Annotated in this window: 59 protein-coding genes and 1 tRNA gene (2 of these 60 running past the window's edge); 17 read left to right on the forward strand and 43 right to left on the reverse strand. The window is 70.5% G+C overall.

The genetic code is table 11. The features are described from left to right. Window positions 1–804: the 5' portion of a DEAD/DEAH box helicase gene (locus AB0230_RS14980; protein ID WP_315994258.1), read on the reverse strand. The gene continues 942 nt to the left of window position 1, outside the view; 804 of the gene's 1,746 nt are visible here — the first part of the coding sequence; the start codon lies at window positions 802–804; its stop codon lies off the left edge, out of view. A gap of 126 nt (window positions 805–930) precedes the next feature. On the opposite strand from AB0230_RS14980, the gene AB0230_RS14985 reads away from it, so the two are divergent. Next, window positions 931–2,301 carry an MFS transporter gene (locus AB0230_RS14985; RefSeq protein ID WP_366376773.1) on the forward strand — a complete coding sequence of 457 codons (1,371 nt, stop codon included), beginning with the start codon at window positions 931–933 and terminating at the stop codon, window positions 2,299–2,301. A 15-nt stretch (window positions 2,302–2,316) separates the two neighbouring features. Here the strand turns inward: AB0230_RS14985 and AB0230_RS14990 are convergent, their stop codons facing one another. Further along, on the reverse strand, window positions 2,317–2,826 hold the full coding sequence (locus AB0230_RS14990; protein WP_366376578.1) for a MarR family transcriptional regulator: 510 nt from the start codon (window positions 2,824–2,826) through the stop codon (window positions 2,317–2,319). A gap of 107 nt (window positions 2,827–2,933) precedes the next feature. Here AB0230_RS14990 and AB0230_RS14995 point away from each other — a divergent pair, with 107 nt between their 5' ends. Further along, complete coding sequence (locus tag AB0230_RS14995) at window positions 2,934–3,836, forward strand: hypothetical protein (RefSeq protein WP_366376580.1); 903 nt, start codon at window positions 2,934–2,936, stop codon at window positions 3,834–3,836. A 147-nt stretch (window positions 3,837–3,983) separates the two neighbouring features. Here the strand turns inward: AB0230_RS14995 and dcd are convergent, their stop codons facing one another. Then, window positions 3,984–4,589 carry a dCTP deaminase gene (dcd, locus tag AB0230_RS15000; protein ID WP_315994255.1) on the reverse strand — a complete coding sequence of 202 codons (606 nt, stop codon included), beginning with the start codon at window positions 4,587–4,589 and terminating at the stop codon, window positions 3,984–3,986. 322 nt (window positions 4,590–4,911) lie between these two features. Between dcd and AB0230_RS15005 the strand changes: the two genes are divergently transcribed. Beyond that, window positions 4,912–4,985, forward strand: a tRNA-Gly gene (locus AB0230_RS15005). Window positions 4,986–5,137: 152 nt separating this feature from the next. Then, entirely contained in the window at window positions 5,138–5,857 is a 720-nt protein-coding gene (locus AB0230_RS15010; RefSeq protein ID WP_366376582.1) for a hypothetical protein, read from the forward strand. Window positions 5,858–5,875: 18 nt separating this feature from the next. Here AB0230_RS15010 and AB0230_RS15015 read toward each other — a convergent pair whose 3' ends face one another. The 3 genes from AB0230_RS15015 to AB0230_RS15025 form a co-directional block, all read right to left on the reverse strand. Continuing rightward, window positions 5,876–6,409 (reverse strand): cysteine hydrolase family protein, encoded by a 534-nt coding sequence (locus AB0230_RS15015; protein ID WP_363388689.1) that lies wholly within the window; start codon window positions 6,407–6,409, stop codon window positions 5,876–5,878. Between the two features lie 40 nt (window positions 6,410–6,449). Then, entirely contained in the window at window positions 6,450–7,211 is a 762-nt protein-coding gene (locus AB0230_RS15020) for an SDR family oxidoreductase (RefSeq protein WP_366376585.1), read from the reverse strand. Window positions 7,212–7,436: 225 nt separating this feature from the next. After that, window positions 7,437–7,799, reverse strand: coding sequence for a hypothetical protein (locus AB0230_RS15025; RefSeq protein WP_363388686.1), 363 nt, complete (start codon window positions 7,797–7,799; stop codon window positions 7,437–7,439). Between the two features lie 124 nt (window positions 7,800–7,923). Between AB0230_RS15025 and AB0230_RS15030 the strand changes: the two genes are divergently transcribed. Both AB0230_RS15030 and AB0230_RS15035 read left to right on the forward strand, forming a co-directional pair. Then, a complete protein-coding gene (locus tag AB0230_RS15030; RefSeq protein WP_315994250.1) occupies window positions 7,924–8,514 on the forward strand; it encodes a YdeI/OmpD-associated family protein in 591 nt (196 codons plus the stop codon). A gap of 9 nt (window positions 8,515–8,523) precedes the next feature. Continuing rightward, window positions 8,524–9,222: an SGNH/GDSL hydrolase family protein gene (locus AB0230_RS15035; protein ID WP_366376587.1), complete on the forward strand. Its 699-nt coding sequence runs from the start codon at window positions 8,524–8,526 to the stop codon at window positions 9,220–9,222. A 118-nt stretch (window positions 9,223–9,340) separates the two neighbouring features. Here the strand turns inward: AB0230_RS15035 and AB0230_RS15040 are convergent, their stop codons facing one another. Then, window positions 9,341–9,778: a BLUF domain-containing protein gene (locus tag AB0230_RS15040; protein ID WP_363577171.1), complete on the reverse strand. Its 438-nt coding sequence runs from the start codon at window positions 9,776–9,778 to the stop codon at window positions 9,341–9,343. Further along, a complete protein-coding gene (locus tag AB0230_RS15045; protein WP_315994247.1) occupies window positions 9,775–10,056 on the reverse strand; it encodes a hypothetical protein in 282 nt (93 codons plus the stop codon). The genes AB0230_RS15040 and AB0230_RS15045 overlap by 4 nt, the downstream gene beginning before the upstream one ends. A gap of 291 nt (window positions 10,057–10,347) precedes the next feature. Here AB0230_RS15045 and AB0230_RS15050 point away from each other — a divergent pair, with 291 nt between their 5' ends. Next, a complete protein-coding gene (locus AB0230_RS15050; RefSeq protein ID WP_363388674.1) occupies window positions 10,348–11,061 on the forward strand; it encodes a TetR/AcrR family transcriptional regulator C-terminal domain-containing protein in 714 nt (237 codons plus the stop codon). 19 nt (window positions 11,062–11,080) lie between these two features. Here the strand turns inward: AB0230_RS15050 and AB0230_RS15055 are convergent, their stop codons facing one another. Beyond that, entirely contained in the window at window positions 11,081–11,470 is a 390-nt protein-coding gene (locus tag AB0230_RS15055; protein WP_366376590.1) for an ester cyclase, read from the reverse strand. 161 nt (window positions 11,471–11,631) lie between these two features. On the opposite strand from AB0230_RS15055, the gene AB0230_RS15060 reads away from it, so the two are divergent. Then, window positions 11,632–12,939 (forward strand): cytochrome P450, encoded by a 1,308-nt coding sequence (locus AB0230_RS15060; protein WP_366376592.1) that lies wholly within the window; start codon window positions 11,632–11,634, stop codon window positions 12,937–12,939. 178 nt (window positions 12,940–13,117) lie between these two features. Here the strand turns inward: AB0230_RS15060 and AB0230_RS15065 are convergent, their stop codons facing one another. The 6 genes from AB0230_RS15065 to AB0230_RS15090 all read right to left on the reverse strand — a co-directional run bounded on the left by AB0230_RS15065 (window position 13,118) and on the right by AB0230_RS15090 (window position 18,612). Next, window positions 13,118–14,584, reverse strand: coding sequence for an amino acid permease (locus AB0230_RS15065; RefSeq protein ID WP_366376775.1), 1,467 nt, complete (start codon window positions 14,582–14,584; stop codon window positions 13,118–13,120). A 128-nt stretch (window positions 14,585–14,712) separates the two neighbouring features. Beyond that, a complete protein-coding gene (locus tag AB0230_RS15070; protein ID WP_363577177.1) occupies window positions 14,713–15,711 on the reverse strand; it encodes a magnesium and cobalt transport protein CorA in 999 nt (332 codons plus the stop codon). 60 nt (window positions 15,712–15,771) lie between these two features. Next, complete coding sequence (locus AB0230_RS15075) at window positions 15,772–15,966, reverse strand: hypothetical protein (protein ID WP_366376595.1); 195 nt, start codon at window positions 15,964–15,966, stop codon at window positions 15,772–15,774. A 49-nt stretch (window positions 15,967–16,015) separates the two neighbouring features. Further along, window positions 16,016–16,345 (reverse strand): DUF3140 domain-containing protein, encoded by a 330-nt coding sequence (locus AB0230_RS15080; RefSeq protein ID WP_366376597.1) that lies wholly within the window; start codon window positions 16,343–16,345, stop codon window positions 16,016–16,018. 79 nt (window positions 16,346–16,424) lie between these two features. After that, a complete protein-coding gene (locus AB0230_RS15085; RefSeq protein ID WP_363388656.1) occupies window positions 16,425–17,333 on the reverse strand; it encodes an EamA family transporter in 909 nt (302 codons plus the stop codon). Between the two features lie 7 nt (window positions 17,334–17,340). Continuing rightward, window positions 17,341–18,612 (reverse strand): serine hydrolase domain-containing protein, encoded by a 1,272-nt coding sequence (locus AB0230_RS15090; RefSeq protein WP_366376599.1) that lies wholly within the window; start codon window positions 18,610–18,612, stop codon window positions 17,341–17,343. Between the two features lie 187 nt (window positions 18,613–18,799). Here AB0230_RS15090 and AB0230_RS15095 point away from each other — a divergent pair, with 187 nt between their 5' ends. Further along, a complete protein-coding gene (locus tag AB0230_RS15095; protein ID WP_363577187.1) occupies window positions 18,800–19,453 on the forward strand; it encodes a biliverdin-producing heme oxygenase in 654 nt (217 codons plus the stop codon). Between the two features lie 3 nt (window positions 19,454–19,456). Here the strand turns inward: AB0230_RS15095 and AB0230_RS15100 are convergent, their stop codons facing one another. Then, complete coding sequence (locus AB0230_RS15100) at window positions 19,457–20,830, reverse strand: DEAD/DEAH box helicase (protein ID WP_366376601.1); 1,374 nt, start codon at window positions 20,828–20,830, stop codon at window positions 19,457–19,459. A gap of 81 nt (window positions 20,831–20,911) precedes the next feature. Further along, window positions 20,912–21,439, reverse strand: a complete 528-nt coding sequence (locus tag AB0230_RS15105) for a MerR family transcriptional regulator (RefSeq protein ID WP_366376603.1) — start codon at window positions 21,437–21,439, stop codon at window positions 20,912–20,914. A 51-nt stretch (window positions 21,440–21,490) separates the two neighbouring features. On the opposite strand from AB0230_RS15105, the gene AB0230_RS15110 reads away from it, so the two are divergent. Both AB0230_RS15110 and AB0230_RS15115 read left to right on the forward strand, forming a co-directional pair. After that, window positions 21,491–22,324 carry an NAD(P)/FAD-dependent oxidoreductase gene (locus AB0230_RS15110; protein WP_366376605.1) on the forward strand — a complete coding sequence of 278 codons (834 nt, stop codon included), beginning with the start codon at window positions 21,491–21,493 and terminating at the stop codon, window positions 22,322–22,324. Between the two features lie 42 nt (window positions 22,325–22,366). Next, window positions 22,367–23,446 (forward strand): hypothetical protein, encoded by a 1,080-nt coding sequence (locus AB0230_RS15115; RefSeq protein WP_363388638.1) that lies wholly within the window; start codon window positions 22,367–22,369, stop codon window positions 23,444–23,446. A gap of 46 nt (window positions 23,447–23,492) precedes the next feature. Here the strand turns inward: AB0230_RS15115 and AB0230_RS15120 are convergent, their stop codons facing one another. Then, a complete protein-coding gene (locus AB0230_RS15120; protein ID WP_363577193.1) occupies window positions 23,493–25,478 on the reverse strand; it encodes a cytochrome c oxidase assembly protein in 1,986 nt (661 codons plus the stop codon). Window positions 25,479–25,555: 77 nt separating this feature from the next. Continuing rightward, entirely contained in the window at window positions 25,556–25,843 is a 288-nt protein-coding gene (locus tag AB0230_RS15125) for an HU family DNA-binding protein (RefSeq protein ID WP_013584778.1), read from the reverse strand. A gap of 432 nt (window positions 25,844–26,275) precedes the next feature. On the opposite strand from AB0230_RS15125, the gene AB0230_RS15130 reads away from it, so the two are divergent. Beyond that, entirely contained in the window at window positions 26,276–27,727 is a 1,452-nt protein-coding gene (locus tag AB0230_RS15130; protein WP_366376608.1) for a helix-turn-helix transcriptional regulator, read from the forward strand. 58 nt (window positions 27,728–27,785) lie between these two features. Here the strand turns inward: AB0230_RS15130 and rpsN are convergent, their stop codons facing one another. The 19 genes from rpsN to AB0230_RS15225 all read right to left on the reverse strand — a co-directional run bounded on the left by rpsN (window position 27,786) and on the right by AB0230_RS15225 (window position 44,981). Continuing rightward, entirely contained in the window at window positions 27,786–28,091 is a 306-nt protein-coding gene (rpsN, locus tag AB0230_RS15135; RefSeq protein ID WP_022878196.1) for a 30S ribosomal protein S14, read from the reverse strand. A 4-nt stretch (window positions 28,092–28,095) separates the two neighbouring features. Next, the gene (rpmG, locus tag AB0230_RS15140; RefSeq protein ID WP_013584775.1) at window positions 28,096–28,266 is read right to left on the reverse strand and encodes a 50S ribosomal protein L33; all 171 of its coding nucleotides are present in this window, start codon (window positions 28,264–28,266) and stop codon (window positions 28,096–28,098) included. Continuing rightward, window positions 28,266–28,502 (reverse strand): 50S ribosomal protein L28, encoded by a 237-nt coding sequence (rpmB, locus tag AB0230_RS15145; RefSeq protein WP_055832508.1) that lies wholly within the window; start codon window positions 28,500–28,502, stop codon window positions 28,266–28,268. The genes rpmG and rpmB overlap by 1 nt, the downstream gene beginning before the upstream one ends. 311 nt (window positions 28,503–28,813) lie before the next feature. Further along, window positions 28,814–29,491, reverse strand: a complete 678-nt coding sequence (locus AB0230_RS15150) for a DNA-3-methyladenine glycosylase (RefSeq protein WP_366376777.1) — start codon at window positions 29,489–29,491, stop codon at window positions 28,814–28,816. Beyond that, window positions 29,491–30,915 carry a hypothetical protein gene (locus AB0230_RS15155; protein WP_315994231.1) on the reverse strand — a complete coding sequence of 475 codons (1,425 nt, stop codon included), beginning with the start codon at window positions 30,913–30,915 and terminating at the stop codon, window positions 29,491–29,493. The genes AB0230_RS15150 and AB0230_RS15155 overlap by 1 nt, the downstream gene beginning before the upstream one ends. Further along, complete coding sequence (locus AB0230_RS15160) at window positions 30,905–31,762, reverse strand: DUF1980 domain-containing protein (protein ID WP_315994230.1); 858 nt, start codon at window positions 31,760–31,762, stop codon at window positions 30,905–30,907. The genes AB0230_RS15155 and AB0230_RS15160 overlap by 11 nt, the downstream gene beginning before the upstream one ends. Further along, window positions 31,755–32,798 carry a permease gene (locus AB0230_RS15165; protein WP_366376612.1) on the reverse strand — a complete coding sequence of 348 codons (1,044 nt, stop codon included), beginning with the start codon at window positions 32,796–32,798 and terminating at the stop codon, window positions 31,755–31,757. The genes AB0230_RS15160 and AB0230_RS15165 overlap by 8 nt, the downstream gene beginning before the upstream one ends. Next, window positions 32,785–33,198: a transcriptional repressor gene (locus tag AB0230_RS15170; RefSeq protein WP_076673009.1), complete on the reverse strand. Its 414-nt coding sequence runs from the start codon at window positions 33,196–33,198 to the stop codon at window positions 32,785–32,787. The genes AB0230_RS15165 and AB0230_RS15170 overlap by 14 nt, the downstream gene beginning before the upstream one ends. Window positions 33,199–33,239: 41 nt before the next feature. After that, a complete protein-coding gene (locus AB0230_RS15175) occupies window positions 33,240–34,100 on the reverse strand; it encodes a metal ABC transporter permease (protein ID WP_363388624.1) in 861 nt (286 codons plus the stop codon). Then, window positions 34,097–34,912 (reverse strand): metal ABC transporter ATP-binding protein, encoded by an 816-nt coding sequence (locus AB0230_RS15180; RefSeq protein ID WP_366376615.1) that lies wholly within the window; start codon window positions 34,910–34,912, stop codon window positions 34,097–34,099. The genes AB0230_RS15175 and AB0230_RS15180 overlap by 4 nt, the downstream gene beginning before the upstream one ends. Continuing rightward, a complete protein-coding gene (locus AB0230_RS15185; RefSeq protein ID WP_366376617.1) occupies window positions 34,909–35,910 on the reverse strand; it encodes a zinc ABC transporter substrate-binding protein in 1,002 nt (333 codons plus the stop codon). The genes AB0230_RS15180 and AB0230_RS15185 overlap by 4 nt, the downstream gene beginning before the upstream one ends. 282 nt (window positions 35,911–36,192) lie before the next feature. Further along, window positions 36,193–36,606: a hypothetical protein gene (locus AB0230_RS15190; protein ID WP_366376619.1), complete on the reverse strand. Its 414-nt coding sequence runs from the start codon at window positions 36,604–36,606 to the stop codon at window positions 36,193–36,195. A 159-nt stretch (window positions 36,607–36,765) separates the two neighbouring features. Continuing rightward, window positions 36,766–37,425 carry a methionine ABC transporter permease gene (locus tag AB0230_RS15195; RefSeq protein WP_366376621.1) on the reverse strand — a complete coding sequence of 220 codons (660 nt, stop codon included), beginning with the start codon at window positions 37,423–37,425 and terminating at the stop codon, window positions 36,766–36,768. After that, the gene (locus AB0230_RS15200; protein ID WP_366376623.1) at window positions 37,422–38,447 is read right to left on the reverse strand and encodes a methionine ABC transporter ATP-binding protein; all 1,026 of its coding nucleotides are present in this window, start codon (window positions 38,445–38,447) and stop codon (window positions 37,422–37,424) included. The genes AB0230_RS15195 and AB0230_RS15200 overlap by 4 nt, the downstream gene beginning before the upstream one ends. Next, window positions 38,444–39,346, reverse strand: coding sequence for a MetQ/NlpA family ABC transporter substrate-binding protein (locus tag AB0230_RS15205; RefSeq protein ID WP_366376625.1), 903 nt, complete (start codon window positions 39,344–39,346; stop codon window positions 38,444–38,446). The genes AB0230_RS15200 and AB0230_RS15205 overlap by 4 nt, the downstream gene beginning before the upstream one ends. A gap of 166 nt (window positions 39,347–39,512) precedes the next feature. Then, window positions 39,513–41,768, reverse strand: a complete 2,256-nt coding sequence (locus AB0230_RS15210) for a family 78 glycoside hydrolase catalytic domain (protein WP_366376627.1) — start codon at window positions 41,766–41,768, stop codon at window positions 39,513–39,515. A gap of 2 nt (window positions 41,769–41,770) precedes the next feature. Then, a complete protein-coding gene (locus AB0230_RS15215; protein ID WP_366376629.1) occupies window positions 41,771–42,610 on the reverse strand; it encodes a carbohydrate ABC transporter permease in 840 nt (279 codons plus the stop codon). Next, window positions 42,607–43,548: a sugar ABC transporter permease gene (locus tag AB0230_RS15220; protein ID WP_366376631.1), complete on the reverse strand. Its 942-nt coding sequence runs from the start codon at window positions 43,546–43,548 to the stop codon at window positions 42,607–42,609. Before AB0230_RS15220 ends, AB0230_RS15215 begins: the two co-directional genes overlap by 4 nt. 110 nt (window positions 43,549–43,658) lie before the next feature. Then, window positions 43,659–44,981 carry an extracellular solute-binding protein gene (locus tag AB0230_RS15225; RefSeq protein WP_366376633.1) on the reverse strand — a complete coding sequence of 441 codons (1,323 nt, stop codon included), beginning with the start codon at window positions 44,979–44,981 and terminating at the stop codon, window positions 43,659–43,661. A 175-nt stretch (window positions 44,982–45,156) separates the two neighbouring features. On the opposite strand from AB0230_RS15225, the gene AB0230_RS15230 reads away from it, so the two are divergent. Beyond that, the gene (locus AB0230_RS15230) at window positions 45,157–46,212 is read left to right on the forward strand and encodes a LacI family DNA-binding transcriptional regulator (RefSeq protein ID WP_366376635.1); all 1,056 of its coding nucleotides are present in this window, start codon (window positions 45,157–45,159) and stop codon (window positions 46,210–46,212) included. Between the two features lie 60 nt (window positions 46,213–46,272). Beyond that, on the forward strand, window positions 46,273–47,715 hold the full coding sequence (locus tag AB0230_RS15235) for an MFS transporter (RefSeq protein WP_366376637.1): 1,443 nt from the start codon (window positions 46,273–46,275) through the stop codon (window positions 47,713–47,715). 2 nt (window positions 47,716–47,717) lie between these two features. Here AB0230_RS15235 and AB0230_RS15240 read toward each other — a convergent pair whose 3' ends face one another. The 5 genes from AB0230_RS15240 to AB0230_RS15260 form a co-directional block, all read right to left on the reverse strand. Beyond that, window positions 47,718–47,912 (reverse strand): hypothetical protein, encoded by a 195-nt coding sequence (locus AB0230_RS15240; protein WP_366376639.1) that lies wholly within the window; start codon window positions 47,910–47,912, stop codon window positions 47,718–47,720. 44 nt (window positions 47,913–47,956) lie between these two features. Continuing rightward, a complete protein-coding gene (locus AB0230_RS15245; RefSeq protein ID WP_315994214.1) occupies window positions 47,957–49,276 on the reverse strand; it encodes a dihydrolipoamide acetyltransferase family protein in 1,320 nt (439 codons plus the stop codon). Between the two features lie 91 nt (window positions 49,277–49,367). Then, window positions 49,368–50,345, reverse strand: a complete 978-nt coding sequence (locus tag AB0230_RS15250; protein ID WP_058622399.1) for an alpha-ketoacid dehydrogenase subunit beta — start codon at window positions 50,343–50,345, stop codon at window positions 49,368–49,370. Continuing rightward, entirely contained in the window at window positions 50,342–51,472 is a 1,131-nt protein-coding gene (locus AB0230_RS15255) for a thiamine pyrophosphate-dependent enzyme (RefSeq protein WP_363577216.1), read from the reverse strand. The genes AB0230_RS15250 and AB0230_RS15255 overlap by 4 nt, the downstream gene beginning before the upstream one ends. 121 nt (window positions 51,473–51,593) lie before the next feature. Continuing rightward, entirely contained in the window at window positions 51,594–52,670 is a 1,077-nt protein-coding gene (locus AB0230_RS15260; RefSeq protein WP_315994211.1) for a histidinol-phosphate transaminase, read from the reverse strand. Between the two features lie 102 nt (window positions 52,671–52,772). Between AB0230_RS15260 and AB0230_RS15265 the strand changes: the two genes are divergently transcribed. The 3 genes in view from AB0230_RS15265 to purB are tightly spaced (at most 58 nt apart) and all read left to right on the forward strand, a layout consistent with a single transcriptional unit that may run on beyond the window. Further along, entirely contained in the window at window positions 52,773–53,177 is a 405-nt protein-coding gene (locus AB0230_RS15265) for a phage holin family protein (RefSeq protein WP_315994210.1), read from the forward strand. Window positions 53,178–53,235: 58 nt separating this feature from the next. After that, window positions 53,236–53,742 (forward strand): low molecular weight protein-tyrosine-phosphatase, encoded by a 507-nt coding sequence (locus AB0230_RS15270; RefSeq protein ID WP_315994209.1) that lies wholly within the window; start codon window positions 53,236–53,238, stop codon window positions 53,740–53,742. 27 nt (window positions 53,743–53,769) lie between these two features. Then, window positions 53,770–54,751: the 5' portion of an adenylosuccinate lyase gene (gene purB / locus AB0230_RS15275; protein ID WP_366376643.1), read on the forward strand. 398 nt of this gene lie beyond the right edge of the window; 982 of the gene's 1,380 nt are visible here — the first part of the coding sequence; it begins with the start codon at window positions 53,770–53,772; its stop codon lies beyond the right edge, outside the window.

Genomic DNA, 54,751 nt, shown 5'->3' on the forward strand with positions numbered 1-54,751 from the left:
CTTCGTGCGGGTGAACACGATCATGCCCTCGAAGTTCTCGACCTCGAGGATCCGGGTCAGCGCATCGATCTTCTGCTGGTACGACACCACGAGGTAGCGCTGGGTGATGTTCGCCGAGGTCGTGGTCTTGGTCTTGACCGTGATCTCTTCGGGGTCGTTGAGGTACTGCGCCGAGATGCGGCGGATCTGCGCCGGCATGGTGGCCGAGAACAGCGCGACCTGCTTGGTCGAGGGGGTGTCGGCGAGGATCGTCTCGACGTCCTCCGCGAAGCCCATCTTGAGCATCTCGTCGGCCTCGTCGAGCACGAGGAACTTCAGCTCGCTGAGGTCGAGGGTGCCCTTGTCGAGGTGGTCCATGATGCGACCGGGGGTTCCGACGATCACGTCGACACCGCGACGCAGGGCCGACAGCTGCTGGCCGTACCCCTGTCCGCCGTAGACGGGGAGCACCGAGACGCCCTTGATGTGGGCGGCGTACTTCTCGAACGCTTCGCACACCTGCAGCGCGAGCTCACGGGTGGGGGCGAGCACGAGGGCCTGCGGGTTCTTGTGGCCGGTCTCCATCTGCGACAGCACCGGGAGCGCGAAGGCCGCGGTCTTGCCGGTTCCGGTCTGGGCGAGGCCGACGACGTCGCGGCCCTGCAGCAGCACGGGGATGGTTGCCGCCTGGATCGCGGAAGGGGTCTCGTAACCCACGTCCTTCAGGGCCTTGAGCACGGCGGCATCCAGTCCCAGGTCGGCGAAGGTGAGCTTTTCGGGGGTGGTCTCGGCCTCAGCGGAGTCGACGGGGGTTTCGGATGCCATGACTCCACGGTAGTCTCCTGCGCGCCCGAGCGCGGGCCGGGGTCTAGCCTGAACCCGCGCGACGTCGTCGTCGCCGCGTCGTGCCGGGGCACCCGGCGTTCACCGAAGGGCCCTACCGTGACCGACATGTCCGCGCCCGGCACCGCCTCCGCCCCTGCCGCCGGCCGACGTCCCGTGCTGGCATGGGCCCTGTGGGACTGGGGCTCGGCGGCGTTCAACGCCGTCGTCACGACGTTCGTCTTCAGCACCTATCTCGCCAGCTCGCTCTTCGTCGACCCGGACGTCGTCTCCGCCGCCGGGGGCGACGACACGAACCCCGCGCTCGTGCGCGCCCTCGCCGACAACGCCAGCCTCGTCGGGGTCGCCCTCATGATCGCGGGCATCGTCGTCGCCCTCGTGGCCCCCGTGCTCGGTCAGCGCTCCGACGGCACCGGTCGCCGCAAGCTGTGGCTCGGCATCAACACCGGTGTCGTGGTGCTCGCCATGGCGGCGATGTTCTTCGTGGAAGGCACCCCCGCGTACCTGATCCTCGGCGCGACGCTGCTCGCCATCGGCAACGTGTTCTTCGAGTTCGCGAGCGTCAACTACTACGCGATGCTCACGCAGGTCTCCACGCGCGAGAACATCGGCCGCGTCTCGGGCTTCGGCTGGGGCATGGGCTACGTCGGCGGAATCGTCCTCCTCCTGCTCCTGCTGATGCTCTTCATCCAGAGCTTCGCGGATCCGGATGCCGGTGGCCTGCTCGCCGTGAGCAAGGACGGCGGTCTGAACATCCGGCTGGCGATCCTGGCATCCGCCGCCTGGTACGCGGTGTTCGCGATCCCGGTCCTCGTTCGGGTGCCCGAGATCCCGGCCCAGCGGCGCCGGGTGCGCGTCGGCTTCTTCCGCTCGTACGTCGTGTTGTGGGGGACGCTCCGCTCGCTCTGGCGCGACAGCCGCCAGGTGCTGCTGTTCCTCGTCGCGAGCGCCGTCTTCCGCGACGGCCTCACGGGGGTGTTCACGTTCGGCGCGATCATCGCGGCCCAGGTCTTCGGGTTCAGCTCGACCGAAGTGCTCTACTTCGCCGTCGCAGCCAACGTCGTGGCGGGCATCAGCACCTTCGTCGCCGGGCGCTTCGACGACCTGTTCGGCCCGAAGCGCGTGATCCTGGCATCCCTGGTCTGCTTGATCGTGCTCGGCACGACGATGCTCTTCATCGGAACGTCGCAGACCGGCTTCTGGATCGTCGGCCTGGGTCTGTGCGCCTTCGTGGGACCGGTGCAGTCGGCGAGCCGGTCGTTCCTCGCGCGCGTAGCGCCCGAGGGACGCGAGGGCGAGATCTTCGGGCTCTACGCCACGACCGGTCGCGCGGTGTCGTTCCTGGCCCCGGGCCTGTTCGCACTCTTCGTCGGCATCACGGGCGACACCCGCCTCGGCATCCTCGGCATCGTGCTGATCCTCGGGGCCGGGCTGCTGCTGATGCTGCCGGTGAAGACCACGGCGGCCGTGATCCGCTGACGCGGATGCGCCGGCTCAGTCGCTCGGCCAGGCGTCGGCGAACTTCGCCAGCAGGCGGGCGAACTCCGCGCGCTCGGCGTCGCTGAAGGATTCGAGCGCGGAGCGCACGGCATCCCGCCGCCGACCGCGGAAGCCGGAGACGAGCCCCTCCCCCTCGGCGGTGAGGCGCACGCGCGTGCGGCGCGCGTCGTCGGGGTCGGGCTCGCGCGCGACCAGCCCCATCTGCTCGGCCTGCTGCACCAGGCGCGACGCCCGGGGCTGATCCACGCCGACCGCCTCGGCGATCTCGCTCACCGACAGCGGACCGGATGCCGCGACGAGAGCATCGAGCAGACGCAGTCGCGCGGGACCCCCGAAGCGTCCTCGCGCCGGATCGGCCCACGGCGGCGCGCCACGACCCCACGGACCTCCGCCGTGCCCACCGTGCGGGTGGTGGTGCGCATCGGGCGGGAAAGCCGGGCGCGGGCGCCGACCGCGCAAGCGCGCAAGCGCCGCAGCGATGTCGTCGGCGGGGTCGGATGCCATCCCTCGACTTTACATGTCGCTTGACAAGCATCGGGAATACATGTCACAGTACATCCGTTGTCATGTGACATGCAATGGCGGATCGACCGCCGACGAAAGGACTTCCCATGAACACCTCCACATCTCTGGACGCCCGCAGCCTCGCCCACCGCCTCACGACGGTCGGCCACGCGCTGCACCACCGCCTCTTCGCGCAGCTGCGTGACAGCGGCATCCATCCCAAGACCCTCTTCCTGCTCAGTGCCGTCGACGGTCGCGTCGACGCACCGTGGATCGCCGCGCGCCTCGCCCGCGGCGGGAAGCGCATCGACTCGCTCGTCGCCGAGGGCTGGATCGCCCGTGGCGACACGGGCTGGACGCTCACCGACGAGGGCCGCGCGGTTCTCGCCCGGGTGGATGCCGCCCGCGCGGCGCTGCTCGCCGACGTTCCGGCCGAGGAGCTCGAGCACCTGACGACCGCCCTCGACGCGGTGTCGGCCGCCCTCGGCCTCGACGAGGCCGACGACGACAGCCGTCTCCCCGTCGAACCTGCGGTACCCGGCGCCGGTCGCGGCTTCGGCCCCGTCGGACGCGGCTTCGGGCCCGGGATGCGCGGCTTCGGCCCCCGCTTCGGTGCGGACCCGCAGCCGTTCGGGCCGCGAGAGCACGGCGAGCGCGACGGGCGCGGCTTCGCGCACGGCGACCGCGGCTTCGCGCACGGCGACGCCGGGCGGGGCGCGCACGGTCGTCACGGCTCCGCGCACGGCGAGACGGGTCACGAAGACGCCGGTCACGGGCACCTCGGCACCGCGGACCGCGGCGAGCACGATCGGGCCGGTCGCGGCCGCGGGTGCGCCCCGCGCCGTGACGGCTCCGGACACGAGCACGGACACCACCGCGGGCACGGTCACCACGACCGCCGGTCGGCGCAGCGCGCCTTCGAACGCGGGTTCGACGCCGGTTTCCGCCGCGGCCGCGAAGCGTCGGCATCCGGTGACGCGGCGTCCGGTGACACGTCGCCGTCCGCGTGAGCTCGCATAAACGCTCTCCGTGGGTAAAAACGCGCTCACGACGCGTTTCCACCCGGAAACAGCGTTTATCACCGCACGCGCCATCCCCGGAAAGCGCGACAGAACGGCCCCATCGAGGTCTCCTCGACGGGGCCGTTCTCGCGCGGGTCAGCGGCCGGCCGACCCCGCGTCGGTCGTGCCGACGTCGGTGCGGTGGAAGTTGAGCGCCGAGCGCGACGCGGTCGGACCGCGCTGGCCCTGGTAGCGGTTGCCGTAGGGGCCGGAGCCGTAGGGGTTCTCGGCGGGCGACGTCAGGCGGAAGTAGCAGACCTGCCCGATCTTCATGCCCGGCCACAGCGTGATGGGCAGGGTCGCGACGTTCGAGAGCTCGAGGGTCACGTGACCCGAGAAGCCCGGGTCGATGAAGCCGGCGGTGGAGTGGGTGAGCAGGCCCAGGCGTCCGAGCGAGGACTTGCCCTCGAGCCGCGCAGCGACGTCGTCGGGGAGGGTGACGCGCTCGAACGTCGACCCGAGCGCGAATTCACCCGGGTGGAGGATGAACGGCTCGTCGGGTTCGACCTCGATGAGGCGCGTGAGCTCGGGCTGATCCTCGGCCGGATCGATGAAGGGGTACTTGTGGTTGTCGAACAACCGGAAGTACCGGTCGAGACGCACATCGACGCTGGAGGGCTGCACCATCGCGGGGTCGTAGGGGTCGAGGCCGAGGCGACCGTCGTCGAGGTGGGCCCGGATGTCGCGATCGGAGAGCAGCACGGGATCAGCCTAGGGCGTGTGGTCGGGCCGCGGCGGCTCTGCTCGCCCCGACCGCGCGCGCCCGCGCGCGACCGCCGAGACCGCACGCGATCCGCGAGGACGCACGCGATCGTTCGTACATCGATGCGTTCTCGGCGATGCGATGCGGCCTCGACGGTGCCGATCGCGTCACTCTCGCGAGGTCGGACGATGCGGCCCCACGCACCGGTCACAGCGGGTCGGTCCGGTACGAGCACGCGATCCCGACGCGAGGACGGGCGGGCACGGAACGCGGATGCCGCCGGAGACGCTGTTATGCTGGCCGGGTCGCCGCGAGGCGCACGGGGCTGTAGTTCAATGGCAGAACTTCTGCTTCCCAAGCAGACAGCGCGGGTTCGATTCCCGTCAGCCCCTCCACGGGCCCGACTCACCGCCGCAGGCGGTGGGGCGGGCCTTTCGCGTGAGTGCCGTCCGAAGCGAGGTCGCGTGGGGCCCACGCCGCAGGAAGCCTCGTGCGCCGGCGCCGGCGCCTCGCCCGAGACCACCTGCCCATGCGGCAGGGTGGGACCATGCTGAGCGACGCCGAGCGGGAGGAACGCACGCGCCTGTATGCGCGCGTCTACGCCAAGGGCGCGACCACGGACCAGGCGCTCGTGAACCGCCTCCGTGAGCTGGACGACCGCGCGCGGATGCAGCCCGAGACCGACCCCGCGCCGGCCGAGGAGTACGCGCGGACGGACGACGACGACACCGATCCGGCCGAGGCGGGGCAGAGCACAGAGCCCGGTCCGGCCTCATCGCGCCGTCGTCGCCTGGCCCTCGCCGTGGAACGTCGCACAGCCGTCATCCCGCTCCTCGCGGCGGTCGCCGGGCTGGTGGGCGGCGCGGTCATCGGCGCGACGTTCACCCCGCCGCGCGCCGGCGGCGACATCCCCGAACTGAGCTACGCCGCGACCTCCGAGGACAGGCTGCCGTTCCCCGAGACGGTGGGCCTGCTCGATCCCGCGTCCGTCCGCTTCGTCGCGAGCACCGAGAACGGACTCGTCTACGTCGGGCGTCAGCCCGACGTCCCCGGCGAGGTGTGCCTCGTGGTCGTGTTCTCGAGTGCGGGCGACGGCGCCGGCGCCCAGTGCGGTTCCGCCGACGTCACCGCCCAAGTGGATCCGGACACGTGGGTCGTCATCGGCGAACCTTCCACGGCGAAGATGAACGACATCCTCCTCAGCCGGTTCGACACGCGACGGCTGTCGGAGAGCGTCCGCCTCTACACGCTTCGCGACCGGTCCTGACGAGCGTCATCCACCCCGTCAGGCGGCGGCTTCGCTCACGACCCGCGCTCCCGCCCCACCCAACGCGGCGAGGAACGCCGCGTGCACGGCCTCGCCGGACACCTCGACTCCGCCGTAGGCGAGATCGGGGGCGGCGCAGGCGTCACCGACGACCGTGACGGCGTAACCGAGGTCTATGGCGGCGCGGACGGTGGCATCCACGCACATGCTCGTCATCATGCCGACCACGAGCAGCTCGCGCGCGCCGAGCTCGCGCAGGCGCTCGTGCAGGTCGGTGCCGACGAAGGAATTCGGCGCGTGCTTCACGATCACCGTCTCGCCCGGCTCCGGGGCGACGCGGGGGTCGATCTCGGCTCCATCGGTGTCCACCTCGAGGAAGCCGCCGCCGGCGGGGCTTTCGTGCCGCACGTGGATGACGGGCGCCCCGAGGTCACGCTGCCGGGTCAGCACGCGTGCGGCGGCCTCCGCCGCGGCATCCGGGTTCACCAGGGGGTGACGACCTCCGGGGAAGTAGTCGCGCTGGATGTCGATGATCACGAGGACGGGCTGCATGCCCTCCACCCTCTCACCGCCGCGGCGACCGGGCGCCGGTTCACCCGCGCAGGTGCGAGGCGCCGTTCAGGTCGAGGATGGCGCCCGACGCCCACTGCGAGCGCGGCGAGCTGAGGTAGACCACGGCATCCGCCACTTCTTCGGGAGTGGCGACACGGCCGAACGGACTCTGATCCCGGATGCCGTCTCCGGCGGGCCCGTCCAATTTCTGCTGCTGCCTGTCGGTGCCCACGAAGCCGGGGGCGACGCTGGTGACGGCGATGCCGTGCGGGGCGAGGGCGACCGCGAGCGATTGGCCCATGGCGTGCAGGCCCGCCTTGGCGGCGCCGTAGGCGGGGAACTCCGGCTCGCCGCGGAACGCTCCGCGCGAGCCGACGTTCACGACCGCACCGGGCAGACCACGGTCGATCAGCGACCGCGCGACCAGGTAGGTCATGTTGGCGGGAGCGCGCAGGTCGACCTCGACCATCCGCTCCCACGTCTGGTGCCAGGTCGCGTAATCGACGGTGTCGATCGGATGCGAGGTCTCGGGGCTCGGGGCGATCGCCGCGTTGTTGACGAGAACGTCGATGCGTCCGAACGCCGCGAGCACCTCGTCGACCACGCGCTGTGCGATCGCGGGGTCGGAGAGATCGCCGCCCACGAGGAGATGCCCGTCGCCGTGCAGGAGGGCGAGCGTCTGCTCAGCGGCATCCTGATCGGACCCGTAGTGCACGGCGACGCGGTCGCCCCTCTCGCTGAGGGCCACCGCGATGGCCCGACCGATTCCGCGCGACGCGCCGCTGACGAGGGAGTGCTGCATACGTCCATCCTGCGGGACACCGAGCGTCCGGGCGGCACACGCGAAACGGCGGCGCCGCCCGGACTGTCCGGGGCTCGCACACCGGGCGATGACCGGTCGCTTCCGGTGTGGAGGGCCCACGCTACGTCTGCGGTCGGCGGCGGCGGTGGGGTTGACGAGCTCCCCCCGAGGGTGCGGGGGTCGCCTCTGCGCCGGGCGCCGAGGACCGACCGCGAGCGGCGGCGGTCAGGCGCGGGTGAAGCCGTCGAGGTCGGGGTCCCAGAACGCGTCGGGGTTGTCGGTGTCGATGGTCTGCTCGTGCGCGATGGCCGGCGCCTGGGGGAAGCGCTTGTGCTGACGCAGCTCCTCGGCGGCCCAGGAGAAGTCGGGCTCCTCGCCCGCCCAGTCGTGCGCCGGGGCGCTGAGCACGTCGTTCCCGACGCCGATGACGAGTTCGGCTTCCTCGGTGTCGCCCGCCTCGGTCACGATCGGGATGCTGACTGCCTCCGCCTGCCCGTCGGCGGCGATCGATGCGGTGAGCTGCACGAGCGCCTCCGCCACGTCGTCGGTCGTGGTCACGGTCTCGCCGGCGTACGTCACACATCGCATCCCCTCATGCTGGGGGCAGCATCGACGCCGCGGGGGTCGGTTGCCCCCGCAGCGCCCATCCGATAGGGGCGCGGTGTCGGAAGGTCGCGCTAGGGTCCGAAGCATCGCGGAAGGAGCCGAGACCATGACCGACGCACCCGAGCTGACCGTCGACGACGTCGCCGCCTGGCGCGCCTGGCTCGACGCTCACGAGAGCGAGAGCGACGGGGTGTGGCTCGTGCTCGCCAAGAAGGGCACGACCTCGCCCACCACCCTCACCTACGCCCAGGCCCTCGACGAGGCGCTGTGCAGCGGGTGGATCGACGGGCGCAAGCAGTCGAGGGATGCCGCGACCTTCCGCCAGCACTTCACCCCTCGGCGAGCGCGGTCGATGTGGTCGGCGCGCAACGTCGACATCGTGGCGCGCCTGAGCGAAGAGGGCCGGATGCGACCGCGCGGCGCCGACGAGATCGCCCGCGCCCAGGCGGACGGACGCTGGGATCGCGCCTACGCCGGATCCGCCACGATCGAGGTACCCGCCGACCTGCAGGCGGCCTTGGATGCCGTGCCGGCGGCCGCTCGCGCGTTCGCCGCGCTCACCAAGGCGGAGCGCTACTCCGTGCTGCACCCGGTCGTCACGGCCACGACCGACGCCGCGCGCGCGGCCCGGATAGCTCGCCACGTCGCATCTCTCGCCGCGGAGCCGGCGGAGCGACCCACGCCCGGGGGACACTGACCCGTGCGCGTGCGACGGTCTCTCGGTGTCGGGCTCGCGGCATCCCTGTTCCTCGGCCTCGTCGCCTGCTCCGACCCGAGCCCGGGCCCGACCACGTCATCCGCCGCCGGCGCGGCCGACGGGCCGGTGGTGTCGTTCTACGGCGACTCGTACACGCGCGGTACCGGCGCGAGCTCGTCGGAGAAGCGCTGGTCGACGATCGTGTCGGCCGAACGGGGGTGGCAGGAGATCAACCGCAGCGAGAACGGCCTCGGCTTCGTGAACCGCCGCGACTCGATGCTCGGAGGACTCGACGACATCCCCGCGCTCGTGATCGCTGACGACCCCGACATCGTGTTCGTGACCATGGGCCTCAACGACAACTTCAGCTACGACACGCGCGCCGACGACATCCGCGCAACGATCGACAGCGACCTGACCCGTCTGCGCGAGGGACTGCCCGACGCACGCATCGTCGTCGTCGAGCCGTTCTGGTACACCGACGACAGGCCGGCCTCGGTCGACGTCATCGCCGGATGGGTCGAAGACGCTGCGGCACGCATCGGCGCCGATCACGTCAGCGGTGCGAGCCGCTGGCTCGAGGGGCACGATGCCACCGCGCAGGTCAGCTGGATGGCGGGCGACGGTCTGCACCCGAACGACATCGGCTACGCCGTCATGGCGGAGCGGATGGATGCCGCACTCCGCGCCCTCGATCCGCCGCTCTGATCACCGAGCTTCGGGGCGCGATCTTCCGTTCGGGGCGTGCGATTCACGCCCCGAACGCCGGAATGCGCCCCGAACCGGGGTCTCGGGCCGCCAAGCGCGGGGCCGCCCCTCGGGGAGCTCAGGCGGGCGCGGCCGTGCGGGCGCGGAACCAGACGGTCAGTTCGCGGACCGCGCGGATGCTCGCCTCGTCGTCGTCGGACTCGAGGTCGTCGAACGTGTCACGGAACCCCTCGGGCGCCGGCGTCGCGGGCGCGGTGATGGGTTCGTACCCCATCGTCCATTCCTCGAAGCGGCGCTCCTCGATCTCCTCGGTCAGCAGCACCCGAATCTCGTCGTGGCGCGGATCGCGACGGATCTTCGCCATCAGCTCGTCCACGGCGTCCTTCGGCCCCTCCAGCACCTGGAAGAACCGCCCGCGGCGGTAGAGCAGCATGCCCGACAGGTCGTGCTCGTGGTTCGAGCGGCGACTCTGGGCGAGGAGTTCGGCGAGACGGGCGTCATCGAAAGTGTCGATGGCCCGACTGACGTATGACACGGCGGCCAGCGGAGCGCTCATGCGGTGTCCTCCTCGACGGCGCGGGGCGCCGGGACGCGGACCTGCTGAAGGGTGATGACCTCGTCCTGCGGGGGTTGGCCGTTGGTCACCGCGGCCATCGCCGCCGTGAGGGTGCGGAATCGGCCGACGACGCGCGACGAGCCGTCGAAAGCGAGGTAGCCCCCGTCGGCCTGACGGTCGATGTAGCCGAGGAACATGCCCTTTCGGCTGCCGACATGGAAGCCCTCTTCGACGCGGGCCCAGATGACGCCGGCACCGGGGCGGTCGGGAGACACCATGCTCACCGCTCCTTCCGCCCGGGATGACGCGCCGGGCACCAGCGACCGTACCCGGGCCCTCCGACACCCGTCCGCCCTTGACAGATCGCGCCACGCGGCTCCGCCCCTTCCGCCGGGGGCCCGGGCGAGCGGACGCCGATCATCGCTCCGGTCCTGGCTGGGAAGGGAAAACGCCGCGGATCGGGGGAAAACCCTTACGCCGTAAGCCCGCGACACCCGCTCGTCACGGCGCTCTCGGCGGCATCCCGGGACGGTCCGGGGTGTCAAACTGAACCCCCGGAGGTGGATGCGATGACCCAAGATGCGCGGAACGTGCCGCGTTCGAGCGTGCGCCGACTCAGCCGCGACCTCATCGTCACCACCGCTCTCGCGCAGATCGACGGTCGGGGCGCGACGGGCCTGTCGATGCGCACTTTGGCGCAGGAGCTCGATGTCGAGGCGATGTCGCTCTACCGCTACGTCAACGGCAAGGAAGACCTGCTCGAGGCGATCGTGCGCCTCCTGATGCGCGACCTCATGACGGCCCTTCAGGACGCCTCGACGCAGCAGTGGCAGGGCTTCCTGCAGATCACCGCGCACGAGGTGCGGCGCATCGCCGTCGAACACCCGCGGGCCTTCCCGCTCGTCGCCACGCGGCATCCGGCCGCCCCCTGGCTGCGGCCTCCGCTGCGCAGCGTCGAGGTCGTGGAGATCTTCCTCTCGACGCTCCTCGCTCAGGGTTTCACCGACGACCAGGCCGTGAGCGCCTACCGGGCGTTCAGCAGCTTCCTCCTCGGCCAGCTGCTTCTGGAGTCCGCCGTCCGCGGCGCGGAGACGGGGCCCGTGGAGGAGCCGCTCGACGAGGGGAACGCCGACATCCCGGCCCACGACGGCGACGCCACGCTCGCCGACGCCCCCACCGTCCGCCACCTGCGGGCTCTGCTCAGCGAAGATCGCGCCGAGGAGGAGTTCGAAGTCTCGCTCGAATCCCTGCTGGACCGCCTCGATCGAGAGCTGTCGCAGTAAGCCCCCCCCGGGGCCTCGCTCAGGCGACCGCGGAGCGGATCTGCGCGGCGTCGTCGGTGCCGGTGGCCTCGACGATCAATCCGTGCTGCACCCGGTACATCGCGAACGACGCGATGCTCACGCGCGTACGCGTCGGCGCGACGAACGCGTACGCACCGGTGTGACTTCCCCCGCCCCGCAGATGCACGGCCAGCCGGTCGTCCTCGACGAGGAGCTGAATGCGCTTCCACTGCCAGTCGGGAAAACCGTGCAGCAGGTGCGCGTAGTCGGCGATCCACGCGTCGGCCCCCGCGGGCAGGTGCGCACGTCGCACGCTCGGGTGCAGGAACTCACGGACCCGCTCGATGTCGTGGCGGTTCAGCGCGTCGAGGAAGTCGGCGAACCACTCCCGCATCTCCCACGGTTCCATCGGTCCATTATCGGTGGCGGCCACCTCTCACCGGCCCGCGACGGCCGCGACGTCGGGCGTGCAGAGGTGGAGGGCATCGCCGCGCGCGGCACGACTAACACACCGACCGGGCGCGCGCCGCCCCCTCCACGATCTCCCCGCCGGCATGGAACCGTGGGGACATGGCATCCCCCCTCGCCCTTCTCCGCGACGACTCGCTCTCGCTCCTCGTGCGCGGCTACGGTTTCGGCGCGCACCTCTGGCGGCGCGCCGACCGCGGCGCCCGTGCCGTCCCGTTCCGCCTGCTCGGGCGCGAGGCGCTCTTCGTGCGGGGCGAGGAGGGCGTGGCGCTCTTCTACGACGAGTCCCGCACCCGCCGGCACGGGGCGATGCCCGCGTTCATCCAGGAGTCGCTGTTCGGCCACGGCTCGGTGCACAGCCTCGACGGCGACGAGCACCGCCACCGCAAGGCGACGTTCGTCGACGTGCTCTACGACGACGTCGAGGTCGCGCGCCTGCTCCCCGAGCTCGAGCGGCAGTGGCAGGGCGAACTCGACGCCTGGGTCGGCGGCGGCGACCGGTCGGCGTACGACGCCGCCGTGGGAGCACTGGGGCGCGCGATCATGCGGTGGGCCGGCATCCCGGGCACGGCGGCGGCGCAAACGCGGTGGGCGAAGCGTCAGGCGCAGATCGTCGACGGCTTCGGTGTGCCGTACTCACCCGAGTTCCTGCTGGCCCTGGCCAACCGCCGCTGGTCCGACCGCCATGCTGCGGCGCTCATCGACGCCGTGCGCGAGGGGACGCTCGACCCCGCCGAGGGCACCGCCCTGCACGCCTGGGCGTGGCACCGCGACCGCTCGGGCGACCTGCTGCCCGCGAAGCGCGCCGGCGTCGAGCTGCAGAACAGCTTCCGCCCGATGATCGCGGTCTCGCGCTTCGTCGCGTTCGCCGCGAAGGAGCTGCACGACCGCCCGGAGTGGCGCGAGCGCATCGCCGCCGAGACCGCGGAGCGCGGATCGCTCGTCGGCGGGGAGCTGGCGACGGCCTTCGCGCAGGAGATCCGCCGCACCGCGCCCTTCGTGCCGATGCTGCCAGCGTGGGCCGAGACCGATGTCGAGCTCGACGGGCAGCGCGTGGCGAAGGGCGGTCGGGTCGTGCTCGACATCCTCGGCACCGACACCGACACCCGCGAGTGGGAGCGCCCCTCCTCCTTCGACCCGGAGCGCTTCGTCGGTGTCGACGATTACGAAGCCATCCGCGCTTTCGTCCCCCACGGCGGTGCCGACGTGCGTACCGGCCACCGCTGCCCGGGCGAGAAGCTCGCGATCGCCGGGCTCGCGGCATCCATCGCGGTGCTCAGCGACCCGCGCCTGCGCATCTCGGGCCGCGGTCTCGACGTGAACCGGCGGCGGATGCCGACGAAGCCGCGCTCCGGCGGTCGCGTGCGCCGCGCGGACGCGCCGTCGGGCTGCCCGTTCCACCGGGGCTGACTCGTCACGGGGACAGGCTGCACCGCGAGAACAGGGCGATCAGCGGCGGGACGGCCTGTCGCGGTGGCATCCCCTGTCCTCACGACACGGATGCCGCGGCTCAGCCCGCGGAACGCACCCGGCGATGCCGCTCGGGCTGAGGCGCGTACCCACGAGCCGAGGAGGGAGAGCGGCCGGCTCAGTCCTTCGTGTCGCGCGGCTGCGGGAACGGGCTCGGCACCACCGGCACCGTGCCCGTGTAGCCCTCGCGCTCGGCGGCGAGCTCGGCGATGCGCTTGCGGCACGCGAACCAGCCCGCGGTGATCAGCAGGCTCGCGACGACGGCCACGACGAGCGTCGCCGGCGAATCGATGAACACCAGCACGAGCACCACGGCCAGGAACACCAGGGTCAGGTATCCCGTGTACGGCGCCCAGAACAGCCGGAACGAGGGGCGTACGAGCTCGCCCCGGTCTGCGAGCTGCTTCAGACGCATCTGGCACACGATGATGGTCGCCCAGGTGACCAGGATGCCGACGGCGGCGACGTTCAGCACGGTCTCGAACGCGTCGCTCGGATTGACGTAGTTGATCACCACGCCGAAGAGGGCCACGAACGCGGTGATGGCGATGCCGCCGTAGGGCACGCCCGCCTTGTTCATGCGGGCGGCGAACTTCGGTGCCGACCCCGCGACCGCCATCGAGCGCAGAATGCGTCCGGTGGAGTAGAGACCGGCGTTCAACGACGACAGCGCCGCCGTCAGCACGACGAGGTTCATGATGACGTCGACCCCGGGTACGCCGATCGAGGCGAAGAACGTCACGAACGGGCTCTCGTCCTTCGAGTACGCGGTGAACGGCAGCAGCAGCGACAGCAGCAGCACCGAACCGACGTAGAACACCGCGACGCGGATGATCACCGAGTTGATCGCGCGCGGCATGACCTTCTCGGGGTTCTTCGTCTCGCCCGCGGCGGTGCCGATGAGCTCGATCGATGCGTACGCGAAGACGACGCCCTGCATGAGGATGATCGCGGGAAGGATGCCGTTGGGGAAGAAACCGCCGTTGTCGGCGATCAACGAGAAGCCGGTGGGCGCACCCGTGGGGGTGCCGAAGACGACGAAGTAGATGCCGACGAGCAGGAACGCCACGAGGGCGGCGACCTTGATGAGCGCGAACCAGAACTCGAGCTCTCCGAACACCTTCACCGAGACGAGGTTGACGGCGAGCACGGTGACGAGCGCGGCCAGCGCCCACACCCATTGCGGGACCGCGGCGATCCACGGCACGTACTTGCCGAAGAAGTTCATGTACAGCGCGGCCGCGGTGATGTCGACCATCGTGGTCGTGGCCCAGTTGATCCAGTAGAACCAGCCCGAGACGAACGCGGCCTTCTCTCCGAAGAACTCGCGCGCGTACGAGACGAACGAGCCCGAGGTCGGCCGGTGGAGCACGAGCTCCCCGAGCGCGCGCAGGATGAAGAACGCGAACAGACCACAGACCGCGTACGACAGAACGATCGCGGGTCCCGCCTGGGCGAGACGGCCGCCGGCGCCGAGGAAGAGTCCCGTGCCGATAGCGCCGCCGATGGCGATCATCTGCACCTGACGAGAGGTCAGTCGCTTGTGGTAGCCGCTGTCCTCGAGCTGCACGGTCGAGGTGTGGATCGGCGCGGCCGCGTCGCCGGAGCCCGGGGTGGTGTCAGTCACCTACCCATCGTGCGATTCGCGCAGCGACTGTCCAGGAAGCGCGCCGCGAAGCCCGGCATCCGCAGCCGTCTGCGCCCGCCCCCGGATCAGAGCCAGTGCTTGCGCTTGAACGTCAGCCAGAGCCCGAAGGAGGTCGCCGCCATGAGGCCGAGCGCCATCGGGTAGCCGAAGGTCCAGTCGAGCTCCGGCATGTTCCGGAAGTTCATGCCGTAGATCGCGCCCACCAGGGACGGGCCGAAGAGGATCGCCGCCCACCCCGAGATCTTCTTCACCTGGTCGTTCTGCTCGAGCGAGGTCTCGGTCTGACGCTGCGTCACGAGCGTCGCGTTGACGGTGAGGGCGTTGTCGAGGATCGCGCGCAGCGCCGTGAGCTTCTCGCCCTGACGCAGCACGTGGTCGAGCACGTCGCGCAGCGAGCGCTGCAGTTCGATGTCGACGCCGTACTTGTCGGCGCCGCGCAGCAGAGCCTCGAGCATGTCGCGGAGCGGTTCGACCGCACGCTGGAAGTGGATGACCTCGCGCGCGAGCTGGTAGATGCGCTGGGTGAGGTCGGCGCCGCCCTCGCTGAACAGACCGTCCTCGATCTCGTCGACGTCGTTCTGGAGCCCCCGGGCGACCGGGTCGTACTGGTCGACGACCTCGTCGAGGATCGCGTACAGCACCGCCTCGGGGCCGCGCGCGAGCAGATCGGGGTTCCTCTCGAGGCGCCGGCGTACCCGCGCCAGGTCGGGGACCTCGGCGTGGCGCACGGTCACCACGAAGTCCGCGCCGATGAACACGTGCAGCTCGCCGAACTCGACGGTCTCGGTCTCGTCGATGTAGCGCGCGGGACGCAGCACCGTGAACAGGTTCTGCCCGTAGCGCTCGAGCTTCGCGCGCTGGTGACCTGTCAGCGCGTCCTCGACGGCGAGCGGATGCAGGGAGAACTCCGCGGCCACGCGCTCGAGTTCTTCGGGAGACGGGCGCAGCAGGCCGATCCAGGCCATCCCGCCGTGCGCCTCCATGTACTCGAAGGTCTGGTCGAGGCTCGAGGGGTTCTCGATGCGGTGACCGTCGACGTAGACCGCGCTGTCGATGATGGGCATGTCTACCGTTCTACCCCTCTCAGGTGGACGAGGGATGACGCTGACCGCGGCGCCGGCGTCCTACCGCCGCGTGCGCCCCTTGGTGGTGAGTTGCAGCACACCCGCGATCACGAGGATGACGCCCAGACCGGCCGACAGCACGTTGTTGCCGACGCTCGCGCCCGACGAGATGTCGACGACGGCCAGCACCAGATTGAACAGACCGATGACGACGAGAGCCCAGCCGAGCACGGGTGCGAGATTTCCACGGTTCACAGCTGCACCATAGCGTCGAAGCCCTCCCGCCTCTCCGACCCGCCGCGGGTCACTTCTTCGGGTCGTGGCCCCAGTTCATCAGCGAGTAGCGCCAATCGGTGTCGGTCACGTCGCCCTTCGGCTTCTGCGCACTGTGCCGCTTGACGTAGCCGACGACCTTACGCATGTGGGCGAGGTCTTCGTCGGTGAGGTCGGCCTTCTTCTTCTCGAGGATGCGCACGATGTGGCGGCCGCTCTCGTGACCGGTCGATTCGCCGCCGTCCTTCTTCTGCCCCACGGACTTCGACTCGTCGGTGTCGAGCCACTTCTTCAGCTCGCTCGCGGTCATGTTGACCGCGTCATCGAAGTCGCTGCGGGTCTGGTCGTCGTCGTCGCTCATGTCGTCATCCTGGCCAGCGCCCGGGCGCGCGACGGCCCCCTTGCGCCGATGGCGGGGCCATGGCATCCCCTTCGCCCGGTCAGCCGACGGGCTCGCTGAGCGGCTCCTCGGCGTCGGGCCCGGGATGCCGCGACCCCGCGCCGCGCCGCGCGGCGGCGAGCACCGCGCCGATGCTGGCCGCGATGACCAGGGCGATACCGGCCACCTCGAGCAGCGACAGCTTCTGCCCGAGCAGCGCGAAGCCGGCGATCGAGGCCGTCGCGGGGCCGAGGCTCATCATGATCGCGAACGCCGACGCCGGCAGGCGGCGCAGGGCGACGAGTTCGAGCGCGTAGGGGATGGTCGACGACAGCAGCGCGACGGCGGCCCCGAGGGCGAGGATGTCCACGCGCAGCAGCGCGGGCCCCGCCTGCCAGAGGCCGAAGGGCAGCGCCAGGCACGCGCCGACCGCCATCGCGAGCGCGAGGCCGTCCAGACGCGGGAACTGTCGCCCCACGCGCGCCGACGACAGGATGTACAGGGCCCAGCTGACGGCCGCGCCGAGAGCGAAGACCACGCCGAGGGCGTCGAGGCGGTCCCATCCGCCGGCGCCGAGCGCGACCACTCCCGCCAGGGCGAGCCCCGCCCACAGCCAGCGGGCCGCCCCCGTCGCGGTGAGGATCGAGAGGGTGAGCGGCCCGAGCACCTCGATCGTCACGGTGACACCCAGCGGGAGCCTCTCGAGGGCGAGGTAGAACAGCCCGTTCATCGATGCCAGCACCACGCCGAACACCACCACCGACCGCCAGGCGACGCCCGTGTGCCCCCGCAGGCGCGGGCGCGCGATCGCGAGCAGCAGCAGCGCCGAGAAGACCAGGCGCAGCATGACGATGCCGAGCGGCCCGGTCTGGGGGAAGAGCATCACCGCGAACGACGCGCCCACCTCCTGGCAGGCCAGGCCGACGAACACGAGAGCGGCGGCCGAGCCCTGTCCGCCGCGCGCGCTCATCGTTCGGTCACGAGGCGGGAGGTGCGCAGATCGCGTTCTGGGCGATGCTGTCGCGCATCTGCTCGGCCGTCCAGGGCAGGCCCGCCTCAGGCAACGTCTGTCCCTGCGCGGCGGGCGCCTTCGAGGCGATCGCCGCGAGTTCCCACGCCAGCCACGCGCCGGTGAGCTTGTTTCCACCCGAGTTGTTCAGCACCACCGCGACCGACATGCCGCTCTGGGGATCGGCGAAGGCGGCAGTCATGTAGCCCGGCGTCCACCCGAACTGCCCGATGAGCGAACCCGCCTGGAACGTGCCGCCGGCGGCGGTGAACCACGACGGCTGGTCGGGGCCCACGGGCACGGGGGCGGCGAAGCGATCGCTGTCGGCGGGCAGGAGAGCCTTGGTGGCGAGCGCCTGGGCGTATCGACCGAGATCGCCGATGGAGGTGACGGCCCCGGCGGCCGCGCCGCCGTAGCTCGACGACATCTCGGTGAACTCGACCGGGTCGGTGCAGTTCCACGCGCCCTCGGCATTCGGCTGCGACCAGTACCCCGGCAGCGAGGACGGGCCGGGGGTCGCCGGGGCGGGCGCCGGCAGCGACGTCGACGAGAGGCCGAGCGGCTGCGTCACACGCTCCGCGATCAGGGTGGAGAGCGTCTCGTTCGTCGCCCGCTCGGCTGCGAGACCGGCGATGAGGTAGTTGGTCGCCGAGGTTCCGTAGGCGTCTCCGGGCGCGTTCAGGCGCGGGCGCGCGATGCCGTAGGCCAGGAGTTCGCGCGGGTTCCACACGCGGTCGGGGTTGGCGAGCACCGTCGCCTCCAGAGTGGCGGTGTACGAAGCGAGCCCCGACGTTCCGTCGCACAGCTCGCGCAGGGTGATGTCGTCGTAGCCGGGGAGATTGCTGACCCACTTGTTGATCGGGTCGCTCATCGCGACGGTCCCGTCGGCCGCGAGACCGTACAGGATGTCGCAGGTCATCGCGCCGGTCACTTCGGTGGCACGGAAGGAGAGATCGCTGGTGACCTCCGCGCCCCCGGGGCCCTGCGTTCCCACGCCCGAGACCCACGTGCCGCTCCACGGCGCCCACACCCCGACGATCGCTCCGGTCGAGCCCGTCGCGGTCATCGCCGAAGTGACGGCATCCTGCAGTTCTGCGACCGTGGCCTCGGGCAGAGGCGCGTCGACCTGCGCCGGGACGTCGATCGACACCGACTGCTGCGCCGTGCAGCCACTCAGCGCGAGTGCCAGTGCTCCCGCGCTCGCGATCGCGATGGCCGCGGAACGACGCCATCTGGCCATGTGGATACCCCCAGCACTTCCGCACGCGGACACGCGTACGCTCCCTCGATTCAAACACACGGGACCTGAGCGCAATCGCCCCTTGCACCGCCCGCCCGTCACGTCTGCATCACGACTGCGTGGTCTGATCGGAACTCGGGCCGCCTTAGGGGTTAGGTCAGCCTAAGTGAATGCGTATGATGGCCGCATGAACGCCGTGGTCCCGTTCTCCCTCGCCCTGCGCGAACGCTCCAGCAGCGCGCACTCCTCGAGCGAGTGCGATGGGTTCATGACCGACCTGCTCACCGGTGCCGGCACCCGCGACGACTACATCGCCCTCATCGCCCAGCACTGGTTCATCTACGCGGCCCTCGAAGACGCAGCCGTGCGCATGCGCCTCGACCCGGTGGCATCCGTCTTCCTCCGCGATCGCACCTCGCGACTGCCCGCGCTCGAGGCGGATCTGGCGTTCCTCATCGGACCGGAGTGGCGCGAGAGCATCCGCCCCCTGCCGACGACGCAGGCCTACGTGTCGCGCATCCGCCGCGTCGCCGCGACCTGGCCGGGCGGTTTCGTGGCGCATCACTACACGCGCCTGCTCGGCGACCTCTCGGGCGGACCATCGATCGGCCGTCTCATGCAGCGCCGCTTCGGCTTCGAGACCAACGGCATCGGATTCCTGCTCTTCGGCGACATCGCCGACCCGCGCGCCTTCAAGAGCGTCTACCGCGAACAGCTCGACACCGCCCCCTGGGACGACGACGAGAAGGAGCGGGTGATCGCCGAGGTGCTGGTCGCCTATCGGTTCACGACGGAGCTCTTCGCCGACCTCACGCGCGCCAAGAGCGCGCACGTCGCCTGAGGCTCACGCCTTCGCCGCCTCCTGGCGCGACAACCACGCCTGCTTCATGAACCGACGGACGTCTTCGTCGACGCGGATGTCGCTCGGGCGCAGCGACCGCGACAGGTAGAGCCCGTCGAGCGAGGTGAGGCGGCTGAGGGCGACGTAGGTCTGCCCGGGGGCGAACGCGCCGGCGCCCAGATCGACGACGGCCCGGTCGTACGTCTTGCCCTGGGACTTGTGGATGGTCACGGCCCAGGCGAGACGCAGCGGGAACTGCGTGAACTCCGCGACGATCTCCCGCGAGAGGTTCTTGGTGCCCGGGTCGTACGCATAGCGGTACCTCTCCCAGACCGCGGGCTCGACGTCGTGCTCGACGCCGTCGACCTCGACGCGCACACTGTCGCCCGCGATGCGGGTCACGGTGCCGATCGTGCCGTTGACCCACCGGGGGGCCTCGCCGAACTGCGCACCGTCGTTGCGCAGGAACATCACCTGAGCGCCGACCTTGAGCGTGAGCTCCATCTCGGCGGGGTAGTTCGCCTCGCCACGGCCGAAGTCGCCCGAGATCTCGGCGTTCGCGGTCTGCGTGCGCCCGATGAGCTCGTCGAGGTGCTTGCGGTTGATGGTGTTGACGCGGTCGTTGCGGGTGGCGAGCGTGATGATCGGGTGCTCGCCGTCGGCCGGGTGCGGCGGCGTGCGGGCACCGGCGGCGTTCAGGATGCCGGCCATCTCGGCCGTCACTCGTCCGTAGCGCACGGCGTTGAGCAGCTGCTTGAACCCGGGGTCGGACTGCCGGTGGATCTCGACGAGCTCGTTGACGTGCAGGTCGGCACCGTGCCGGCCGATGTCGATCAGCCCGTCGGTGGCGGCCTCGCCGGACCAGACCTTGGCGTCGAAGAACCAGAACGAGCGGTAGTGGTCCTGGATGTAACGCGCCTCATCGCCCCGCGGCGGCACGGGCGCCAGCTGGTAGGGATCGCCGAACATGACGATCTGCGTGCCGCCGAACGCCTCCGATCGACGACCGCGAGCTTGCCGGAGCGAGCGGTCGATGGCATCCATCAGGTCGGCGTTGACCATCGAGATCTCATCGATGACGAGTGTGTCGATCGCGTTGAGGATCTTGCGGGTCGCGTCGTTCTGGTCGATGTCGCCGTTCGCGATGAGACCGATCGGCAGGCGGAAGAGCGAGTGGATGGTCTGGCCCTCGACGTTCAGCGCCGCCACCCCGGTGGGCGCGCAGACCGCGATCTGCTTCTTGGTGTTCCACGCCAGGTGCTGCAGCAGCGTCGACTTGCCGGTGCCGGCGCGACCGGTGACGAAGACGTGCTCGCGGGTGTCCTCGATCAGCCGGAACAGCGCCTGCTGCTCGGCGGAGAGGGGCGGCGTGGTCACCGGTTCATGCTAGTTCGCGCCGCGCGCGGCGGCGGGCGCGGTGTGGAACGCGGCCGTCGCACCCCCGCGCGTCCGCCGCGTTCACGCCGGAGCGGATCCGGATGCCACGGCGACCGGGCCGCCCGCGGGCCCGGCGTCGCCGACCGGGCCGCCCGCGGGCTCGGTGCGGCCGACGGGCCCGCCCATCGGCTCCGTTCGGCCGAGGAGCCAGCGCGCCTGTCCCGACAGCACGTCGCCGACGTGACTGCGGAACCGGGGGCACTGCGTGATGTCGTGCGAACGGCACCGCAGAGCGTGCTCGGTCATCGCGCGCGCCTGGGCGATGTCGGCGGCGCGACGGTCGAGCTCGGCGATGTGCTCCTCGAGCACCCGGTGCCGGTCGGGCGCTCCCTCGTCGAGCAGCACCCGGATCTGCTCGAGCGAGAGCCCCGCCGCCTTGTTGCGCAGGATCACGGCGATGCGCACGATGTCGTCCTCGTCGAAGCGGCGCCGTCCCGCTGCGTCGCGCGCGGGTTCGAGCAGGCGCTCGTCCTCCCAGTGGCGGAGCACGTGGGTTTCGAGCCCGAACCGCGCCGCCGTGGCGCCGATGGATTCGCCGCTTGACTTCATGTCGACATGAAGTCACACGATGGATCCGAATGCAAGCGGAAGGAGCTCATCGTGTACGACGCGATCATCATCGGAGGCGGCCCCGCGGGACTGCAGGCGGCCCTGACCCTGGGGCGCATGCACCGCCGCACCCTGCTGCTGGACTCGGGCGAGTATCGCAACGCCACCGTGCGCCACGCCCACAACCTGCTCACCAACGACGGCCGCGACCCGGCCGAGCTCCGGCGCCTCGCCCGCGCCGAGATCGCCGCCTACGACACGGTCGAGACGAGGGATGCCGTGGCCACCGACGTCGCCTCGGTCGAGGGCGCCCTGCGGGTCGTCGTCGACGGCGAAGAGCACCGGACGCACGCCGTCATCGTCGCGACGGGGGTCGCCGACGAGCTCCCCGCGATCCCGGGACTCGCGGAGCACTGGGGCGACACCGTCGCCAACTGCCCGTTCTGCCACGGCCACGAGTTCGCGGGGCGCCCGGTCGCCGTCGTGAACGGGTCCGACCACGCGTCGGCTCTCGCCCGCATGCTCGAGCCCGTGGCATCCGAGGTCCACGTCGTCGACCCCGCCGCCGTGCGCGAGGTCGTCGGACGACCCGGGGGCCTGCGGCTCGACCTGGACGACGGCTCCGAGCTCGAGGTCGCGGGGGCGTTCGTCGCCCCGACCTGGCGGCCGCGCGGTGATCTCCTCGAACGGATCGGCGTGCAGCGCCAGGACTCCGGCGCCGTCCGCACCGACCCGTTCGGCCGCACGAGCGTCGAGGGCGTGTACGCCGTGGGCGACATCGCCCAGCCCGACCATCTGCCCGGGCCCCTCTTCTCGCTGGCGGCGGCGATCGCCGGAGGGCAGCTCGCGGCGGTCGCCGTGGTGCAATCGCGGGTCGCACTGTAACGCGCGCGGCACCTGCCCAGGCGCGCTTCCTACACTGGAGGCGTGGACAACGCAGGCGGGGGCCCCGCGACGCCCAGGGGCGTCAGCGGCGCGCGCACGCGCCTGCGCCGTGAGATCCCCGCGATGATCCTGGTCGCCGTCCTCCTGATCGCCGCCCTCGGCGCGGGGGCCGCCTCGCTCTATCGGGAGTTCTACAGCCCACGCGCCTTCGTGCTGCACTACCTCGAGCTGCTGCAGGAGCACCGCACAGCCGAGGCGTTGGCGGTGCCGGGTGTCGCCGTGGATTCCGCCGAACTGGAGGCGCGCGGACTCCCGGCCACCGCATCCGAGGCGCTGCTGCGCCCCGAGGCCCTGACGACCGTGACGGATGCCACCGTCACCGACGAGACGGTCGATGGAGACCAGGCGCGGGTCACGGTGTCCTACACGACCGGCGGGTACTCCGGCACGACGACGTTCGCGATCGAGCACGACCCCGGCGAAGGCGTGCTCCCCCGCTGGCGGTTCGCCCGCAGTCCCCTGTCGGTCATGGAACTGAACGTCGGGGGGTCGATGCGCTTCTCGGTGAACGGCTTCGAGGTCGACAAGCGGCAGGTCTCCATCGACGGGGCGGATGCCGACCCGTCCGCCGACGTGCCCCTGCTGGTGTTCTCACCCGGTCTCTACTCCGTCGCCGTCGACACCGCGATCTCGGCGACCCCGGGGGTCGCCGTGCTCGCCGACGCGCCGCTCGTCGGCATCCCGGTCGAGGTGCAGGCCGAGCCGACGGAGGAGTTCATCGGCGTCGTTCAGGACCGCGTCGAAGGATTCCTCACCGCCTGCGCCGAGCAGAAGGTGCTGCAGCCCACCGGGTGCCCCTTCGGTTTCACCGTGCGCAACCGCATCGACGGGGCGCCGACGTGGTCGATCGTCGAGCAGCCGGTCGTGACCGTGGTTCCCGACGGTGCCGGATGGCGGATCCCCTCGGCCAAGGCGGTCGCACACATCGACGTCGAGATCCGCTCGATCTTCGACGGCAGCGTCCGCACGGTGGAGGAGGACGTGCCGTTCCGCGTCGACGGTCAGATCACCGTGCTCCCCGACGGCACCGCATCGATCCTCGTCGGCGGCTCCGCCGACTGAGGCGGACCGATTACCCTCCGCGCGGAGCCGACCCCGCGGGTGCGGGTCAGTTGCCGCCGCGCGCGGCGACCCGCGCGTCGCGCTCCGCAAGGCGGGCGAGCTCTTCGTTGTAGGCGTCGAGTTCCAGGTCACCCACGCGATCGACGTGACGGTCGCGACGCCGCTGCTGGCGCTCGTCGCTGCGACTCCACTGGATGGCCACCGCGATCGCGAGGATCAGCGTCGGGATCTCCCCGACCGACCAGGCGACGCCGCCCCCGACGTACTGGTCCTGCAACGGAGTCGCTCCCCACGTGCGTCCCATCGCGCCGAACCACTCCGCGACCATGAGGCCGGAGTTCATCATGATGGCGATGCCGAAGAAAGCGTGCATGGCCATGACGGCGATGAGCACGAGCAGACGCATCGGGTAGGGCAGCCGGTAGGGGACGGGGTCGATCCCGATGAGGCTGAGCACGAAGAGGTACCCGACCACCAGGAAGTGCGCGACCATCCAGATGTGCCCGACGTGGTCGTAGAGCGACCAGCGGAAGAGGTCGGTGTAGTAGAACGCCCACAGCGACCCGATGAACAAGCCTGCCGCCACGTAGGGGTTGGTGAGCACCGTCGCGACCGGGTTGTGCACGGCCCACAGGATCCACTCGCGGCCGCCGCGGGTGCCGTCGTCGCGCTTGCGGATGGCGCGAGCCGCCAGCGAGACCGGCGCCCCGGCGACCAGCATGAGCGGGATCGCCATCGACAGCAGCATGTGCCCGATCATGTGCATGCTGAACAGGTAGTCCTGGTAGACGTTCACCGGTCCCGAGGTCACCCAGAACACCCCGAACATGCCCAGGCACCACAGCACCGTGCGGTAGATCGGCCACGAGTCGCCGCGCCGCAGGAGTCGCCAGACGCCGGCGAGGTAGAAGAACAACCCGCCCACCACGACGAGCGTCCACAGCAGGTCGACGTTGTACGCGGTGAACCAGCGCTCGAGGGTCAGGTCGGGCGGCAGCGGGCTGCCGGTCAGCACCTCGGCGGGCGAGGTGCCGACCAGCGACGCCTCCCCGGGAGGAGGGGTGCGGGCCAGGGCGGCGGCGATGCCGCTGGCGACGCCCATGAACACCAGCTCGAGAGAGACGACGCCCCAGAAGCGCCGCGAACCGGGCTCGTCGGCCATGCGCGCGATGAGGCGACGGCGGTACCACGCGCCGAGCACGCCCATCGCGATCAGGGCACCGACCTTCACCAGCACGAGGACGCCGTACGCCGACCACAGGTTCTGCAGGCCCTGGAGACCGATCGAGGCGCGGACGGTGCCCGAGATCGCGACGACGATGAACGCGACGAGGGCGAGCGACGAATAGCGCAGCAGCGTCGTCTGCAGCTGCGGCCGCGTCATCGCGGGACGCAGCACGACGAGGAGCACGAGGCCGCCGAGCCAGACGGCGGCGGCGACGATGTGCAGCACGAGGGAGGTGACCGCCGCGTCGTGGCTCGTCTCGGCGCCGGTGTGGCCCTGCGTGCCCATGGGGATGAGCGACGCGAGCGCGGCGATCGCCACGAGCATCGTCGGGATCCAGGAACGCACGGCGAAAGTCAGCACCGTGAGCACCGCACCGGCGATGGTGGTGATGAGCCACGCCTGCCCCACGGGGCTCTCGACGAGGAAGCGCCCCAGCTGCTGACCGAACACCGCATCGAGCGTGGGCTTGGCGTTCAGGACGTTGAGGAAGGTCAGGTATCCGGTCGCGGCGGCCGCGACCGTGAACACCGCGGCGCCGATCGAGGCCGTGTCGAGGGCGATCTCGAAAGGACGCTCTCCGGCCTTGAGGGCGAACAGCGCGAGCACGAGCGAGCCGACCATGGTCGCGGCCGCGAGGTTGACGGCGACCGTGGCGATGGGGAGCCCCCACCGCACGACCGGACCGGGATCGGCGAGCTGGGGTGCCGCCGCTCCCCCGCCGTACGCGAGGCCGACGACGACGGCGATCAGCGAGACCACGATCAGGATGACGGGTCCCGCCACGCGCAGCAGTCGGGGATTCACCTTGCCAGCCTACGTCGCGCGGGGACGACGAAGGGGGGATGCCGCTGGCATCCCCCCTTCGATGGTTCGGTGTCGTCTTACTTGACGGCGGCCTTGAGCTTCGAGCCCGCGGTGACCTTGACGCGCTTGCCGGCGGGGATGGAGATCTCCTCGCCCGTCTGCGGGTTGCGGCCCGTGCGAGCCGACGTGGCGACCTGCTCGAAGGCGATCCAGCCGGGGATCGAGACCTTGCTGCCCTTGGCGACCGCCTCGGAGACGGTGGAGAAGAGGGAGTCGAGCACGCCCGACACGGCGGACTGGCTCTGCCCGGTCGCGCTGGCGATGCTCGCGACGAGCTCGGTCTTGGTGATGGACTTGTCGGCCATGTGGTTTGTCCTCCAGGCGACGACGGATGTCGCCTCTCGTTACGCGGACGAGGAGGAATCCTCCTCGGTGGTCGGGAGACCGCCTCGACAGTATCAACCGAACCGCGGAATTACGCGGATTCTGTCGGATTTCGCCCCGATCTGCGCGGCGTGTCGCCGTCGTTCGGCTCCCGACCGACGGCGTGAGGCCGGTCGACGACGTCGAGCGCAGCCGGTCGATGCCGCGGCCAGGCCGTCCCCGTCACGGACGAGGCGACCCCGCCGACCTTCTCGGGTGAACTGTAGTGCGAACCATCGGGCCCGCCCCGAGCTCTCACGAGTCACCCGGATTCGCTGTGGAACGTGCGAAGTACGATGTCAGCGACCCAATCCGCGGAAGCCACCGCGCGATCGGATGAAGATGTCGGGTGAGCTGAGCCCGGGGGTGTGGGGATGCCGAGCACGCAGACGTCCATCGACGCGCGCGCCGCACTGCGCGCCGCCGTGAACGCCACCGCGTTGCGCCTCGCACCGGGGCACGGTCTCCCCGATCCGCGCCACCTCTCCCTCCTGTCGGAGGTCGAAGCCCCGGCGTCTCCCCGCGTCTGGGCCGATTCGAGCGCTCGCGCGCTGTCGGCGATGTTCGCGGCCCGCGCCCGGCGCGACGCCCTCGGCGACGGCGCCGCCCTCGTCTGGCGCTTCTTCGACGGCACCCGGCTGATCCGACCGGCCTCGCTGTCGATGGAGGCGCGCGCGGTCCTCCTGGCCGGCGCCGGCGAGTACCTGTGCGCCGTCGGGCTGCCGCAGGTCGCGGTGCGCTTCGGCCGTGAGGCTCAGCTCTTCGCCGACAGCGACGCGACGCGCTTCTACGCCCTCACGGTGACGGCGCTGGGGTTCGCCCTCAATGGGGAGTACACCTCCGCCGACCCCGCCATGGATGCCGCCTCCGCGCTGTTCCGAACAGGCGGATGGGCCGAGGAGGAGTCGTCGTACCTTCTGCTGCTCGCCGACTCGCTGGTGGCGGCCGCCCGCATGGACCATCTGCGCTTGCGCGGGGTGGCACGAGAGCTCGAGCGCGTGCACCCGACGGACCCGTACTCGCGATACTCGGCCCGGGCGATCGACGCGATGGGCCGGCTCATCCACGGCGAGCACGCCGCCGGTCTCGCCGCCTGTCAGCAGCTGCTGCACGGGAGCGAACGCAGCATGAGCCACCGCTTCATCCGCGACTTCCTGCTCTGCATCCGCTCCGACATCATGCTCGCGCAGGGGCAGTACGCCGAGTCGCTCGCCTCGCTCTCCACCGCGGAGAGCCCGGAGGGGCACGGTATCTGCTTCGCCATGCAGCGCGGCGGCGCACTGCTGCTTCTCGGCCGAGAGCGGGAGATGCTCGCGGAGACCGAAGCGTGCGCGGCCTCCGACTCCGACCACTGCCTGCGGACGCTGACACCGCTGTTGCTGCGGAGGGCCATCGCGTTCCATCGCCTCGGTGACGACCGCCGCGCCGCCCAGAGCATGGAATCGGCTCTCCTGCTCATCGCGCACACGGGGAATTCGATGACCCCGTTCATCATGCTCCCCCCGGAGGAATGCGCCGCGCTCGTCGACGCCGCGGTCTGCACGCACCCCGAACTCGCCGAGACCGCCGCGTACATCCGCACGGCCCTGGCCTCGGTCGGCGCCCCGGTCGAGGCGCCCCGGTTGGCGGACCACCTGCACGGCTTCACTCCCACCGAACGCGCGCTCGCGGAGCTGCTGCTGACGCCTGCCGGCCTCGCCGACATCGCCCGCACGCGCGGGGTGTCGTTGAACACGGTGAAGAGCCAGGTGCGGTCGATCGACGTCAAGCTCGGCGTGGGCGCGCGCAGCGCCGCCGTCGTCGAACTGCGGCGCATCCTGGCATGAGAACGACGAAGGGCGGGGCTCCTCTCGGAACCCCGCCCTTCGTTCGTGTGTCTGGTGCTTACCAGGACGACTTGGTCACGCCGGGCAGCTCGCCACGGTGCGCCATGTCACGGAAGCGGACGCGCGAGACGCCGAACTTCGTGAGGACACCGCGGGGGCGGCCGTCGATGACGTCGCGGCTGCGCACGCGCGCGGGCGACGCGTTGCGGGGCAGCTTCTGCAGACCCACGCGGGCGGCCTCGCGGGCCTCATCGGTCGCGTTGGGGTCGACCAGGGTCTTCTTCAGCTCGGCGCGCTTCGCGGCGTAGCGCTCGACGACGACCTTGCGCTGCTCGTTGCGCGCGATCTTGCTCTTCTTAGCCATGTGCTTAGCGCTCCTCTCGGAAGTCGACGTGCTTGCGGACCACGGGGTCGTACTTCTTGAGCACGATGCGGTCGGGGTTGTTGCGGCGGTTCTTGCGCGTCACGTAGGTGTACCCCGTGCCGGCGGTCGAACGCAGCTTGATGATCGGACGAACGTCCTGAGCCTTCTTCGCCATTACAGCTTCACGCCCTTCGCCTGCAGGTCACGGACGACGGACTCGATGCCGCGAGCGTCGATGACCTTGATGCCCTTCGCCGAAACGTTGAGCTTGATGTTGCGACCCAGCGACGGAACGAAGTAGGTCTTCTTCTGCACGTTCGGGTCGAAGCGGCGCTTCGTCCGGCGGTGCGAGTGCGAGATGTTGTGACCGAAGCCGGGAACCGCTCCAGTCACCTGGCACACTGCTGCCATGGTGATGTCTCCTTCTGTACCGTGACACCGGACGGTGCCACCCAAGATCCCTTGTCTGCACCCCGTCTGAACACGACGGAAGGCCGGGATCAGAAGGAGGGATGCGAACTGCGTGCTGGAGTGCGCGCAGACAAGGGGTCAGTCTAGCACGGCGTGTCGCCTTGACCTGATCCGGTCATCGAAGCGGGGCCGTGGCTCGACAGGCTCAGCCACCTCACCGGGTCCCTGAGCCCGTCTCAGCGACCGGACCCATGCCCGCCCCACCCAGGTCCCTGAGCCCGCCGAAGGGACCGGACAGGGCGCCGGCTCTCTCAGCCACCTCCGGCGGCGGCCTCGGCGGCTCCCCGTCCCCAGCGGAAGGCCGAGACGGTGGCATCCCCCTCGATCCAGAAGCGCCAGGGGAACGCGGCGGTACCGGCCATGCCGGCCACGCCCACGCGCGGTCCGGTCGCCACGGCCACCGGCGGCGTCTCGGGCAGGTACAGGCGCGCCCGCGCCCCGGCGCGCTCCTGCCCCGTGACCGCGTCGATGCCGTCGTGGAGGGGATGCCGGAGCCCCACGGCGTCGCCGAGACGACCGGGACCCCGCGCGAGGTCGCGGGGCGTGCGCACCGCGCCCCGACGTTCGAGACGGCGCCGCTCGGCGATGTCCGCACCCTCGACGATCTCGCCGCCGCGCAGCAGCACTCCACCGGCCACACCGTCGGGCCCGCACACCACGTTGACGCAGGAATGGATGCCGTGACTGAGGTAGACGTAGAGATGACCGGGCTCTCCCCACATGGTGGCGTTGCGCGGCGTGGGCCCCATCCGGGCGTGGGACCCCGGATCGGGACGGTCGCCCGTTCCCCGTCCGTGATAAGCCTCGACCTCGGTGAGACGCACGACGACCCGCTCCCCCGCGACGACGGTCTCCAGCCGTGCGCCGAGCAGCCGCGGAGCGACCTCGGCCGGCAGGGCGGTGAGATCGGCGCGGGTCGCCGCACGCATCACTGCGGCGGGACCTGGCACCACGACAAGTCGAAGCCCTGCAGGGCCACGACCTCCTGGCCGGTGTCGACCTCGACGAGGTGCGTGAGAAGACGCTGCGGGAGCGGCAGCTGGTAGCGGTCGAAGGGGTTGTCGACCGCCCGGGGGGCGATGAGCACGGCGGCATAGCGCCCGCTCGGCGAGACGCAGGTCTGCAGCACGGTGTCGGTGCCCGGCACGTCCAGCAGCTGCCGCACGGCGCCGTCGGTGTCGACGTGCGCCACGATGGTCGAGCGCGAGACGCCGTCGGAGCTGATGTCGGCGAAGGAGCGGATGGTCCCCGCGCCGGCACCCGGCACGGGGGTGGCCCGACCCGCGAGACCCGGCGGGTCGACGGGGTCGACGAGCCCCTGCTCGGAGCCGTCGGTGAGGTTGATCTCGCGGATGCCCTCGAGCCGCTCGACGACCGCCACCGACGATCCGCGCGCGATGCCGTCGATCGACACGGCGCTGCCGAGAGGGGCCGCGTTCCCACCCTGGGCGTCGGTGAGCAGGAGGCGCGAGTCGAAGGTGAGCACGAGCATGCTGTCTGTGTCGGGAACGAACCGGTAGTCGGCGATGCGCACGTCGCCGCCGTTCAGCCCCACCTCGGTGGGCGGGGAGTCCTCGGCGGCCGACGCCGTGAACAGGCGGCTCTCGCGTCCTCCCGCCGCACTCAAGTCGGCATCCGAGAAGGTGAAGCCGATGCGCTCGCCCCGATCGGCCGACTGCAGGTTCGTGACGAAGCCCGGCCCCGGCAGGGCGATGTCGCGCTCGTTCTTCCCGTCGGGATCGGTCACGATCACCCGGGCGGTGTCACCGTCGCGCACCGAGATCACGAGATGGTTGGCGGTGGCGCGGAAGTCCTCGATGTGCGGGTGGACGAAGACGGGGAGCCCGGCCTCGCCCTCCAGGTCGGTGCGGAAGATCGTGTCGCCCTCGGGAGTCCCGCGCTGCATCAGGTAGGCCTGCAGCGGCGGCGTGCGGAAGGTCTCGGTGAGGGTCGAGGCGGGCCCGGCTCCCAGTCCGTTCACCCCGTTGACGGTGATGCGGTAATCGGTGTCGTCGCGCAACGGGAGCGTGAAGCGCACACCCACGCTGCGCCCCGAGGTGTCGACGGTGAAGGGCGTCGCCGGCTCGACCTCGACCTGCGAGGGGTCGACCGTCTCGAGCGACTGGGTCGTGGTGAGGATGACGCGCGACCCCGAGGCGGCCACCGCAGCGGCCGGGTCCACCTGCACGTCGGTGACGCGCGGCCCCTGCGCCACGGCGAAGATCCCGCCCACCCCGCCGACCACGACCAGGCCCACCAGCACCGCCGCGAAGGCGACCGCGAACCTGCGGCCCCGGCGCGTGCGGGCACGCGAACGTCGGGACTCCCCCGCCCGCCGGGCGTCAGTACTCATACGGGTCCGCCGGCTCGTCGATCGCGGCGACCTCGTCGGCGTGCACCTCGAGCGTGCCGTCGCCGCTCGAGCGGACGGTGCCCGTGACCGTGACCCACTGCCCGGTCGAGGGCGCGTCGACCGCCGCGGCGATCGGCAGGCGGGCGGTCTGCGCGTCGATCACGCAGTGCGTGATGACCAGGCGCGTGAGGTCGAAGGTGGCGCCGTCGCCGCCCGGGGTGATGAAGCCGGTGAGGGTGACCGGCTTTCCGTCGAAAGTCTCGGGGTTCGTCGCGTGTGCGAAGACCGCCGACCAGTCGCCGATGCCGAATTTCGACGTGTCGCCCGAGGCGGCGAGGGTCACGACGTCGGAACCGGCGAACAGCGGAGGGGCCCCCACGTCGCGCGAGACGGCGAGCTCGGCCGACAGAGACGCGGCCGGGGTCAGCAGCACGGCGATCACCGCGCCCGAGGCGAGGACGCCGCCCGTGAACGCGGCGATCCCGCTCGGGGTCAGGCGGGGGCGCGCGGCGAGGTGGTCGTGCGCGGCGTGGTCGTGATCGTCCAGGGCGTCGCTGTGCTCGTGGTCGGCGTGCGCGAAGGCCTCGCGGCGCGCGGAGGCGGCCGCCGGCGCGTGCCCGTGCTCGTGGTCGTGGCCGTGGTCGGCTTCGGCGCCGAGCGGCAGCGCGAACGAGGCGATCGCGCCGACGAGGGCCACGATCGACATCCCGACGGCGAACCAGGCCGAATCCGGATTGATGTACAGCGACATGCGGCCGGTGACCCAGAGCGTGATGGTGGTGACCGACAGGCACGCGGTCAGGCCCACGCCGAGCCAGCGGGTCGCGAGAGCGCCGGTTCTAGACAAGGAGGTTCACCACCGTTCCGAGCGCGAAGGCGAAGAGCACGACGACCACCGTCATCCCCGCCAGGACGCGGGTCGTGAAGGTCGTGCGCAGCAGCGCCATCATCTTCAGGTCGATGATCGGGCCGACCACGAGGAAGGCCACGATCGACCCCGGGGTGAACGTCGAGGCGAACGAGAGCGCGAAGAACGCGTCGACGTTCGAGCACAGCGACACGACGAGGGCGAGCACCATCATCGCGGCGATCGACAGGGCGGGGTCGGAGCCGATGGCCAGCAGCGCGCTCCGCGGCACGAGCACCTGCACCGCCCCGGCGAGGAGCGACCCGATGATGAGCGCCGGCATGACCGACCGCAGCTCGACGACGAACTGGGCGAGCGTGCGACGTCCGCGATCGCCGCGCTCCTGCACGACGATCTCGCACGTTTCGAGGAACCGCTCCGTGAGCAGCTTGTCGGGATCCGGATGCCGGCTGTACAGCCACCCGATGAGGTTGGCGACGAGGTATCCGCCGATGAGGCGCGCGACGAGGATGCCGTCGCTGAAGCCGAACGCGGCGTGCGTGGAGATGATCACGATCGGGTTCACGATCGGCGCCGCCACGAGGAAGGTGAGGGTGTCGCTCACCCCGAAGCCGCGCATGAGCAGTCCGCGGGCGAAGGGCACGTTGCCGCACTCGCACACGGGGATGAACATGCCCAGCAGCGACAGCACCGCCCGGCGCGCCCACGGCGCGCGCGGCATCCATCTCTCGATCGCCCCCGGCGGCACCCAGACCTGGACGATGATCGAGAGCACCACGCCCAGGATGACGAACGGCAGCGACTCGATGAGCACGCTCAGCGCGAGGGTCAGGCCGTCCTGCGCGCGGGTGGGCAGGGGCTGCGAGAAGAAGGTGGGCGCGAGCGCGTCGACGAGGAACAGCGCGGTGACCACGACGACACCCAGGCCGAGCGCGACGAGGGTGCGGGAGCCGCCCGAGCGGGGGGCGGCGGAGCGCCGACGGGTCGACGGCGCGGTGCGACTACTCGTCGCCACGCTCGCGAGCCCGGGCGCGGGCGCAGTCGGTGCAGATGCCGAAGATGTCGACGACGTGCTCGGCCTCGCTGAAGCCGTGCTGGGCGGCCGTGCGCTGGGCCCACTCCTCGACGTCGGTCGCCGCGATCTCGACGGCCTTGCCGCACGATCGGCAGATGAGGTGATGGTGGTGACCGCGGGTCTCGCACGCGCGGAACAGGTTCTCGCCGTCGGGACTCTGCAGCGAGTCCGCATCGCCCCGGGCGGCGAGGCCGGCGAGGGTGCGGTAGACGGTGGCCAGTCCGATGCCGGTGTTCTCGTCGCGCAGGGTCGCGTGCAGCGACTGCGCGCTGACGAAGCCGCCGGCTCCGGAGAGGGCTTCGCGCACGCGCTCGCGCTGCCACGTGTTGCGCTGGACCATGCCGGCGAGTCTAGCGAGGGGTTCGGTGAATCGGCTGGGTGCTACAGCGCACGGGTCGTGCGATCGCGGCGCGCGCCGATCACGCGGCACACGAGGTAGATCGCGAACGAGATGGTGGTGATGTACGGGCTCACCGGCAACGTGCCCGCGACCGCGAGCAGCACCCCGCCCACCGCCGAGACGAATCCGAACAGCGCTGCGAGCACCGGCACCGACAGGGGCCCGGATGCCACCCGCATGGCGGCCGCGGCGGGGGTGACCAGCAGCGCCATCACGAGCAGGGCGCCGATGATGTGCACCGCGACGGCGACGATCAACCCGAGCAGCAGCATGAATCCCAGCGACACGGCGGTCGTGGGGACGCCGCGGGCGGCGGCCGATTGCGGGTCGAGCGAGTCGAAGCGCAGCGGGCGCCAGATCAGCAGCAGCGCGACCAGCACCGCGACGCCGATGACGACCAGCCACCCGAGCTGTCCGCTCTGCACCGACACGATCTGGCCGGTGAGCAGGCTGAACCGCGTCGCGCTGCGCCCGTTGTAAAGCGAGAGGCACAGGATGCCGACGCCCAGGCCGAACGGCATGAGCACGCCGATGATCGAGTTGCGGTCGCGCGCGCGGGCCCCGAGCAGGCCGATGAGCGCAGCAGCGATCAGGGAGCCGACGATCGACCCCGACACGACGTCGACGCCGATCAGCAGCGCCACCGCGGCGCCGGCGAAGGAGAGCTCGCTGATGCCGTGCACGGCGAAGGCCATGTCGCGCTGCATCACGAAGACGCCGATGAGTCCGCCCACGAGGCCCAGGACGGCACCGGCGTAGACGGAGTTCTGCACGAGCTCGAGGATCGCGCCGTACTGGCTCACCCCGCCGAACAGGGCGTCGCCGACGTCGGACCAGTTCATGCGTCGTCCTCGTCGTGGTGATGGTGGTGGGAGTCGTCGGCATCCGGAGCTCCGACGACGATGAGCTGGTCGCCCGCCCGCACCACGTAGACCGGGGCGCCGTAGAGCGCGCTCAGCGTCTCGGTCGTGAGCACCTCGTCGGGGGTGCCGAGCGTGAAGCGACCGTGGGCGATGTAGAGGATGCGGTCGACCCTCGACAGCACCGGATTGATGTCGTGGGTGACCAGGAGCACGGCGGCGTCGCGTTCGCGTCGGTGACGGTCGATGAGGCGGACGACGGCCTGCTGGTTGGCGAGGTCGAGACTCGTGAGCGGCTCATCGCACAGCAGCAGGGCGGGGTCGTCGGCGAGGGCCTGGCCCACGCGCAGCCGTTGCTGCTCGCCGCCGGAGAGCAGCCCGACCGGGCGGTCGGCGAACGCGGTCGCCCCGACGGCCTCGAGCAGCTCGTCGACGCGGGCGCGGTCCTTCTTGCGCGACAGCGGCAGGCCGAGCCGGTGTCCGTCGACGCCGAGACCCACGATGTCGCGCCCGCGCAGCGGCGTCTCGCGCGGGAGCGGCCGCTGCTGGGGGATGTAGCCGATGCGACGGTTGCCGGCGCGGCGCACCGGCACGCCCAGCGCCTCGATCGAGCCGGCGCTCAGCCGCTCGAGTCCGAGGATCGCGCGCAGCAGGGTGGTCTTGCCCGAGCCGCTGGGCCCGAGGACGGCGACGAGCTCGCCGGGCTCGACCTCGAGATCGAGCCCGGCCCAGAGCTCGCGTCCGCCCCTCTCGAGGGCGGCGCCGTGGATGCGCAGCGGGGCCGCTGCGCTCACGCGCCCAGCGCGTCGCTCAGCGCCGTGATGTTGCTCTGCATCCACGAGATGTAAGTCTGACCCTCCGGGAGCGTTTCCGTGAATTCGATCACCGGGATGTTCTTCGCCTTCGCCTCGTCCTCGACCTGCGTCGTCTCGGCGCCGCCGGTCTGCGGGTTGACGATCATCACGCGGACCTCACCCGAATCGATCAGCTGCAGCGATTCCAGGAGCGTCGCCGGGGGGACGTCCTGGCCCTCCTCGACCGACTCGCTGAACTCGTTCGGGGTCGCGTTGTCGAGCCCCGCCGCCTCGATGAGGTAGACCGGCACCGGCTCGGTCACGAACACCTTGGCCCCGGCATCCTTCGCCTCGATCTGGGAGAGGGAGTCCTCGAGCCCGGCGATCTGCTGGGTGAACGCCTGGGCGTTGGCGGTGAAGTCGGCGACGTGGTCGGGCGCGAGCGCACCGAGCTCTTCCGCGATGGCCGCGGTGAGGTCTTCGATCGTGTGCGGGTCGTACCAGACGTGCTCGTTGAAGCCCTCGATGTGGTCGTGGCCGTCGCCCTCGTCGTGCGCGTGGTCGTCGGCGCTCTCGCTCGGCGCCGGGGTCGCGCTGTCGTCGTGCCCCTCGGCGCCGGGGTAGTCGTGGTTGTACTCGACCGCCGTGAGCACGGGAACCGAGGTGCCGCTGGCCTCGATGAGCGACTCCATGAAGGCGTCGTAGCCCGCACCGTTCTCGATCACGAGCCCCGCGTTCTTCAGCGTGAGCTGGTCTTGCGCACTCGCCTCGTACTCGTGGGGGTCCTGCGACGACGAGGTGATGATCGACTGCACGTCGACGAAGTCGCCGCCGACGGCCTCGGCGATCGAGCCGTAGACGTCGGTGGATGCCACGACGGTGACCTTGCCGCCGGAGTCGGCGGTCGAGCCGGTCGAGGTCGAGGTGCCGGCGCAACCGGCGAGGGCGAGCACGGACGCCGCGCCGAGGACGACGGGGGCGAGAAGACGACGGGTCATGAAGACACCGTATCGCTGCTGATAATCGTTCTCAAACTCAGGGGCCAGGCCATAGCGGCTTTTCAGGAACCGCGTCGGCGAGACCACGGCGGCGGTGCTCGAGGGCCCGCTCGGCTTCCACCGGGAAACGCAGCCACGTCGCCTCACCCGCCGCGATCGGCGACGCGGCGCCCACCGCGGTCTCGGACCTGCGGGCCGAGGTGCAGACCGAAGCGCTGCGGGCCGAGGTGCTGCCGGCCGAGGCGCCGCGGGGCCGACGTGCACCGGGCCGGCCCGGGCGCCTCAGCGGCCGCGGGTCCTGCGCTCCCGCCAGGCCCGCCACGCCCCGGTCGACCACAGAGCCCAGATCACCAGCAGGGGCTGGAAGAGCAGTCGGATACCGCGGGCCAGGTCGGTGTCGAGGCCGAAGGCATCGGTACCGCGGACGAACTGCTCGATGTTGCCCGGGAAGATCGCGACGAAGAAGGCGGCCACGATCCAGCCGACGACGACGCGCCGACGGCGGAGGATCGCGAGGGCGAGTCCGAGCGCGATCTCGACGATCCCGGATGCCACGACCGTGACGTCGACCGGGAGCGGCAGCCAGGACGGCACCTGGGCGACGAACTCGTCGCGCGCGAACGTGAGGTGCGCGGTGCCGGCGAACACGAGTGCCGCACCGAGCAGCCAGCGGGCGAGGGTGCGGGGCAGGCTCATCTGTCGAGGGTAGGCGTGCCCGGGTTCGCCGTGCTCACCACCCGCCGCGGCCGCTCCCCCCTGTTGAGTGTCCGAGACATGCCGCGCACGGGGCGTACCACCGGCGTTTCCTGGACACTCGACAGGGTGAGGGCTGTCGGGGCTTCGCTGGCGCCCGCGTCAGCGCCGCAGGATGCGCTGGGCCAGGGTGTTGCCGAGCAGCTGGCCGGCCTGCACGATCACGACGATGATCGCCACGGTCACCCAGGTCGCCTGCTGGTTGAACTGCTGATAGCCGTAGATGATCGCGAAGTTGCCGAGGCCGCCGCCGCCGATGTACCCCGCCATGGCCGACATGTCGACGACCGCGATGAACATGAAGGTGTACCCGAGGATGAGCGGGGCGAGCGCCTCGGGGATGACGACCCCGAACAGGACGCCGATCCGGCGCGCGCCCACGGCGCGCGCCGCCTCGACGGTTCCCGGATCGACCGCGACGAGGTTCTGCTCGACGACGCGGGCGATCACGACCGTGGCCATGATCGTGATCGGGACGATCGCGGCATCCGTCCCCAGGGTCGTGCCCGTCACCGCGCGTGTGACCGGAGCCACCGCGGTGAGGAAGATGATGAACGGGATCGGACGGATGAGGTTGATCACGAGATTCGCGACGAAGAAGACGACGCGGTTCTCGAACAGGTTGCCCGGCCGCGTGGCGTACAGGAGCGCGCCGATGACGAGTCCCGCGACGCCCGCGATGAGCAGCGAAAGCGCGACCATGTAGACGGTCTCGCCGATCGACTGCAGCAGCACCGGGGTGAGGGTGTCCCACTTGTTCATGCGGATGCCTCCGCCGCGGGAAGGACGACGTCGGTGTGCGCGCGCAGCTCGGCGACGACGGGTGCGAGATCCTCGGCGTGCACGCGATAGGTGAGGGTACCGAGCTGCTTGCCGAGCACGTCGGTGACCCCGCCGTAGACGACGGAGTGACGCGCGCCGTGGCGGTGGAACACGGCCGAGACGTCCTCGCTCGAGAACTCGTTGACCTCGACGCTCACGAGCGCGCCGCCTCCCGCGGCGAGCGCGGACAGGGCCTCTCCGCTCGGCACGCCCTGCGTCACCGCGGCGACGAAGCGCTTGGTCAGGTCGGCGCGGGGGTGCGCGAAGACGCGGTAGGTGTCGCCGCTGTCGACGACGCGGCCGCCGTCCATCACGATCACCTGGTCGCACAGCTCGTGCACGATCGAGATCTGATGCGTGATGACGACGATCGTGATGCCCAGGCGCCGGTTGATCTCGCGCAACAGATCGAGCACCTCGGCCGTGGTCTGCGGGTCGAGGGCGCTCGTGGCTTCGTCGGCGAGCAGGATCTGCGGGTTCGTCGCGATCGCGCGCGCGATGCCCACGCGCTGCTTCTGCCCGCCCGACAGGCGTCGCGGGTACTGCTTCGCCTTGTCGCCGATGCCCACGAAGTCGAGCAGCTCGGCCACGCGCTCGTCGCGGTCGGCCTTCTTCCAGCCGGCGACCTTGAGCGGGTAGGCGACGTTCGCCGCGACCGTGCGCGAGGTGAAGAGGTTGAACTGCTGGAAGATCATGCCCACACGGCGCCGCAGGTCGCGCAGCTTCGCCTCGGTGGCATCCCCGACGTTCACGCCCAGCACCTCGACGGTGCCCGAGGTGGGCTTCTCGAGACCGTTCAGCAGACGCACGAGCGTCGACTTGCCCGCGCCGGAGTATCCGATGACCCCGACGATCGACCCCTGCTCCACGCTCACCGTGACGTCGTCGACGGCGTTCGTGGAGGAGCGGCGATCGCTGCGGAAACTCTTCGTGACGCCCCGCAGCTCGATGACCGAGGTCATCCCTTCTGTGCCTTGAGGGCGTCTTCGAGGCTGGTGAGCTCGTCCTGCAGCTGCGCGCCCGTCCACTCGGTCTTGAACTGCAGGTTGCCCTGGTTCAGCTCGGTGACCGCCGACTCGACCTCGGGCGAGTGGTACGCGGCGACGAGCTTCTCCCAGCGCGGGTCGTCCTTCTTGTCGTCGCGGGTGACGAAGGCGTTGATGTAGGGCGCGAGCTGCGGGTTGTTCAGGTCTTCCTTGAAGATGATGAGCTCGTCGCCGAGCCCGCCCTTCTGCGCCTGCGTGTTGTTGACGATCGCGGCCTGCGCGCTGCCGTCCTTGAGCGCGGTGACGGTCTGGTTCGTGTCGACGGGCAGCAGTTCGACCTTGGAGGTGACGATGTCGGCCGGGGTCGAGAGGGCCGTCCCGCCGTCCTTCAGCGTGAGCAGCCCCGCCGTCTGCAGGTTGAGCAGACCGCGAGCGAGGTTCGTCGGGTTGTTCGGGATCGCGACCTTGGCGCCCTCGGGCAGGTCCTTCACGTCGGTGTACTGCTCCGAGTACAGAGCGAGCGGGTACACCGCGGTGGCGCCGACCGGCACGAGCGAGCCGTTGTTCTCGACGTTGAACTGCGAGAGGTAGATGAGGTGCTGGAAGAGGTTCACGTCGAGCTCGCCGTCCTGCACGCCCTGGTTGAGCTGCACGCCGTCGTTGATCGTGCGCACCTCGAGGTCGATGCCTTCGCCTGCGAGCTTCTGCTTCAGCACCGTCCAGTGCGCCTCGTTGCCGTCGTCGGCGCCCAGCACGATGCGGGAGGAGTCGTCGGAGGATGCCGCTCCCCCGGCGCACCCGGTGAGGGCGAGGAGGAGGGCTGCGGTGGAGGCGCCGAGGATCGTGGCCAGGCGCGGGGTGCGGTGCGAAGTCATGACACCACGTCAACATGCCCCCGCGCGAGGCTCAAACCGGACCGTTACGGCCCGTAACCGGTCGTCATACGGCGTCATCGATTCGACGGATCGCGCGCTCGGCGGCATCCCCTCGCCGTCGGGGCGTGGCAGGCCGACCGCCGTCACGGACGACCTGCCACGGTGATCACACCGCGACGGTCGGTGCGAACTCTGCGGAGAACCGGTGCACGCCGGCTCCGACTTCGGTGTCTATTTCACCGAGCCACACCTCGGCGACCACACCCTCGGGCACCGTCACCTCGAGATGCACGACGCCGCCCTCGCGGCGCCAGGCGACCGCGATCGTGCCGTGCCTGCTGTCGTACGACGTCGACGCGTCGTCGATGCCGTCGATCGGCTGCGGCGCGACGCGCACGCGGGAATATCCGGGCTCCAGCGGCGCGAGTCCCGCCAGCTCGCGATGCATCCAATCGGCCACCGCGCCCAGGGCGTAGTGGTTGAACGACGTCATCTCGCCGGGGTTGATCGTGCCGTCGGGCAGCATCGAGTCCCAGCGCTCCCATACGGTGGTCGCTCCCATGGTCACGGGATAGAGCCACGACGGGCACTCGCGCTGCAGGAGCAGTCGCCCCGCGGTCTCGAGATGACCGGTGCTGCTCAACGCGTCGAGGATGTACGGCGTGCCGGCGAACCCTGTCGAGATGCGGTGGCCCGCCGCCTCGACGAGCTCCGCGAGGCGGTCGCCCGCCCATGAGAGCTCCTCGTCGTCGAGCAGTCCGAACACGATGGCGAGCGCGTACGACGTCTCGCAGTGATTTCGCAGCCGCTGCTCGTCGCGGGCGACGTACGCCTCGCGGAAGGCGCGCCGCGTCGCGTCGCGGAGGTGCTCGAGCTCGCAGCGCACGTCCCACCGGCCGAGAGCCTCCACGACGCGGACGGCGAGATCCGCGGACCGGTACAGGCACGCGGTGGCCACCAGCCCCCGGTCGGCCTTGGCCGCAGCGGGGTCCTCCGGGGGCGCGTCGGGGTCGAGCCAGTCGCCGAACTGGAACCCGCGGTCCCACAGACCGGTCTCCGACACGAGCGACGACACATGGCGGAGGTGCGCCAGCATCCCCTCGACGTTCTCGGAGAGCACGCGGACATCACCGGATGCCATCCACACGGCCCACGGCACCCAGACGATCGCGTCGCTCCACACCGCCGTCGAGTCGACGGGGGTGATGTCCTCCGGCACGCCCACGTACTTGAGCACATCGGGCACGACGTACGGCACGACCCCGCCCTGGTGCTGCTGCTCGACGGACACGTCGCGCAGCCAGTCGCGCAGGAAATCGCCGACGTCGAAGAGATAAGCGCTGGTGGGTGCGAAGACCGCGATGTCACCGGTCCACCCGAGCCGCTCGTCACGCTGCGGGCAATCGGTGGGCAGGTCGACGAAATTGCCCCGCGTGCTGTTGACGACGTTCTCGTGCAGCTGGTTCAGCAGGGGGTCGGAGCTCGAGAACGTGCCGGTGCGCCGCAGGCGCGAGCTGATGCGCACCGCTTCGAGTCCACCCCGGCGTACGGCATCCACCCCTCCGGGCCACCCGTCGACCTCCACGTAGCGGAAGCCGTGGAACGTGAAGCGGGGCTCGAAGACGTCGGTGCCCCCGGAGAGGATGAATCGATCCGTTGCGCGGGCCGAACGCAGGGGACGGATGCCGATCTCGTCCTTCTCGAGAACCTCGGCGTGCCGCAGCGTCACCACGCCGCCGGACTCGCCGGTGACCTCGGCGCGGACCCAGCCGACGAGGTTCTCACCGAAGTCGACGATCAGCCGACCCGTGGGCGAAAGCCACGCGTCGCGGACCGGGAGCGTCTCCACGGGGACGACGGGGGGTCCGACATAGGGTTCGAACCGCACGGAGGGGACGTCGATCACCTCGACCGGCGCCTCGGGCGAGGCGGCTCCGCGACGACGGGCGTCGATGGTCTGCCCGTGATACAGGTCGTCGGACACCGTGTCGGAAGCCCGGACCGACCACGAGTCGTCGGTCGCCCAGACCTGCGTGCGCCCGTCGGCGAAGACGAGCTCGATCTCGGCGATCGCGGCGAGGCGGTCGCCGTAGACACCGGTCGCTCCCGTCCAGGTCAGGCTCCCGCGGTACCAGCCGTTGCCGAGGGTGAGCTCCAGCGTCGACTCGGCGGCGACGAGAGCGGTGACGTCGGTCTCCGCGACCCGCACGCGCCACTCGTAACTCGACCATCCGGGGGTCAGGAGCTCGTCGGAGACACGGATGCCGTTGATGGCCGCCTCGACGACACCGAGCGCCGAGTACCGCAGGGTGGCGCGTACCGGCTCACCGTGATCGGGGTCGAGGACGAAGCGGCCGATGAGAGTCGGAGCGCCGCCGCCCACGGGCGCTGCCGGGGAGATGAGGAGAGCAGTGGGGAACATGGTCAGCCCTTGATCGCCCCGCTGGTCATGCCCGCCACGATCTGGCGGTTGAAGAAGACGTACATGACGAGGGGCGGGATGGTGATGAGGAGGATGTCGGCGAACAGCAGGTTGAACTGCCCGGCACTGGTCGAGCTCGAGGCATAGGCGTAGAGGGTCAGCTGCACGGTCGCGTTGGCGTCTCCCGGGAGGAAGTACAGCGGGTTGGCGAAGTCGTTGAAGACAGCGACCGACTGCACGACGATGACCGTGACGATCACCGGTTTGAGCAGCGGCAGCACCACCTGGAAGAACAGTCGGATCGGCCCCGCGCCGTCGATGAGGGCGGCCTCGTCGAGCTCGCGGGGGATCGTGGAGACGAAGGCCCGGAACAGCAGGATGCAGAACGACAGGCCGAACGTCGCCTCGATGAGGATGAGACCGCCGAGGGTCTTGAACAGCCCGAGACCCTGAAGAACCCAGATGGTGGGCACGACCGCGGGAGGGACGATCAGCCCCGCGAGCACGAAGAAGTTGATCACGCCGTTCCAGCGCGACTTCTTGCGCTGCAGCACGTAGCCGACCATCGCCGCCAGCACGACCATGACCACCACGCTCGCCACCGTGAGCACGAGGCTGTTGGCGAAGGCGCGGATCAGGATGCCGTTGCGATCGGCGAGGACCGCGGCGATGTTCTCCCACAGCTTCCACTCGGTGGGCCAGCTGAAGGCGAGCATCGACGCCTCGGGCGCGGTCTTGGCCGCGGTGACCAGGATGAAGGCGAAGGGCACGAGGAAGACGACGACCGACACGACGATGGCGATCGTGCCGACGGTCCACCGCCGCACGGCGAGGCGGGTCATGCGTCCACGCTCCTTTTGTTGATGAACATCGAGATGGGGATCATGACCGCCGTCACGACGATGAAGAGGACGACGTTGCCCGCGGTCGACAAGCCGTAGAAGCCGGCTTGGTACTGCTTGTAGATCACGGACGCGATGACGTCCGAGCTGAAGCCCGGGCCGCCCTTCGTCATCGCCCAGATCAGATCGAACGAGCGCAGACCACCGATGAGCGACAGGATCACGACCGTCCCGGTCGCCGGCCACGACAGCGGGAAGGTGATGTTGCGGAACACCTTCCACGCACTCGCTCCATCGACACGGGCGGCCTCGAAGTACTCCTGCGGGATCGCGACGATCCCGGCGATGTAGATGAGCGTGGCGATCCCGAGCCCCTTCCACACGTCGACCAGCGCCACGCTGATCAACGCGAGATTCGGATCCGTCAGCCACCCCGGACCCTGGATGCCGAACACCGACAGGGCACCGTTGACGAGGCCGTCGAACGGATCCAGCAGCACCTTGAAGGTCAGGCCCACCCCGATGGTCGAGACGAGCACGGGGAAGAACGTGACGGCCCGCAGGTAACCACGGCCGATGATCGCCGAGGTCAGCAGCACGGCGAGCGCGAGTCCGAGGACCACCTTCAGGCCGCTCGTGACGACGGCGTACATCAGCGTGTGCAGGAATGCCTGCGAGAGCTGCGGGTCGGAGAAGAACTGGACGAAGTTGTCGAGCCCGATGAACTGGACATCGAAGAGCGACCATCGGGTGAGGCTGAAGTAGAACGAGGCGAAGGTCGGTACGGCGAACAGCACCACGTACAGGGCGGCCGCGGGGATGTAGAACCACGACGGGTACATGCTGCGCGCTTTACGACCCGCCCGTGGCGCGGGGGGAACGCCTCCGCGCCGGTTCCGCACCTGGGGCGGCACCACATTGGCGAACGTCTGGGCCATCGTCACTCCTTCGTGGGGGAAGAGCGGGGCCGGAGAGGGGGTCTCCGGCCCCGCGATGTGCGGCGGGAAAGGGGCACCGACCGCACGGGGGCGCTGGATTCAGCGCGTTCTCACCAGCCGGCGAGGCCGAGTTGCTGGGCCTGCTTCTTCACGTCGTCGTCGTAGGCGGCGGCGCCGTCCTGCGCGCTCGAGATGCCGGAGCCGACGCTGATGGCGATGTTCTCGAGGTTCGGCCCCTTGACGGGAGAGAGGAACTCGAGGGCGGGAGCGCTCTTGCCCTCGTCGACGTACTTCTGGATCTCCGCGACCAGGGGCGCGGCGTCCGACGGCACAGAGCAGGAGCTGATCGAGAACGGACCGCCCGCGACGAAGTTGGCGTTCTGGACGTCGCAGCCCTCCGACGAATTGACGAAGGAGACGAACTTCTTCGCGGCGTCGAGCTTGGCCCCGTCCGTCGACTTCGGGATGTAGACCGCGTTGGGCTCCCAGACGGTCAGCGTGGTGTTCGCTGCCTTGTCGGCCGGCATGGCGAAGAAGCCGATGTCGTCGACTGCGTCGGGGGTGGATTGCTTGATGTTGCTGAGAACAGCGCTCGAGAGCATCGGGTACATCGCGGCCTTGCCCGTGGCCAGGGCGGCCGAGCCCTCGGCGGCGGTCGCGGTGGCGAAGTCGGCGTTGAAGAGACCCTTGTCGAAAGCGTCCTGGAGGTGGGTGAAACCGGCCAGAGCGGGCTCCTGCGCGAACTTCGCTTGGTTGGCGGTGAAGTCCTCGGCCCACTTTCGGTCCTGCGTGAGGACGTTGCCGAAGTCGGCGAGGAGGAAGAGCTGCGAGGTCCAGGTGTCGCCGTAGGTCTGCTCGATCGGTGTGATCCCCGCGGCCTTGATCTTCTCGGCGGCGGCGGCCAGCGATGACCAGTCGGTCGGCACGCTGATACCGAGGTCCGAGAAGACCTTCGTGTTGTAGGCGATGCCGCCCGCCATCGACGTTCCCAGGGGCGCGCCGTAGGTGCCGCTGTCGGTGGAGACGACGGTCTTGAAGTTGTCGGTGACCTCGGAGACCCACGACTCGTCCGCGAGGTCGACGAGCGTCTGGTCGGGGTTCAGCGCCTGGAAGAGCGACCCCGTGTTGTAGAAGAAGACGTCGTCCATCTCGCCGGTCGACAGCTGGGTCTTGACGAGGTTGTCTCCCTCGGTGCCGCCCGGGCGGGTGTTGAGGGTGACGGTGATGTCGGGGTTGGCCTTCTCGAACGCGGAGATGAGCGCGTTGCCGGTGGCGATGGAGTCGTCGCCGTTGGTGGTCAGGAAGGTGATCTCGACCTTCCCGTCGGCGGAGCCGCCGCCCGCTCCACCGGAGCAACCGGCGAGGGCCAGGGCGGTGAGGCCGACACCGGCGACGACGATCGTCGCCCGGCGCGGGGTGATGAATGAGGACACTGCTTACCTCCTTGTAAGGGGCCGGGTGCTGGGGACTCCGACCGGTGCGACGCCTCGGGACTCAGGTGCGAGATCGAGTGTAAACCGATCTACACCAGGCGACGAAGCGAGAATAAACCGAGTAGCGGGATTTCGTCAACCGATCTACATTGGGAGCAACGACCGAAGGAGCTCGATGCCGGACAATGCATCACCCGCGGGGCCGCCGACCCGCGCCGCGACGATCGAAGACGTCGCACAGCACGCCGGCGTGTCCAAGGCCGCCGTGTCGAAGGTGATCCGCGACGCCTACGGCGTGAGCGATCGGATGCGCGAGCGGGTCACGGCCTCCATCGCCGCACTCGACTACCGCCCTCGCGTGGCGGCGCGAGCGATGCGCGGATCTACGGCGACCATCGGCGTGCAGCTCCCGCAGGTCGACAACGAGTTCTTCACGCGCATCCTCACCGGCATCGTGCAGGAGCTCAACGCCTCGGCCTACCGATTGATCATCGCCCCGATGGCCGACCCGGTCAGCGGGACGGCCGCGCTCGAGAGCCTCTACGACCGGCAGGTCGACGGCATCATCGCCGTCGCTCCGGCCGTCCCCCAAGCCTGGCTCGAGGGCCTCGCGCGGCGCGTCCCGCTCGTTCAGGTCGGCCAGCACGACCATCCTCAGCACTATGACGTCGTGGTCGGCGACGACGATGCCGGTGCGCGCCTGGTGATGGAGCACCTCTTCGATGCGGGTCACACCCGGATCGTGCACGTGACGAACGACGAGCGGATCCTCGTCGAACCCCGCACCGACCCGCACCCGCGGCGCCTGCGCGTCTACGAGAGCATGATGCGCGAGCGCGGGCTCGAGCCCGACGTCATCCGTATCGACTCGTCCGATCACGACACACGGCACACGGTGATCGACCTCCTCGACCGCGCGACACCGCCGACGGCGCTGTTCGCGGGTCACGACTCGCTGGCGCTGGCGGCCCTCGAGGTCTCCGCCGAACGGGGAGTGGGCGCCGCGGAGTTCGCGGTCGTCGGCTACGACGACGTGCCGATCGCCAGCCACCCCCTGATCGGGCTGTCCACCGTCGACCAGCACGGTCAGGAGATGGGCGCCACCGCGGCGCAGCTTCTGCTGGAACGGATCGGGGGTCGTCACGACGCGCAGCGCCGCGTGTTCTCTCCGGCCCTGCGGGTGCGGGCGACCAGCGGATCCGGTCCCGCAGGGAGCGATCGGACGCTCTGAGGCCTCCCTCTCCCCCGCCGAGGCCCGGCGCTGTCTCCCGGGCGGCTAGCCTGGGTGGTGATGTCACGGGATGAGAACGCGCGAAGAAGACTCTCCCGGAACAGCCCCCAGGGGCTCGTCGTCATGGTGCTGGCACTGGCGGGGCTGTGCTCCTCGTTCATGTTCACCCTGGTGGTGCCGATCCAGTCGCAGCTTCCGCAGCTGCTGAACGCCTCCCGAGACGACACCGCCTGGGTCGTGACCTCGACCCTGCTGGCGGCGGCCGTGATCACGCCCATCGCCGGCCGGCTCGGCGACATGTACGGCAAGCGGCGCATCGTGCTCGTGCTGCTGGTCGTGATGATGCTGGGCTCGGTGATCGCGGCGTTGTCCACCGGCATCATCGGCATGATCGTCGGGCGCACGCTGCAGGGCGCGATCGTCGGTGTCGTCCCCCTCGGCATCTCGATCATGCGCGACGTGCTGCACGAGAACCGTGTCGACAGCGCGATCGCCCTGATGAGCGCGACGCTCGGCGTCGGCGGAGCACTGGGTCTGCCGATCAGCGCGCTGGTGGCCGAGAACACCGACTGGCACTGGCTGTTCTGGATCGCCGGTGGACTCGGAGCCGTCGTCTTCGCCCTGATCCTGCGGATCGTGCCGGTGAGCGTCCTGCGAACCGGCGGACGTTTCGACTACATCGGTGCGACGGGGCTCGCGGTCGGATTGATCGGAGTGCTCCTCGCCGTCTCGCGGGGCAACACGTGGGGGTGGTCATCGCCGCTCACGCTGTCGCTGGCGATCGGCGGCATCGTGGTGCTGCTGCTGTGGGGGTGGTTCGAGCTGCACGTCGACAACCCGCTCCTCGACCTGCGGGTCGCCGCCCGCCGCCCCGTGCTGCTGACGAATCTGGCATCCATCGCCATGGGCTTCGCTCTCTTCACCTCGAACGTGGCGTATCCGCAGATGCTCGAACTCCCGCTCGCGACCGGCGTCGGGCTCGGCCTGTCGCTGCTGGCCGCGAGCCTCGTCGTCATGCCCTCCGGGCTCGTGATGATGGTGCTCTCTCCCATCTCGGGAACCCTGGCCCGCATGATCGGGCCCCGCGTGCTCCTGGTGGCGGGCTCGATCTCGTTGATCCTCGCCTACGGCTTCAGCCTGGCCTTCTCGACCGAGGTGTGGCACTTCGTCGTCGCGAACATCCTGATCGGTTTCGGCATCGGCTTCGGCTATGCCGCCATGCCGATGCTCATCATGCGAGCGGTGCCGCCGAGCGAGACCGGCGCCTCGAACGGACTCAACGCCCTCGCCCGCTCCCTCGGCACGAGCACGGCGGCGGCCATCGTCGGCGTCGTGCTGGCGACACTGTCGACCGGAGACGGCGACGCGCGCGTGCCCACCTCGCAGGCGTTCCAGGTGTCGTTCCTGATGGGGATCGGGGCCGCGGCGATCGCACTGGTGCTGGCGCTGCTGATTCCGACGCGGCCGACGGTCGCAGACACGCGCCGCTCACTCCCGGGTTGACGTCAGGCGCCGCCCGGCGCGTCGGTGTCCGCGGACGATCCCCTCCGGCGCTTCACCCACGCCGCGATGCGGGCCGTGTGCCGGTCGGTGAACGCGTTCGACAGTTCGAGGGCCTCGGCGCCGATGTCGGCACCCGCGTCGATGGCGCGGATCGAACGTAGGGCCCGCTGCTCCGGGCTCTCCTCGTCGCGTTCCATGCCGTCCATCGTACGGACGGCCCGGGCACGGGGCGCCGACGCTCTCAGTCCAGCAGAAGCGCCGGCTCCTCCAGAACGGATGCCACATCCGCGATGAACCGCGAGATCCCGTCCCCGTCGACCACGCGGTGATCGAACGAGCCCGACACTGTGGTCACCCAGCGCGGGCGCACCTCGCCGTCGACGACCCACGGCTTCTGCCGGATGGCGCCCAGGGCGATGATGCCGGCCTCACCGGGGTTGATGATCGGAGTTCCGGCATCCACTCCGAAGACGCCGATGTTGGTGATCGTGAACGTGCCGCCGGTCTGATCAGCGGGGCTCGTCTTGCCCTCGCGCGCGGTGAGCGTGAGGTTCTCGAGCGCCTTGGCGAGCTCTCGCGTCTTCATCGCCTGCGCGTCCTTGATGTTCGGAACGAGCAGGCCGCGGGGGGTCGCGGCGGCGATGCCGAGGTTGACGTAGTGGCGCACGCGGATCTGCGCGCCGTCTTCGGTGTCGACCCAGGCGGCGTTGATCATCGGCGTGCGACGCAGCGCCCAGATCACCGCGCGAGCCATGATCAGCAGCGGCGAGATCTTGACGTCGGCGAAGTCGGGCGAGGCCTTGAGGCGCTTGACGAGCTCCATGGTGCGCGAGGCGTCGACGTCGACCCACACCGAGACGTGCGGGGCCGAGTAGGCGCTCGAGGTCATCGCGTTGGCGGTGGCCTTGCGCACGCCGCGGACGGGGATCGACTCTTCACGCGCGTCGGCCGCGGGAGCGGCGACGGATGCCGCGGGGGCGGCGACCGGGATCGTCTCCTCGCGCACCTCGCCCCACGCGGGCGTCTCGATGTTGCGGAACACGCTCGCCTGCTCGGCGTGCTTCACGACGTCGTCGCGGGTGACCTCGCCCGCGGGGCCGCTGGGGGTCACGGCCGAGAGGTCGACGCCGAGGTCGCGCGCGAGCTTGCGGATCGGGGGCTTCGCGACGACACCGACGGAGGCCTTCACGGGGCGCTCCGCGGGCTTGCGCCGACGCGACGACACCGCACCGCCCGTGCCGTAGCCGACGAGCACCGCTCCGCCGGGGTCGCTGGGCTCGGGAACCGTGGCGGGGGCCGCGGGCGCCGGAGTGCCGGCATCCGCAGCCCCGATCGTGATGATCGGCGCACCGACCTCGACGGTGGAACCCTCGGATGCCAGCAGCTCGCCGACCGTGCCGGAGTACGGCGACGGGAGCTCGACGAGCGACTTGGCCGTCTCGATCTCGACGATCACGTCATTGACGGCGACGGTGTCGCCCGGGGCGACGCGCCACTGCACGATCTCGGCCTCGGTGAGGCCTTCCCCGACGTCGGGAAGGACGAAGGTCTGCTCGGTCACGGTGTGTCCTTTGCTCGGGAGCCAGCTTGCCACCGGCGATGCCGCAACGGAATGTTCCGGCGGCGGGAGGGCCTGACGGCCGGAGGGAGGGTCAGTACGCGAGAGACCGGTCGACGGCCTCGAGGATGCGGTCGGCGTCGGGCAGGTAGGTGCCTTCGAGCTTCGCGGGCGGGAAGGGCACGTCGAAGCCCGACACGCGCAGCACGGGCGCCTCGAGCGCGAAGAACGCCTTCTCCATGACGGTCGCGGCGATCTCGGAGCCGAGGGACGTGAAGCCCGGCGCCTCCTGCGCGTAGACCATGCGTCCGGTGCGGCGCACCGAGTCGAGCAGCGGGCCGTAGTCGACGGGCGAGAGCGAACGCAGGTCGATGACCTCGCAGCTCGTGCCCTCGCTCTCGGCGAGCGCGGCCGCCTGCAGCAGCGTCGTGACCATCGCGCCATGGCCGACGAGCGTGACGTCGGTGCCGCGGCGGACGATGCGGCTCGCGTGCAGCGGAAGCGCCGGGGCCTCGAGGTCGACCTCGCCCTTCTGCCAGTACTTGGCCTTCGGCTCGAGGAAAACGACGGGGTCGGGCGAATCGATCGCCTGCTGGATCATCCAGTACGCGTCGTTCGCGTTCGAGGGGCTGACGACCCGCAGACCCGCGGTGTGCGTGAAGTACGCCTCGGGGCTCTCCTGGTGGTGCTCCACCGCGCCGATGTGCCCGCCGTAGGGGATGCGGATGACGACGGGCATGCGCACCGCGCCCTCGTGACGGTTCGTGATCTTCGCCAGCTGCGAGGTGATCTGGTCGAACGCGGGGAAGACGAAGCCGTCGAACTGGATCTCGAGCACCGGACGGAACCCGCCCATGGCGAGACCGATCGCGGTGCCGACGATGCCCGACTCCGCGAGCGGGGAGTCGATGACCCGGCGCGGGCCGAAGTCCTTCTGCAGACCCTCGGTCACGCGGAAGACGCCGCCGAGCGGGCCGATGTCCTCGCCCATGAGCAGGACGCGGTCGTTCGTCTCGAGGGCCCGGCGGAGGCCCGCGTTCAGAGCCCGGCTGATGGGCAGGTTCTCGGTCACTGCGCTCCCCCTTCCATCGACGCCTCGTAGTCGTCGAGCCAGCGCTGCTCCTCCTGGATCAACGCGTGCGCCTCGGAGTACACGCTCTCGAACATGTGCACCCGCGGGATGGTGCCGAGCTCGTTCGTGCGCACGCGCACGTCGTCGGCGAGGGCGGCACCCTCGGCATCCGCGTCGTCGAAGAACTGCTGCGAGGCGCCGCGACCCTCGAGGTACGCGCGCATGCGGGCGATCGGGTCGCGCCCCGCCCACGCCTTCTCTTCGTCGGAGGTGCGGTACTTCGTGGGGTCATCGCTGGTCGTGTGCGCGCCCATGCGGTAGGTCATGGCCTCGATCGCGCGCGGTCCGAAGCCTGCCCGCGCCTCGTCGAGGGCGGTCTTCGACACGGCGTAGCTGGCGAGCACGTCGTTGCCGTCGACCTGCAGGCTCGGGATGCCGTATCCCTCGCCGCGCTTGTACAGCGGCGAGCGCGACTGCGTCGCGACGGGGACCGAGATCGCCCACTGGTTGTTCTGCAGGAAGAAGACCTCGGGGGTCTGGAAGCTCGCGGCGAAGACCATCGCCTCGTGCACGTCGCCCTGGCTGGAGGCTCCGTCGCCGTAGTAGACGATGACGGCCTCGTCGCGCTCGGGGTCGCCCGTTCCGCTCTTGCCGTCGAACACCAGTCCCATGGCGAGGCCCGTGGCGTGCAGCGTCTGCGCGCCGAGCACGAGCGTGTAGATGTGCGTGTTGCCGTTCTTCGGGTCGGTCGGGTCCCACCCGCCGTGGGTGAGGCCGCGCATCAGCCGGATGATGTCGATCGGGTCGACCCCGCGGATACGGGTGACCACGTGCTCGCGGTACGAGGGGAAGATGTGGTCCTGCGCGCGCGCGGCACGGGCGGAGCCGACCTGGGCGGCCTCCTGCCCGAAGGACGGCGGCCAGAGGGCGAGCTGGCCCTGGCGCTGCAGGTTGGTGGCCTGCACGTCGAATGCGCGGATCGAGACCATGTCGCGGTAGAAGGTCTCGAGCTCGGCGTCGGTGAGGGCGTCGATGAGCGGCAGGTAGCGCTCGGCGGCCGGTGTGGGGGCCAGCGTGCCGTCGGCTGCCAGAACGCGCACGAGAGCGGGGTCGTCGAGCGGGGTCATGCACCCACGCTAACGCGCGGCCCATGCGCGAGACCGCATGAGGTGCACAACGGATGCCGCGATTCGGCGTGGACGTCGGACAAACGGACGCCGTGCCTTGCGCCCGAGCCGGCGCCGCGCGTCAGCGCGGGGCGGTGGCTGCGGCGACCTCGACGACGCGATCGAGGGACTCCTCTTCGCCGATCGACACGCGGATGCCGTCGCCGGGGAACGGGCGCACGATCAGCCCGGCCTCCTCGAACGCGGCCGCGACCTCGGCCGTGCGCTCTCCGGCCGCGAACCACACGAAATTGCCCTGGGCGTCGGGCACGTCCCACCCGGTCTCGCGCAGGCGCGCGACGAGACGGTCACGACGCTCGGCGATGACCCCGACGCGGTGCAGCAGCTCGCTCTCGGCATCGAGGCTCGCCAACGCGGCGGCTTCACCGGCAGCCGTGACCGACAGCGGGATCGCGGTGCTGCGGGCGGCGTCGAGCACGCCGGTGTGGCCGACGGCGTAGCCGACGCGAAGGCCCGCGAGGCCGTAGGCCTTGGAGAACGTGCGGAGGACGACGACGTTCGGGCGCGCCAGCACGGCACGCACGCGACCGCCTTCGACCGAGGAGGTGTCGGTGACGAACTCGGCGTAGGCCTCGTCGAGCACGACCAGCACGTCGCGCGGCACCCGGTCGACGAAGGCGACGAACTCGTCGTAACCGACCGTGGGGCCGGTGGGGTTGTTGGGGCTGCACACGATCACCAGACGCGTGCGCTCGGTGACCGCATCGGCCATCGCGGGCAGGTCGTGGCGGAAGTCGGCGGTCAGCGGAACCTGCACGCTCGTCGCGCCCGCGACGGCGACCAGCGAGGGGTACGCCTCGAACGAGCGCCAGGCGTAGACGACCTCGTCGCCCGGGCCCGAGGTGGCCAGCAGCAGCTGGGCGAGGATCGAGACGCTGCCGGCGGCGACGTGCACCTCGTCGGCCGAGACGCCGTACCGCGCGGCGAGGCGTTCGCGCAGCCGCGCCGCCGTGGCATCCGGATAGCGGTTGAAGGCCCCGGCCGCCCGGACCGCGTCGAGGACGCCGGGAAGCGGCTCGAAGGGGTTCTCGTTGCTCGACAGCTTGAACGCGTCGGGACTCGCCTGCTTGCCCTGCCGATATGCGGGCAGGGCGGCGATCTCGGGACGGATACGGGGCAGGACCGGGTCTTCGCTCACATCGCGAGCCTAACCGCGAGACGTCGCCGCGCGTCAGACCCCACTTCTCCCCCGGTGGAGGGATCCCTGCCGCGACACGACCCCGCGTGCCACGATGAGGGCATGCGCTTCGTCGTCCGCGTCGCCGTCAACGCCTTCGCCCTCTGGATCGTCACCCTGCTGCCCGCGCTGCAGGTGCGCCTCATCCCGTTCGCCCCCGGCGAGTGGCTGCAGGTGCTGCTGACCCTGCTCCTGGTGGGCCTCATCTTCGCGATCGTCAACAGCGTCGTCGGCACCATCGTGAAGATCATCGCGATCCCGCTGTACATCCTCACCCTCGGGTTGATCTCGCTGATCATCAACGGCTTCCTGCTGTGGCTGACGGGCGTCATCACCGAGAACTGGGACTGGGGCCTGCGCACGGGCGAGTTCTGGCTGACGGTGGTCGCCGCGCTGCTCATCGGCATCATCAACGCCGTGCTCGGCGGCATCCTGCGTCCGCGCCGCGACGATCGGGCGCGAAACTGAGGGCCGTCGCACGCAGCCCACTGATGCGCGCGCGCCGCTTCCCCGCCATGATGGAGGGATGACCGCGAGTGCCGACGCGCCCTTCCGCGTCGTGTTCGTCTGCAGCGGCAACATCTGCCGGTCGCCGATGGCCGATGTGGTCTTCCGGCGCATCGCCGAGACGTCGGGGCTGAGCACCCGCGTGTCGTCGAGTTCGGCCGGCACGGGCGACTGGCACGTCGGCGAACGCGCCGACCACCGCACGCTGCACGCGCTCGAGCGCCTCGGCTACGACGGATCCGCGCACCGCGCGCGGCAGTTCTCCTTCGCCGACTTCGACCGCAACGACCTCGTCGTCGCCCTCGACCGCAGCCACGAGCGCGTGCTGCGCGGGTGGGCGCGCAGTGACGACGACGCCGACAAGATCGCTTTGCTGCAGTCGTTCCTGTCCGATGCCGAGACCCTCGACGTGCCCGACCCGTACTACGCCGGACCGCCGATGTTCGACGAGGTGCTCGGTATGATCGAACGCGCCAGCCGCGCCCTGTTCCGGCAGCTCGAGCCCGCCATCCGTTCCGCGGGCTGACCCTTTCGCGCGACCCCCGGGAGACCCGTGTCCGCTCTGCCTCCGCAGCCCCTCAGCCCGCTCGACGGCCGCTACTTCGGCGCCGTGTCCGAACTCGGCGACTACCTGTCGGAGGCGGGCCTGAACCGCGCCCGCGTCGAGGTCGAGGTCGAGTGGCTCCTCGCCCTCACCGATCGCTCGCTCTTCGGCACCTCGCCCGTGTCGGACGCCGACCGCGCGAAGCTCCGCGCGCTCTACGAGGAGTTCGGCGCCGACGAGATCGCCTGGCTCGCCGACAAGGAGGCCGTGACGCGCCACGACGTCAAGGCCGTCGAGTACCTCGTGCGCGACCGCCTCGACACCCTCGGCCTCACCGCCCTCGCCGAGCTGACGCACTTCGCGTGCACCAGCGAGGACATCAACTCCACCGCCTACGCGCTCACCGTGCAGCGCGCGGTGGAGCGCGTGTGGCTGCCGAAGCTCCGCTCGGTCACCTCCGCGCTCGCCGAGCTCGCGGTGCGGCACCGCGACGCCGCGATGCTCTCGCGCACGCACGGCCAGCCCGCCACGCCCACCACGATGGGCAAGGAGATCGGCGTCTTCGCGTGGCGCCTCGAGCGCGTCATCCGTCAGCTGGATGCCGGGGAGTACCTCGCGAAGTTCTCCGGAGCCACCGGCACCTGGTCGGCGCACGTCGCGGCCGATCCCGACGTCGACTGGCCGGAGCTGACCCGCTCGTTCATCGAGTCGCTCGGCCTGGGCTTCAACCCGGTCACGACGCAGATCGAGTCGCACGACTGGCAGGTCGAGCTGTACGACCGTGCGCGCCACGCGGGCGGCATCCTGCACAACCTGGCGACGGACATCTGGACGTACATCTCGCTCGGCTACTTCACGCAGATCCCCGTCGCGGGCGCGACCGGGTCGTCGACGATGCCGCACAAGATCAACCCGATCCGCTTCGAGAACGCCGAGGCCAATCTCGAGATCGCCGGCGGACTGTTCGCCACCTTGGCATCCACGCTCGTCA

This window comes from Microbacterium sp. NPDC089190, assembly GCF_040701795.1.
In the GTDB taxonomy this organism is placed as follows: domain Bacteria; phylum Actinomycetota; class Actinomycetes; order Actinomycetales; family Microbacteriaceae; genus Microbacterium; species Microbacterium galbum.

Excerpts from the sequence above, each read along its gene's own strand:
- rpmG (WP_013584775.1), bottom strand. The coding sequence starts at position 28,266 with ATGGCGAAGAAGGCTCAGGACGTTCGTCCGATCATCAAGCTGCGTTCG.
- AB0230_RS15240 (WP_366376639.1), bottom strand. The coding sequence starts at position 47,912 with ATGGAACGCGACGAGGAGAGCCCGGAGCAGCGGGCCCTACGTTCGATC.
- AB0230_RS15070 (WP_363577177.1), bottom strand. The coding sequence starts at position 15,711 with ATGCCCATCATCGACAGCGCGGTCTACGTCGACGGTCACCGCATCGAG.
- AB0230_RS15130 (WP_366376608.1), top strand. The coding sequence starts at position 26,276 with ATGCCGAGCACGCAGACGTCCATCGACGCGCGCGCCGCACTGCGCGCC.
- AB0230_RS15050 (WP_363388674.1), top strand. The coding sequence starts at position 10,348 with ATGACCCAAGATGCGCGGAACGTGCCGCGTTCGAGCGTGCGCCGACTC.
- AB0230_RS15045 (WP_315994247.1), bottom strand. The coding sequence starts at position 10,056 with ATGGTGTCTCCCGACCGCCCCGGTGCCGGCGTCATCTGGGCCCGCGTC.
- AB0230_RS15010 (WP_366376582.1), top strand. The coding sequence starts at position 5,138 with ATGCTGAGCGACGCCGAGCGGGAGGAACGCACGCGCCTGTATGCGCGC.
- rpmB (WP_055832508.1), bottom strand. The coding sequence starts at position 28,502 with ATGGCAGCAGTGTGCCAGGTGACTGGAGCGGTTCCCGGCTTCGGTCAC.
- AB0230_RS15205 (WP_366376625.1), bottom strand. The coding sequence starts at position 39,346 with ATGACTTCGCACCGCACCCCGCGCCTGGCCACGATCCTCGGCGCCTCC.
- AB0230_RS15025 (WP_363388686.1), bottom strand. The coding sequence starts at position 7,799 with ATGCGATGTGTGACGTACGCCGGCGAGACCGTGACCACGACCGACGAC.
- AB0230_RS15020 (WP_366376585.1), bottom strand. The coding sequence starts at position 7,211 with ATGCAGCACTCCCTCGTCAGCGGCGCGTCGCGCGGAATCGGTCGGGCC.
- AB0230_RS15265 (WP_315994210.1), top strand. The coding sequence starts at position 52,773 with ATGCGCTTCGTCGTCCGCGTCGCCGTCAACGCCTTCGCCCTCTGGATC.
- AB0230_RS15080 (WP_366376597.1), bottom strand. The coding sequence starts at position 16,345 with ATGAGCGACGACGACGACCAGACCCGCAGCGACTTCGATGACGCGGTC.
- AB0230_RS15105 (WP_366376603.1), bottom strand. The coding sequence starts at position 21,439 with ATGAAGTCAAGCGGCGAATCCATCGGCGCCACGGCGGCGCGGTTCGGG.
- AB0230_RS15210 (WP_366376627.1), bottom strand. The coding sequence starts at position 41,768 with ATGTTCCCCACTGCTCTCCTCATCTCCCCGGCAGCGCCCGTGGGCGGC.
- AB0230_RS15055 (WP_366376590.1), bottom strand. The coding sequence starts at position 11,470 with ATGGAACCGTGGGAGATGCGGGAGTGGTTCGCCGACTTCCTCGACGCG.
- AB0230_RS14990 (WP_366376578.1), bottom strand. The coding sequence starts at position 2,826 with ATGGCATCCGACCCCGCCGACGACATCGCTGCGGCGCTTGCGCGCTTG.
- rpsN (WP_022878196.1), bottom strand. The coding sequence starts at position 28,091 with ATGGCTAAGAAGAGCAAGATCGCGCGCAACGAGCAGCGCAAGGTCGTC.
- AB0230_RS15150 (WP_366376777.1), bottom strand. The coding sequence starts at position 29,491 with ATGCGTGCGGCGACCCGCGCCGATCTCACCGCCCTGCCGGCCGAGGTC.
- AB0230_RS15095 (WP_363577187.1), top strand. The coding sequence starts at position 18,800 with ATGAACGCCGTGGTCCCGTTCTCCCTCGCCCTGCGCGAACGCTCCAGC.
- AB0230_RS15270 (WP_315994209.1), top strand. The coding sequence starts at position 53,236 with ATGACCGCGAGTGCCGACGCGCCCTTCCGCGTCGTGTTCGTCTGCAGC.
- AB0230_RS15200 (WP_366376623.1), bottom strand. The coding sequence starts at position 38,447 with ATGACCTCGGTCATCGAGCTGCGGGGCGTCACGAAGAGTTTCCGCAGC.
- AB0230_RS15155 (WP_315994231.1), bottom strand. The coding sequence starts at position 30,915 with ATGAGTACTGACGCCCGGCGGGCGGGGGAGTCCCGACGTTCGCGTGCC.
- AB0230_RS14985 (WP_366376773.1), top strand. The coding sequence starts at position 931 with ATGTCCGCGCCCGGCACCGCCTCCGCCCCTGCCGCCGGCCGACGTCCC.
- AB0230_RS15085 (WP_363388656.1), bottom strand. The coding sequence starts at position 17,333 with ATGAGCGCGCGCGGCGGACAGGGCTCGGCCGCCGCTCTCGTGTTCGTC.
- AB0230_RS15170 (WP_076673009.1), bottom strand. The coding sequence starts at position 33,198 with ATGGTCCAGCGCAACACGTGGCAGCGCGAGCGCGTGCGCGAAGCCCTC.
- AB0230_RS15215 (WP_366376629.1), bottom strand. The coding sequence starts at position 42,610 with ATGACCCGCCTCGCCGTGCGGCGGTGGACCGTCGGCACGATCGCCATC.
- AB0230_RS15230 (WP_366376635.1), top strand. The coding sequence starts at position 45,157 with ATGCCGGACAATGCATCACCCGCGGGGCCGCCGACCCGCGCCGCGACG.
- AB0230_RS14995 (WP_366376580.1), top strand. The coding sequence starts at position 2,934 with ATGAACACCTCCACATCTCTGGACGCCCGCAGCCTCGCCCACCGCCTC.
- AB0230_RS15015 (WP_363388689.1), bottom strand. The coding sequence starts at position 6,409 with ATGCAGCCCGTCCTCGTGATCATCGACATCCAGCGCGACTACTTCCCC.
- AB0230_RS15040 (WP_363577171.1), bottom strand. The coding sequence starts at position 9,778 with ATGAGCGCTCCGCTGGCCGCCGTGTCATACGTCAGTCGGGCCATCGAC.
- AB0230_RS15175 (WP_363388624.1), bottom strand. The coding sequence starts at position 34,100 with ATGAACTGGTCCGACGTCGGCGACGCCCTGTTCGGCGGGGTGAGCCAG.
- AB0230_RS15185 (WP_366376617.1), bottom strand. The coding sequence starts at position 35,910 with ATGACCCGTCGTCTTCTCGCCCCCGTCGTCCTCGGCGCGGCGTCCGTG.
- AB0230_RS15060 (WP_366376592.1), top strand. The coding sequence starts at position 11,632 with ATGGCATCCCCCCTCGCCCTTCTCCGCGACGACTCGCTCTCGCTCCTC.
- AB0230_RS15125 (WP_013584778.1), bottom strand. The coding sequence starts at position 25,843 with ATGGCCGACAAGTCCATCACCAAGACCGAGCTCGTCGCGAGCATCGCC.
- AB0230_RS15220 (WP_366376631.1), bottom strand. The coding sequence starts at position 43,548 with ATGGCCCAGACGTTCGCCAATGTGGTGCCGCCCCAGGTGCGGAACCGG.
- AB0230_RS15090 (WP_366376599.1), bottom strand. The coding sequence starts at position 18,612 with ATGGCCAGATGGCGTCGTTCCGCGGCCATCGCGATCGCGAGCGCGGGA.
- AB0230_RS15235 (WP_366376637.1), top strand. The coding sequence starts at position 46,273 with ATGTCACGGGATGAGAACGCGCGAAGAAGACTCTCCCGGAACAGCCCC.
- AB0230_RS15030 (WP_315994250.1), top strand. The coding sequence starts at position 7,924 with ATGACCGACGCACCCGAGCTGACCGTCGACGACGTCGCCGCCTGGCGC.
- AB0230_RS15255 (WP_363577216.1), bottom strand. The coding sequence starts at position 51,472 with ATGACCCCGCTCGACGACCCCGCTCTCGTGCGCGTTCTGGCAGCCGAC.
- AB0230_RS15190 (WP_366376619.1), bottom strand. The coding sequence starts at position 36,606 with ATGAGCCTGCCCCGCACCCTCGCCCGCTGGCTGCTCGGTGCGGCACTC.
- AB0230_RS15195 (WP_366376621.1), bottom strand. The coding sequence starts at position 37,425 with ATGAACAAGTGGGACACCCTCACCCCGGTGCTGCTGCAGTCGATCGGC.